Consider the following 53,758-nt stretch of genomic DNA (forward strand, 5'->3'; position numbering starts at 1 on the left):
CGCCTCGGCCCGCGCCCGTTCGGTGGCTTCGGCCGCCTGAGTGACCTCACGCCGTGCCCGTTCCGCGCTCTCGTGGGCCTCGGCTCGCACCCGTTCGACCTCGGCACGGGCTTCCGCCTGTGCTCGCTCGACCTCGGCCTGTGCCTCGGTGCGGGCCTGTTCGATCTCCTTGACGGCCTGCCGCCGGGCCTGCTCGACGTGCTTCACCGCGTCGGCCTTCGCCTGCTCGGCCTCGGCCCGGACCTCCTCGACCAGCGCCGCCGCCTGCGCCCTGACCTCGGCGATCTCCGCCTCGGCCCGTTCCCCGGCGGCCCGCGCTGCCTGCAGAGCCTCGTCCCGCTCGGTCACCGCGGTGTCCACGGCGTCATCGGCCTCTTCCGCCGCGCGCACCGCCTGCTCCGTGGTCTCCTCGGCCACCTTGCGCGCCTGCTCGGCCTCACGCCGGCGCCGTTCCGCGGACACCACCTCGGCCTGGGCCTCCGCCACCTTCCTCGCGGCCTCCGCCTCAGCGGCCTGGACCATGCTCTCGGCCACGCTCGGGTCCGCCATCGCGTTCAGCTCGCCGACGGCCCTCCCGAGCGTCTGCGTCATCTGTTCCGACAGCACCCGGAACCGATCGAGGAGCTCTTCCGCCCTGATCTTGGCGGTACCGGAGACCCTGGGGAGATTCGTCACGGTGACGACCTCCGGGTTCTGCTCGGGCGCTTCCGCGAGCCGCTGCCGTTCCCTCCACGCGCGCCACCGGGTGTGCTCGGGCAGATCGCAGTACTCCGACGGCCTGCCGGGGCCGCCACCTCGAAAAACAGGGCGTTCGCAGCCGGGGAAGTTGCAGCTCGTTTCCACGGCGATATCGTAGCAGAGTTACGTGTGCAATTACGTTATTCAACGCAACGCTACTCAATCGGACGTGAAAAGCCTGGCCGCCGATAAGTGAACGTTATCGGCGGCCAGGATTCCAGGAGTGCGTCAGCGAGCGCCGACCGTGCGACCAGGCATGGAGATGTCGGCGAAGACGGGGCAGGCCGGCAACCAGGTGGTCGGCGGTCAACACCGCAAGCCGAGGCTGAGCCGACCGCGAATCGGCCGATCGGTGGAAACGCCTCGGCTGGCGTATCCGTCCGTGCCGTGGTCGTTCTTGATCAATGCCGGACCGCGTCGGAGGGGAGCGCCGTGAGCCCGTACCTGGGACTGCGCCCGTTCGGGATCGAGGACGCCCACGTGTTCCACGGGCGAGATCAGATGATCGCGGACCTGAGAGCGGCGGCGGCCGGGCCGGGTTTGCTGGTCCTCCTCGGTCCGGCCGGCTCGGGTAAGACGTCCTTGCTGCACGCGGGGCTGCTGGCCGCACAGCAGCGGCCCTGGTTGTCGATCACTCCCCACGCGCGCCCCGGCACGGTCACAGCCGAACCCGTCGACCTCGTGGTCGTCGATCAGGTGGAAGAGCTGTTCGCGCTCGGTCGGCACGAGCGCGAGGCGTTCCTCCAGACCCTGATGTCCATCAGTGACGAGACCAGGATCGTCCTGGCACTGGACGCGGACTTCTACGGGCAGGCCGCCGAACACCCGGAGCTCGCGAGGGCGTTGCGCGACAACCAGCTCCTGATCGAGCCGATGACGCAGGCCGAACGACGCGCCGCGATCGAGGGTCCTGCCGCCGTGGCGGGTCTGGCGCTCGAAGACGGGCTCGTGGAGGAAGTCCTGCGCGACGCGGTGACGTTGCCGGAGCTGTCACACGCGTTGTGGGCGACGTGGCGGCAAAGCTCCGGGACGCGGCTCACCCTGGACGTCTACCGCGCGAATCGTGACGTGGAAACAACAGCCGAGCGGGTGTACGCGGAGTTCGAGGCGCCCGAGCAGGAGGCCGCGCGGCGCTTGCTGCCGCGAATGGTCCGCATCGGCGAAGGGAGTCCGGACTCCAGGGCAGCCGTCCCGCTCGATGAGCTGTTGACCGGTCTGCCGGACGTGAGGGCAGGTCAGCGGGTCGTCGACCTGCTGACCGAGGCGTGTCTGGTCACTCGGACAGAGGACGTCGTCCGGATCAGTCACGCGGTGCCGCACTCCTGGCCGCGATTGGCGGAGTGGCTCGAAGCCGAACGGGACTGGCGGCACGCCCGCCGTCAGTTCGACTCCGACGCGGCACGGTGGCACCGCGCCGGACGCGTCAAGTCGCTGCTGTACCGGGGAGACCGCCTGGCGGAGGCGAACCGCCGGGCCGCGGCGTCCCCGAGCCGGGCCACCGATCTCGATCCCGCCACCGCCGAGTTCATGGACGCTTCGTGGCGCGGTGGGCAGCGGAGGCTGCACCGCCGCAGGACGGTGCTGGCCGTGCTGGCCGTGCTCGCGGTCCTGGCACCGGCAGGGCTCGTCGCGGCCGCGAAGTTCGCGCAGCAGGCCGAGCTGGCGAGGACCCGCGACCTCGCGCGGTCCCTCGCGGCCGAGGCGGAGGTCCTGCGCGACCGCAAGCCGGGGCTGGCCAAGCAACTCAGCGTGCTGTCCTACCGCCTCGACCGCGAGGCGGGCCGGCGGGCGATGCTCGACAGCCAGGGCACGCCGGGCGTCATCGCCGACGAGAAGGTCGTCACCGACGTCGTGCCCGACGCGGAGGGCAGGCTGCTGGCGGTCGTCGCCGTCGACGAGATCATGCTGCGCGGGCGGGAACGGTCGGGGCGGCTCACGGACCTCACGCCCGGCGCGGTCGCGGTGAGCAGGGACGGCACTCGGCTCGTGGCGGCGGATTTCGACACCATCGAGGCGAAGTCGGGCGTCCTGCGGTTCTACGACGTCGTCGACCCGTCCCGTCCGCGGCAGACAGCGGTACTGCCGATGCCCGCGGTGATCCGCTCGCTCGTGCTCAGCGACGACGGAGACGCGCTGTACGCGGGAACCGGCGGCGGCGAGATCCTGGTCTGGGACCTGACCAGGCCGGAGGCGCCGAAAGCGCTGGCGAAACCGGAGGGACACGGCTCGGCGGTCGACTCGCTCGCCGTCGCGCCACGCCGCGGCCTGCTCGCGTCCGTGAGCGTGGACGGGCAGGTCCGGCTCTGGGACATCGTCGACCCCGCCCGCCCGGTCCCCGTCACCGCCCTGGCGGGAGAGCCGTTCAAGGCCGCCCGCAGCCCGAGGGAACCGCTTCACCGCGTCGCGTTCGACCACACCGGTTCGCTGCTGGCGACGTCCGCCGGGCCCAAGGGTCCGAACGTCTGGCGGTTGAACGACCCCTCTGCACCGCAACGGCTTCCTCACGAGGAGGAGGAGCGCAACCTCTTGGCTGACCAGTGCCACGATCCGGTGCTGTCGCTGGCGTTCAGCCCGCACGGCAACCAGTTGGTCGTCGCGTGCGGAGCGAAGTGGCGCGTGCTGACCCACACCGCCGAGCCGGGACCGGGAGTGCTGAGGCAGTCCGCTTCCTCCGACGGCAGCGGGCCCCAACCGGGCCCCGTGGTGTTCGACCCCACCGGACGACGCCTGCTGCAGGTCGACGCGGTGGGGGTGTCCGTGTGGGACGTCGGCAATCCCGACAGACCGGGTGCGAAGGGCTTCGTCCGGGAGATCCCGGGAACCGGCGGACAGCTCTCCTACCGGGGGACCGCGGACCGGCAGCTCATCGCCCTGAAGGGCGTCGGCACGAACACCCTGTGGGATGTCGGAGACCCTGCCGCGCCGAAGAAGCTCCACACCGCACCGGCGCCGAACCTGTTCACCAGCGCCGCCATCGCGCTCAGCGAGAACGGCGAGCTGCTCGCCGCGGCCGAGCTGTACGACGACGGCAAGATGGTCGGCGTCAGCCTGCGTGACACCGCGATCCCCGGTGGCCCGCCGCTGGCCATGATCGAGGATCTGGACAACGGTGTCGCCGAGATCGCTTTCAGCCCTGTCCGGCCACTGATGGTGATCTCCGACGTCAACGGCGTGGTGAAGAGCAATCAGAAGCCGCCGAGCCTGCGGTTCTACGACATCACGAACCCCAGGCAGCCGCGCCAGATCGCGAAGCTGCCGATCGAGGCATGGGACGCGAAGTTCTCCCCGGACGGGACGGCGCTCACCGTCCTGGCGCACGGTGAGCTCGCATCGCTGCCCATCAACACGAAGGCGGGCAAACAACTGCGCGGCCTCGACCTCGCCGATCCCGCGCACCCCACCGAGCTGTGGCGCAAACCGCTGCCGCCCGGCCTCAGCGCCGAGTTCGCCCACAGCCCGGACGGATCGCTGTTCGCCGCGCTCGACAGCACGCAGACGCTGCGGCTGTGGCCGGTGCGGGACCGCAGGCCGGCCGGTGACGCGGTGAAAGCCACCGTGGGCAGCCGGGCGGCCGGCGGCAAGCTGGCGTTCAGCCCGGACAGCAAGCGCATCGCGTTGCTCGCCGCGGAGCAGCGCGGGTCGGACTTCACCACCCGCGCGGAGATCTGGGACGTGTCCGACCCGGACGCGCCGGTCCAGCAGCTCTACCTGCCCGCGGACGACTCCACGTTTTCCTTCTACGACCTCGAGTTCAGCCCGGACGGGACGACGCTGGCGATCGTCAGCGCCAGTACCGGCGTCGAGTTGTGGGACACCGATCAGGAACGCATCGTCCCCGGGCTCTGCAACGCGGCCGGGGACCCGATCACGGAGCAGCAGTGGCGGCGTTACCTGCCCGGCCGGGACTACCGACCGCCCTGTGCGTGAAGCTCAGCCACCCGCCACCTGCACCACCCTGCCCAGTGCCGAGCTCGCCTCCGACATGGCGTTAGCGAGCTCGTCGAGCGACCTCAGGAGCAGCCGCTGCGGACCCGCCTCCAACGCGGTCACGCAGTGGGCGCTACCGCGTTGAGCCAGCGTGACGAAACGACTCCAGTGCTGCTGAGCCACCGCGTCGGGCACCCGGAAGTAGCGTTGTGCGTCCTGCGCGATCTGCCCGAACTCGGCGCAGGTCTTCCTCAGCGGCAAGACGTCGACCTGACCCGTGGCGGATCCGGGTGCGTTCAACGCCTCCGTGTGGCGCTTCATGATGTCGGCGAGGCGCCGGTTCAGATCCATGCCACCGTAGCGGGTCCACGCGTACACCTGAGCGGCCTGAGTGCGGGCTGGAACCTGCGCGGTCGCGGCGGGTGCGAACACCGCCGTCACCTGGCCTTCGGACACCTCGCCGCTCGACCGGTCCCACAGCGCCGCCCCGGTGGCGGCGACCGCGACCGCGGCGACGCAGAGACCGGCGATCACTCGGCGGCGCACAGCCAGCGTGCCTGGCGCTCGTGCCGCGACCACGGGCGCTCGCCGGACGATTCCGACCACAGCGGCGGCGACGAAGGCCGCGATCGTGGCGATCACGAACACGGGAGCGAGCATCGTCCGCAGAGCCATGCCGGACATGGCGAAGTGCGGACCGCAGGTCGACTCCACCACCCTCAGCGGCTCGGCGCAGCCGTCCAGGGACAGGAACACCAACGCCAACCCGAGCCCCGCCACGGCCGCCACCTGCGCGGCGATCAGGGCAACCAGGAGCCGGTAGCGACCGGCCAGCACGGCGGCGACGACCGCGGCCACCGCCGGCGCCGCGACCACCACCACGAACACAGCCGTCTGGTACGTCAACGCGAACAGCGCGCCCGATCCCGGAGGCAGAGGCCGCCACGTGTGCAGATATGCCTGCATCGCCACCACGGCGGCGCCTGCCACGGCACCGCCGGCCACGCCCGGCAGCAGCGCTCGCCGCAGCAGAGGTACCGGTGCCTCCCTGACCACGACGACGCCGGCGAGGGCCGCCCGCAGCCAGCGCGGCGTGCCGTCCGCCGGCCGCACGGTCCAGGCGAGCAACGGCACGATCCACAACGCGCACACCGACACCACGGCCAGGACCGGGGTGGACAGGCCGTTCAGCACCGGCATCCCCGCGGCGACGGCGGACAACACCGGCGCGTGGTCCGTGGCAGGACCGCCCAGGCCCCGTACGAGCAGGTCCCGAACCTGATCGGTACCGATCGGCGTGCCGCGCGTGTACACCGTGCCGTTGCTCTGCCACCAGACGAACCACGACGACAACGCCAGCCAGGCGGCCCCCAACGCGGCGGCCATCACCGGCCACGTCGTGCGTCCCACGACGGCCCAAAGTCGCGCGCACTGACCGATCCACCACACGAGCCCCGTGCCCGCCAGTACGACGAGCAGCAGGAACTCGGGGTGCGGGGGCAGCCATTCGGTCACCGCGATCCGGTTCAGGAACAACTCGCCCACGGCGAGCCCTGCCCCGAACCACAGGCCGATGCGCCACCCCGGCGGCGCGGGTCGCGAGGTTCGCACCGAGTGCACCACGGCTCTCCACAGCGCGATACCGATCACCCCGACGACGAGTGCCGACGACACCAACGTCAGCGCCTGACCCGTCGACTCGCGGAGCAGACCGCCTCTGGCCAGGTAGGGCGCCACGTACGACAGCACTTGCGCGTTCACCAGGGTCGCGGCGACGCCGGTGAGGAACATCGGCAGTGCCCGCAACCCGAACAGCTCCCCGGAACCTGCCACCGCGGCCCGCCGGAGGTCCGACCGCGGGTGGGTGCGCCACAGTTCGACGAACGACGCTGCCCACCGCCTCGCGGATGCGGGTGCCGTCGTGGTCCAGATGCGCGTGGCCGCGCCCCACCGGGCCGCGGCGAGATCGGCACACACCTCCCGGCTGCGCAGCACGTCCGCACGCGCCAGGTAGACCAGCAGCACCAGCAGCAGCACCAGGAGAATCCGGCGTGCCTGGATCGGCTGGTCACCCGACCACCAGGTCGGCTGGGCGAGCGTCACGGCTGTCCACACCGCGTACGGCACCAAGACCGCGCCGAGGAACATGCGCCACACCGCAGTGGTGATGTAGTGCAGGGTGACATCGCCGTTGCGGATGTGCGCCAGTTCGTGGAGCACCACACCCCGGAAGTGCTCGGGATCGGTGGTGGCGCTCAGCAGCAGTGTGGCGCTGAGCCGCAACGTGGGCCGCCGGTTGCTCCCGTACACGACCACGCCCTTGGTCGGATCCACCACCAGCCGCGGCGTCCTGACCAGTCCCGCGGTCGCGACCGCCTCGGCGACCAGCCTGTGCGCGTCGTGCGTGTCGCCAAGTGGCTTCACCCAACGTGAACGCGCCCGCCACGCGGGTATCGCCCGGAACAGCACGGCGGCGCCGAGCAGCACGACGAGCGGCCATCCCAGCACCACCCACCACGGCGGCTGCGGTTGATGACGAGCCACGCACTCGTCGTACGCCGGCATCTGCTGGAGCAACACCAGCTGAACCTGAAGGGTGCTCGCGTCGGGATCGGCACCGCCCGCCAGCAAGCACCCCACGTCGTCCGATCCCGAGACGCCACTGGCGACCTCGCTCATCATCGAGCCGCTGGCGACGAACAGCAGCACCATCAGCAGCACGAAGCGGACGGTGGTGCCCGCACCGATCACGCGTTCGTCCGCGCCTGCCGAGACCGGCTCCACCGTCACGCTTACCCCCGCACGTCCCCCTGGTCGTGCGAGTCAGTGTGAGGTCCGCGCGGCCCAGGCGAGCCGGTTCGGAGCCATAACACCCCAATAGGTCAGAGACCCGTCGAAGTGGCTCCGGAACTCGCTGTCAGCGGGTGCCGACCGCGCGGAGGGTGGCGAGGACCAGGGACCGGGTGACCGTGACGACCTCGCTGACGGAGACCTGTTCCTGAGGACTGTGGGCCACCCGCACGTCGCCCGGTCCGTACTGGAGGGTGGGGATGCCCTCCCCCGCGTACAGCCGCAGATCGCTGCCGTAGGGAGCGCCCTGTTCGGAGGGGCGTCCGGTGCCGGTGACGTCGGCGTGCGCCTCACCCACCAGGGCGGCCAGAGGATGCCCCACCGGCAGTCGGCCGCTGGCGAACTGACCACCGGGCCACGTCACGACGGCCGGGTGCGCCCGCAGCCAGGGGTGCGCGGCGCACGCCTCGGCCACGCACGCTTCGAGTTCGGCCCGTGCGCGAGCCGGGTCCTCCCCCAGTGCCACGCCCAGCCGTCCCTCGGCCACCAGCAGGTCGGGCACGGTGCTGGCCCAGTCACCGGCCCGGACCGTGCCGATCGACAGCGGGTACGGGATCTCCCAGGCGGTCATCAGCGGGTCGGTGTCGGCGTTGCGACGCGCCTCCAGCCGGGACAGCGCCTGGTGGATGGGCAGGTAGGCGTCGATGGCGCTGACCCCGGCGTAGCGGGTGCTGCCGTGGGTGGCCTGTCCTGCGACCTCGATGCGGAACGTAAGGGCGCCGGCGTTGGCGACCATGAGCGCGCCGCTGGTCGGTTCGGCGATGATGCAGGCGTCGCCGGTGTGCCCGCGCCGCAGCGTGCCGAACGCCCCGAGCCCGCCGTCCTCCTCGCTGACGACGAAATGGGCCGCGACCTGGCCGTTCAGCTTCGTGCCCGCCGTCCGGACCGCGCTCAACGCGGCAAGGACCGCCACCACGCCGGCCTTCATGTCGCACGCGCCCCGGCCGTGCACGACATCGCCGTCCACCCGTGGCCGGAACGGATCGCCCTTCCACTGCGCGAGGTCACCGGGCGGCACGACGTCGACGTGTCCCTGCAGGACCAGCGACGGACCATCGCCCTGTGTCCGGGTGCTTCCGACCAGCCCCCACGCCTCGGTGCGCGGAGCCTCGCCACCGGGGAAGTCCGGGTGCGACCGCAGGGCGGGCAGGTCCATCGACCACAGGTCGACGTCCAGGTCCAGCCGCTCCAGGTGCTCGGCCAGCACGTGTTGCAACTCGGACTCCGCTGCGGTGCCCGTCACGCTCGGCACCTCCAGCAGGTCCAGCAGGAGCCGGCCGATCGCCGCCTCGTCCACCGCGGCCAGCGCCGCCGCCTCTACATCGTTGATCGTCACGAGCCGGAGGTTAAGATCGGTCAGGCAGCGCAAACAATCCGCAAAAACCGCTTTAAACAGTTGTTTCTTGCAAATCTGGAGCGGCTCTGGCGGTTCTTTGCGCGAGAACGGATCCTCTTGCTCATGGACGCCATCGACGAAGCGATCATCCGGTGCGTAGTGCGCGACGCCCGCGCCACCTACGCCGAGATCGGCAAGGCGGCCGGGCTGTCCCCGTCCGCCGCCAAGCGACGACTCGACCGCCTCGTCGCGACCGGCGCGATCCGCGGGTTCAGCGCGGTGGTCGACCCGCAGGCGATGGCCTGGCACACCGAGGCGTTCGTGGAGATCTACTGCACGGGCAACCCGACCCCGGCCGCGCTGCGCAAGGCGCTCGACGACATCCCGGAGGTCATCGACGCGTGCACCGTCTCCGGCGCGGCCGACGCGATGCTCTACATGCTGGCCAAGGACATCCCGCACCTGGAACAGGCGATCCAACGGGTGCGTTCGACCACTCTCGTTGAACGCACCGAGAGCGCCATCGTGCTGTCACGGCTGCTCACGAGGCCACGTCTCTAACGGCTCAGACGCAGGGTTCGTCTCGTCTGCGGCGTTGTTCATCCTCTGCAGGAACGTCGCCACGACCTCGAGGTCCTCGGGCGACGTCGTGCGGAGGACTTCGGCGATCTCGGCGCCGGCACGTCCGATGAACTCCTGGGCGCGGTCCCGAGCGGCGGGCGTCGGACGCAGCGTGACCCGGCGGCGGTCCGCGCTCTCCCGGCTGCGCGTGATGTGGCCTGCGGCTTCGAGGCGGTTGAGCAGGATCGTCGTCGCACCGGTCGTCATGCCGATCTGCCGCGACAGCTGAGCGGGTGACAGCGGCGCGTCCAAGGGCCGCCACACCCTGGCCCGGCGGATCTTCTTCGGCCATCGAGGCGAACTGCGCCAGCACTACCGCCAGGGGATGGAAGACCAGCTCGCGCCCTCGGCTTGGCCCTGAACGCCGTCGTGCTGTGGAACAGCCTCTACATCGACATTGCCGTGCGAACTGCCCACGTCTGTCTTGGCTGGGCCGTGACGGTCCCCACCCTTGTTCGTCGGCGGTCTCCCGGCTAGGTTTGTTATTGTTCAATCACTAACCAAGGAGCGACCATGAACGCCAGCCCGACCCGCGAACTCACCCCCGCTCAGCACGCCCTGGCAGAGCACCTGCGGTTGGTGTCCTCCGGCCAGATCGACGAGTGGATCGAGCTGTACGCCGCGGACGGCACGGTCGAGTTCCCCTTCGCTCCCGCCGGTGTGCCTACCCGGGTACAGGGACGCGAGGCGCTGATCGCCCACATGCGCGGCTTCCCGCAGACCTTCGACGTGAAGTTCGTCGACGTGAAGTTCATCGAGACGACCGACCCCCGCACTGCGGTCGCCGAATACCACTCGGAGGGAAGCGTCCTCAGCACCGGCAAGCCGTATGAGCAGACGGTCATCACGGTGATCCGCCTCGACGAGGCGGGCCTGGTCGAGCGGTTCGTCGACTACTGGAACCCTCTCGTGGTCATCGAGGCCATGACCCCCGACCAGGCCGCCAGTGGCCAAGACGTGTCGTGGCCCGCAGGGCGCTGATCCCGATTCGACGGGGTGGAAGACTGGCAGACATGCCCGCCCCCGGCTCCAGCGTGAAAAGCGATCAACGCCGTCGAGTCGTGCTGGACGCTGCCGTGGCCTGTTTCGCGCGCAAGGGTTACTACGGCACGACAACCAGTGAGATCGCCGAACGGGCCGGAATCTCTCAGCCCTATGTCTACCGCCTCTTCGCCAGCAAGGAGGCGCTGTTCGCCGGTGCCGTCCTCCACGTGTCCGAGCTGCTCTCGGACGCTCTGACCGGAGCCGGCGCCGGCACCGATGAGGCCGGGCCGCCCCGGCAGGCGGAGGGGGTGATGCGTGCGATCCGGTCCGCCTACAGCACCCTGATCCAGGACCGGGACGTCATGCGGTTCCTCATGCAGGCCAGTTGCGCAGTTGATGAGCCGCTCGTGGCCGAGGCGGTGCGCACGTGCTACGCCCGGCAGGTCGAACTCGTCAGTGAGCTCCTGAACCACGACGACGCTGCGGTCCGGCACTGGTTCGGCGCCGGCATGCTCGAAAATGTCACGCTGACCCTCGGCCTGGCCGACGTCGACGAGCCCTGGGCACGGACCCTCAGCGGGCAACGGTCCCGATCGGACAGCGGTAACTCCGCCCGCCAGGTTTCGCCCTAGCTTCCACCGCAAGGGCGGGACATGCAGGCGGCCTGCCGGTATCCCACTTCCTTCTGTCGCCGAGCCCGAGCCGGGCGCGCCCCCTATGACCGCGCCATAACCAGGGATCTGTGCTCCACGCACTCCTTGCTTTGGGCTGCCCCGACCTACCGCTGAAAACCGTTCCGATCCTCCCCGGATCCCTACCCGCGCACGCGACTCGGCCCGGGCCTGACCCGCGTGGTCAACAAGGTGATGACGTCACGGCTGCTCGCCCCGCCGACCGAGAAGATGACCCAGGTCGCCGACACGTACCAGGAACTGCCGCCGATCGCGGCGGCGCACCACTGATCTGCTGATCACTACCGTCCTCGACCACGGGGTGCGCGAGCGCGCCGCTGGTGCGGCGGTGCGGTCGCACCCGAGCCAGTACTCAGCGCGCCGGTATGGAACCGATGCGCGCAGCCCGCTCAGGCAGCCGGGCGCGGGTTCACGCGGGTGGCGGGAAACCCGTGGTGTGGAGCCGCGAGGGTCGTTCTGATTGCCGCCTCGCAGCGTCCGTGACCGCAGACCACATCGCGTTTACATCACGGCTTAATGTCCTCCGCAATACCGGGTAACGATCCAGCTGACCCAGCGATGAAACCCACACTTCCGGTTCGACATCGGCCTTGTGAGTCTCCGCTGGAGTTTTGTCATGATTGTATTCAAAGGCGAGATTCGCAGCCCTGATGACATCGAATATTCCTCGCGACCAGGCTCGCTGGCTGCGCGGACGCACCCAGCCGAACGCCGCACGGCAAAATCCGGACGCCTTTCCGGTCACTCCACCGGACACATGCGCATGCAGGAGGCGTGGCGAGGAAACGAGCCGCCATCCTGTGGCTTGTTTTTGTCATGTTGTCATCGCAGGTTCTTTTCGCTGCGAAGCTGGCGCGGTGCGGAACGGGGATGCAGTGATCATCAAGGTCAGGGACGAGATCCGCAGGCTCAGGGCAGGGCACGGCGTACTGGCGCCGAACCTGGCCGAACGGCTGGGTCCGCACCTGCGGGCGCTGTGCGGGCTGAACCAGGACGCCGCGCAGTTGCGCGCCACGCTCGTCCAGCACCTGCTGGCGTTCGCGGGTGGCCTGCCGCAGGAACGCCAGGACGTCCTCGCCGTCAGCCTGGCGATCGACTGCGGGGTCGAGCACCTGGCCCACTTCACCGATCGGGTCGACCACCTGGCCGCGCTGCTCAGCGTGAGCACGAGGACGGCGCTGCGGCGGATCGGCGAGGCCGAGCAGGAACTGGCCGGGGAGATCGCGGCGGAGCTGACCAGGAACCGCGGCGGTACGCGGTTCGTCAACTCCTACTACATCAGCGAGTACCGGGTGATCGTCGACAACACCGCGGCGCACGCCGACCCGGCCACCGTGTCGGTGTACCAGGAACGCGAGATCGTGTGCGTGCAGGACGGGCTCTCCGAGATCCCGATCCGGTTCGAACTGCCCGAGCACATAGACACCCCGAACCCGAGGTTCTCCGCTCACGTACGGCACGGCGGGCGCGTCACGTCACTGCGGCGTCCCTCGTCCACCGGCTTCGAGCTCGTGGTGGGCCTGCCGGCGCCGCTGGTGAGGCGGCAGGCCCACCGCTTCGGGCTGAGCTTCGTCTTCCCGGCGGAGGTGGTCAGGGCCCACCACGTGATCACCGGCGAGGTGACGATCCGTCGCTTCCAGCTCATCCTGAAGTTCCACCCCGACCACCCGCCGATGTGGATCAGGCGGGTGGAGGGCGAGGACGTCCGCACGCTCGACGCGTTCGCCCTCCACACCGCGCCGCACGGGATGTTCCCGCTCGACGCGGTGGGCGAGGCGAACCTGGCTTTCGACCACCTCAACCCCCACCTGGCCTACGGCTGCCAGTACCGGTGGGGCGAGGTTCCCGTCAGCCGCGCCGCTGCGAGCGGCGAGGACGGCGCGGGGTGATCGCCGTGGCGAAGACCTTGAGGAGCTTCGCCGTCGCGAGCAGCGCGATCCGCAGCGACACGACCAGGATCGAGTCGCGGTGGCTGCAGACCAGAACCCACATCGCGAAAGCGATGCAGATGTAAGGGGTCGCACTTCCGCCGGTTTCGACGGAAACCCAGTAGCCCTCGGTCTTGAACTCCATGACTTCACCTCTGCACTTCGTCGGACTAGGACGAGGCAAAGGCTGAGTTCAATTTCCGCGTCCCGGTTTCCCGCCGGGACGCATTTCGGGAAACTGCAGGTGCGTGCAATGGAAGAGGTGTCCGAGTGGTCGGACACCCGGACGAGTCGGACGGCTTCCGCCCGGCTGGAGAAGAGGTGAGTGATGGGTCCGCCGCCGGAAAACGCGGGCGTCACGCCCGAGGACCTGCTGCGGGACTTCGGGTCCCTGGTCGACGCGCAGACGAAGTCCCTGCGAGGACTCGCCATGGCGACCGACGTGGGCCTGGAGACGATCCGCGGCTGGAAGGACATGGGCCGCTTCCCGCGCAGCACGGACGACTTCATGAAGGTCGTGCGGACCTGCCTGCAGTTCCTGAAGCCGGAAGCGCCGCAGCAGCGCTGGCGGGTCGCCGACTGGGAGGCCCGCTACCACGAGGCGAAGCGCGCCTGGGAGAACCGGGAGGGCGACCGTCGGCCGCAGAAGCCCATCCCGGTCGCCTTCAGCGAACCGACCTCGCCCCGGATGACCACGCAGGTCTACGGAGGCGATTACGTGAACGGCGCCAAGAACTCCGTTCACTTCGGAGACGTGAATCATCACCACCCTGACCAGTCAGGCCGTTGACAGCGGTTCTCCGAGATTTCAGCGAATCATCCAGAACGAAAAGCGAGGAAAATCCGTGGCCACAGGCGAAGTCAGAATCAACAACGGGGTGCTGTGGGTGGACAGCGAGGCCTACCCGTTGCGCAACATTTCCCGCGTCGGCTCGCGGTGGATCGACCCCAGGCCGCTCAAGCGCGCGGCGATCCAGAAGTTCATCCTGCGGATGCTGCTGTGCATCTTCGTCTCGATAGTGGTGGTGTCGGTTTCGACGACGGGTGGCGTGCTCATCCTGCTGGCCGGCACGGCGCTTCTGGTCTGGCGTCTATTGCAGGTGATGAAGCTGCCGCAGGTCTTCGGGCTCGTCCTCAACACCTCCGGCGTGCAGCAGGACGCGGTCTGGAGCCTTGACGAGAACGAGATCGACCAGCTCGTCGTGGTGATCACCGACGCGATCGGCCACCCCGACACCGCACAGACGATCTTCAACCTGAATCACGTCGTCAGCGGCGACATCATCCAGCAGTACGGGGACGACAGCGTCGGCAAGCAGATCGGCGCGAAGGCCGGGTCCCACTGATGGGCGCCGGCGATCGTTTCCACGTCGAGAACACGAACCACGTCGGCGAAGGTGACGTCATCCAGCAGTACGGCGCCGGCAGCGTCGGCAAGCAGGTGCACACCGGCCCCGGCGACAACGTGGTCAGCAAGACCAGTCCGGCCGGCCCGGAGGCGCTGCGGACCGTGACCGTCCAGGACGGCGACTACGTCTCGGGTGACAAGTCCGGTGTCCAGATCGGCGACGTCCACCACGACCTGCGGTAACACCGTTCGCCGTAGGGCCCGCAGCCCTGCCTGCGGGCCCGTTGTTCAAAGGGCGGGCCACGCCCTGAGCACGGAGTCGAGTGCGTCGAGGACCCGTGTCCACGACGCCTCGACCCCGCGCGGATGGCTGTGGAAGGCCCCGGCTCGCTCCAGCGACACGTACCCGTGGAAGGTGCTGTGCAGCAGCCGCACGGCGTCGGTCTGGTCGGGTTCCCACAGGTCGTAACCCCGCAGGATCGCGCGGGTCAGCTCGGCGTGCCGCCCGGCGGCACTGGTCGCGGCCGTGTCCGGGTCCAGCGCCATCTGGGTCGCGGTGTAGCGGCCGGGGTGTTCGCGGGCGTAGGCGCGGTAGGCGCCGGCGAACGCGACCAGGGCGTCCTTGCCGGATCGGCCGCCGATCGCCGCGGCGACGCGGTCGGCCAGTTCGGCGAGCGCGAGGACGGCCAGGCGGACCCGCAGGTCGTGCGCGTTGCGGATGTGCGAGTACAGCGAGGCGTCCTTCACGCCGAAGTGGCGGGCCAGGGCGGACACCGTCACGTTCTCGAAGCCGACCTCGTCCGCCAGGTCCGCCGCCGCCTGCGTCAGGCGCTCCGCGGTGAGCCCCGCACGTGCCATCCGTCACCGCTCCTAGGGTCCTTAATGATTTGCCTAGGACCTCTAGGTAAGCCTAGCGTCCTGGGACGTGAAGCCGCTGACCGAACTCGAGATCCGCGCGTCCTTCGTCAATTCCACCAAGGGCGAGGCGAAGCGCATGCACGTGCCCAGGGATCTGGGTGACCGGCCGTGGGACGACCTGGACTTCCTCGGCTGGACCGACCCCGCGGCGCCGGACCGCTCGTACCTCGTGGCCGAGCTGGACGGCAGGCTCGTCGGCATCGCGCTGCGGCGGGCCGCTCAGGCGGGGCGGGCGCGCAAGACGATGTGCGCGTGGTGCCTGACCACGCACTCCGGGGACGGGGTGTCGCTGATGACCGCGCGCAAGGCCGGGAAGTCCGGGCAACTGGGCAACTCGGTCGGCGTCTACGTGTGCGCCGACCTGGCGTGCTCGCTCTACCTGCGCGGCAAGAAGAGCGCCGGACCCGGCTCGCGGTTCAAGGAGGCGATCACGCTCGGCGAGCAGGTCGAACGGATGCTGGCCGGCGTGAACGCGTTCGTCGAACGGGTGTGCTCGTAGGCGTCAGAGTTCGAGGACCAGCTCGGCGCTGCACGCGCGGGCGCACGGCCAGGGGTCGCCGCACTCGGTGCAGCCGCTGGTGGCGGGCAGGTGCGTGTCGAGCACCTGGACCGCTCTGGTCCGGTAGCGCTCCAGGTCGGACTCCCAGTTGTGGCGGGGGCCCGCAGTCGCACTGGTCATGGTCATCAGTCCTCGGGTCGAGGGGTTGTGCCGCACACAAGGATGCACCCGAATCCGGTCGTTCGGGCGGCAATCAGGCGATTCCCGACCATCGAAGGGTATGGCGTTCGACAGCGCACCCGTTGAGCTGCGAGGGGATGCGCGCGCCATCGACAGCACGCACATCCCCTCGGCGTGTCACCACGGATCGGGCAGGCCCTGTCCCGTCGTGATCAGGCTGTGCAGGCTGCCGTTGACGTAGTGCAGCCACGCCGTCGAACACGCGCCGAAGCACTCGACGTCCGGCACCAGACCGACGTGCGTGAACTTCAGCTCGGTGCCGCCACCAGCGGCAACGATGTCGAACACGACCTCGCTGCCGGTCCACTCCGCCGGCTCCGAGACGAACGACAGCCGACTGTCGGTGACCAGCCACACCACCCGCCGGCACGGCTCCAGCTCGGTGATGCGCTGACGGCTGTAGTGCTGCGGCGGGTGCCGGTAGGTGAACTCGGCGCCCACCTCGTCGGTGCGTCCCTCGACCTCGCCGGTCCACCAGGCACGCACGTCCAGCACGGCGGCGTAGACCTCGTCCGGCGACTGCTCGACCACGTACGACGTGGTGTAGCCCCGTTCGACCCCTGTCGTCACGACGACTCTTTCTCGCGCTGGATCCGCTCGGCGATGCGCTTGATCCGCTGCAACCGGGCGTCCCAGGTAGCCCCCACCGCGGACAGCTGCGCCACCGCCCGCGCGAGCTGGACCTCGTCGACCTCGTAACGGCGTTCACGGCCGGACGCGGTCGCGTGCACCAGGCCGACGCGGTCCAGCACGCCCAGGTGCTTCGCGACCGCCTGCCGCGTGACCGGGAGCCGATCACTCAGCGTCGTCGCGGTGCCACCACCGTCGCTGAGCAGCAGGTCGAGCATCCGGCGACGGGTCGGGTCCCCCACCGCGGACCACAGCTCGTCGTCGATCGCCGTGCTCACGAGCGCGCGACCAGACTCGTGGCGCGGGCGACCAGGCGCGGCAGGAAGTGGTTCCAGCCCTGGACGTGGTCGTTGTACGCCTGCTCCAGCACGGCGGCCTCCCAGCCGCGCTCGCGGAACCCGGTCTCCCGGAACTTCAGCAGCGTGCCCTCGCCCGACGGCTCCAGGTCGATCGTGACGAGCAGCGAGTTGTCCGGCGCCGCCGTCTCATCCCGGTCGTAGACCCAGCGGAACGCGAACCTGCGGGGTGGGTCGGCCTCCACGACGGTGAGCTGCTCGACCTTCGCCTCCGGCGAGGCCGGGTCGCCGAACGTGATCGTGCCCGTGCCGCCGACGACCGCGTCGAACTCGGCCTCGTCAGGCCACCACTCGCGCAGGTGCTCGGGTGAGCTGACCACCTCGTAGACGACCTCGGGGCTGGCGTCGATGCGCAGCTCGCGTTCGATGCTCCCGTGCTCCATGCGTACTCCCGTGACTCGAAGTGCAACCCTTGGTTGCACATCAAGTTAGCCCGAGGAGCCGTGAGGTGCAACTTATGGTTGCACGTTGCCGGTTCTGGCCAGTCGCAGGAACGACGCCCACTGGTGGGCCGCGAGCGGCAGCTCGACCGAGGGCGACTTGCTGTCCCGCAGGCCAACGCCCCGGCCCACCTCCACGCAGTTCATGTCAGGGGTGCTGTAACTACTCTTCCGCCACCTGGTCACCACAAGCCTCCTCACTGATGATGTCGGTGATCAGCTTTCTCGTCTGCGCCTCGTCCAACGCCGTCCGTCCGAGTGACTTCAGCACGTCCTCGTAAAGACCTACCGAGGGCTGGTCCTCCAGGAAGACCGTCGCTCCCTGGCTCTCGACGTAGACGATCGGCGGGATCTTCTTGAAAGTCAGCATGTCGAAGGAACCCGCGAGCCCGTCGTGCGGCCCGGCCGCAGTGGGAATCACGCGGAGCGTCAGGTACGGCCGCACGGACATCCGCAGCAGGTGGTGGAACTGGTCCGCCATCACGTCCGGACCGCCCACGGGCAGGCGGAGGGCCTGTTCGTGGAGGTAGATCGTGACGATCCGGCCGCCATCGAGCGCCGCCCTCTGCCGAGCCAACCGATTGCTGATCACGACCGCCCGCTCGTCTTTCGACAACCGGCTCGAAGCGTTGACCAGACGAGTGGTGTAGTCGGGTGCCTGAAGAAGGCCGTGCACGACATTCATCGACCACCCCATCACACCTGTTGCGATTTTCTCGTGTTCTCGCAGTGTGCGCGCTCGGTCCGTAGGACCTGATTTTGTGGGTTGTAGCCAATCGCGGACGTTCGTGTCGTGGTGCAGCGCCATCAGGTGGTCGAACTCGGCTGGTGGCGTGCGCAGGAGGCCCAGCAGTTTGGCCAGGTCGAGGTCGCTGACGCCTTCCTTGCCGTTGACCAGTTCCGAGACTTTGGCTTCCTGCCAGCCGAGCAGATCCGCGGCGGCTCGGCTGGTCAGGTCGGACGCCCGCAGCAGCGCCCGTATCGCGTCGCCGAACTCGCGGCCGCGCACCGTTGATCTCCGCAAAGGCATGCCGGAAAAGGTAGAGCCGCATTTCCGTTTGGCTCCACCCATTCCGCGCAGGTCAACCTGAAAGCATGCTCTTTGGCGGTCTTCCAAGCTTTCCTACGGCGCCACGGCACGCCGCACGGTGTCGCGCAGGAAGTCGCGGCGGCGTTCGTGGACCTCGGCGTCCTCGTCGGCCGTGGCGGCGTAGACGTTGCTGACCGGGGACCACGCCATCGACATCGCGATCACCACGGCCATCACGTCGAACGGGTCGCCGGCGCGGACGAGGCCCGCCTCCTGCGCGTCGGCGATGGCGCGCAGCTTCTCCTGGTCGATGCGGTCGGCGACGAGGTGGCCGGTCGGGCGGCGTTCGAGGCGGTTCCACGTCGCCAGCCGGATCAGGTCGGGCCGGTCGAGGTACTCGTCGTAGAGGCGCACGGCCCAGTCGGCGAGGTCGGTGGCGTCGATGGGGACGACGTTGACGATCCGCTCCAGGGAGCCGAGGAAGATCGCGTCGAAGAGGCCGTCCTTGTTGCCGAAGTAGGCGTAGAGCTGGGCCTTGTTGGTGCGGGCTGCCGCGACGACCCGTTCGATGCGGGCTCCGGCGATGCCGTGTTCGGCGAACTCGCGGGTCGCGACGTCGATGATGCGCTGCCGGGTGGCCTCGCCCCGGGCGGTCAACTGCTGGTCGGCCATGAGCGCACTCTACCGACAGAACAGTCGGTTTACTTTTGCGCCGACGCGGCCTAGCCTCGAAATAGACCGAACAGTCTGTTTGAAGGAGCGTCATGCGCAGCACCACCGGTTGGCAGGCCCACGGCGGCACCCTGCGGAAGGAGCCGATCTCGCGGCGTGACCTGCGGTCCGACGACATCGCGGTCCGGGTCGACTTCTGCGGGGTTTGCCACACCGATCTGCACGGCCTCAAGGCCCACGACGGCGAAAGCCCGCTCGTCCCCGGCCACGAGTTCACCGGCGTCGTCACCGAGGTCGGCCCGGACGTGACCGCGTTCCGGGTCGGCGACGCCGTCGCCGTGGGCAACATCGTCGACTCCTGCGGGACGTGTTCGATGTGCGCGGCGGGGCAGGAGAACTTCTGCCGTGAGTTCCCCACGCTCACCTACGGCGGCAAGGACCGCCACGACGGAACGACGACGTTGGGCGGCTTCTCCCGTGAGTACGTCGTCCGCGACAAGTTCGCCTATCCCCTGCCCTCCGGCCTGGACCCGGCGGCCGCGGCGCCGCTGATGTGCGCGGGAGTCACCGTGTGGGAGCCGCTGCGTGCGCTGGGCGTGGGGCCGGGGATGCGCGTGGCGGTGGCCGGTCTGGGCGGGCTCGGGCACCTCGCGGTGAAGTTCGCCGTGGCGCTCGGTGCCGAGGTGTCGGTCGTGAGCCGGTCCGCCGATCGTGCGGACGACGTCATGCAGCTCGGTGCGCGCGATGTCGTCGTCTCCAGCGATACGGAGAGCGTGCAGGCGTCTCGCGATCGGTTCGACGTCCTGATCGACACCATCCCCGTTGCGCACGACCTCGCGCCGTACCTGGCGCTGGTGGCGATGGACGGGACGCTGAGCCAGGTCGGGTACCTCGGCGGCATCACCGTGGAGGCGCTGGACCTTCTCGTCGGCCGCAAGAAGCTGACCTCCGGTGGCAGCGGCGGTGTTCCCGCCACCGCCGCGATGCTGGAGTTCTGCGCGGCCCACGGGCTCACCGCCGACGTCGAGGTGTTGCCGTCCGCCCGTGTGACCGAGGCCTTGGACCGGCTCGAACGCGGCGACGTGCGCTACCGGTTCGTGCTGGACCTGTCCGACCTCGGCTGACGACCTCGGGAGACAGGCCCGGGAGCGTCAGGCGCAGCGCTGCCTCGACCTGGTCGGCGGAGGCGATGATCGCAGCGGGATCACCGGGCGAGGCGGTGGTAGCGGCCGTGGAGGGACCTGCTCGGCCGTGGTGCGCCGGACTCAGGAGACGCGCGGCAACCTGGCGATCTTCGCCTCGGCCTGCTCGGCGTCGATGATGCCGAGCCGCGCCCGGCGCTGGAGCTTGTAGGCCACGACGGCGGCGAGCGGGGTGTCCCTCCACTTGCGCCAGTGGTACGGGTGCTCGCGCTTCAGCTCCGACTCGATGTCGTCGGGCTGGACGTGCGTGAGCACGACCTGCTCACGGCGCCGGTGTGCGCGGACGTTGTGGCGCTTGCTCCTCGCTATGTTCTTGCGGGAGCTCTTGTCGTTCTCCCCGTGGGTGTTCCGGCGGTCCTTGGCGTAGCTCAACGCCTTCTTCTCCTGCGGGGACTTCCTGGTCACAGGTTCGAGCGCAGCGACGGCCGCACGTCATTCAGGCGTGCGCCGGGCCGACTCCGCCAGCCGCACGGCGAGCGCGGCCACGAGGTGCCGCAGCTCGTCCGGCCGCTCGACCACGAACGGCAGGTCCAGCGCCGCGAGCACACCGGGCACCCAGTCGAGCCGTTCCACCCTCAGTTCGACCCGCGACCACGGCCCGTCCTCCTCCACGACCGCGACGCTCGCGGGCAGCCGGGTGCGGATCCGCTCGGCACTCCCGCGGATCCGCAGCACCACCTCGTGCCGGTACGGCGCGGTGGCGAGCCCGGTCAGGAGGCGCTGCGCCGGGTCGAGGTCGTCCGGCGGGTCGAACGTGCCCGGCAGCGTCCTGGCGTGCGCGATGCGGTCGAGCCGGAACGTCCTGTCCTCGCCGAGCGCGGGATCGGCGCCGGTCACGTACCACCGTCCCGAGTGGGCGATGAGGCCGTGCGGGTGCAGCGTGCGTTCGCTCTGCCGGCCGTCGGCGGAGGTGTAGCGGACCGCGACAGGCCGGTGGTGGGTCACCGCGTCGGCGATCGCCAGCAGGACCGACGCGTCCGGGACCGCGGGTTCTCCGGCCGGGGCCGTGAAGGCGACCGAGCCGAGCACGGCGTCGAGCCGGTGGCGGAGCCGGGCGGGCAGCACACGCCGGATCTTGGCCGTCGCCGTCTCGCTCGCCGCGTCCGTCATCAGGCCTGATCGGCGGCCCGCGACCAGGCCGAGCAGCACGGCGAGGGCTTCGTCGTCGGTCAGCATCAGCGGCGGCATCCGGTACCCGGAAGCGAGCCGGTAGCCGCCGTGGCGTCCTCGCATCGACTCGACGGGGACGTCGAGGTCGAGCAGATGGCCGACGTAGCGCCGCACGGTCCGTTCGTCGACTCCCAGGCGGTTGGCGAGCTCGGCCACGGTGCGGACGCCTCCCGACTGCAGCAGTTCGAGCAGCGTCAGCACGCGAGCGATGGGCCGGGGCACGTCCTGAATTCTGCCTCGAATACCGGGCGGGTTCTGCCCGGTATTGCTCCTAGCGTGCGGTCATCTACCCGTTCAAGGAGAGAACCGTGCACTTCGTCTCGATCCGCGTCATCACCGCCGACGTCGCCCGCCTCGTCGGCTTCTACGAACGCGCCACCGGCGTGACGGCCGACTGGGCCACCGAGGACTTCGCCGAGATCAGGACCACCTCGGCCACCCTCGCGATCGGCAGCACCCGCACCGTCGGCCTGTTCGCGCCGGGCTCCGCCGAACCGTCGGCCAACCGCAGCGTGATCGTCGAGTTCCTCGTCGACGACGTGGACGCCGTGCACCGCGACCTGGCGGGGTTCGCCGAGGTCGTCGCCGAGCCCACGACCATGCCGTGGGGCAACCGGTCGCTGCTGGTCCGCGACCCCGACGGCACCCTGGTCAACTTCTTCACGCCGGTAACCCCTGCCGCCCTCGCGCGGCAGGGCTTGGCGTCCGGGGACCAGCGCAACGTCTGAGGGCGGCGCTTCCGAGATGACTGCAGTCAGCTCTTCGAGGACGTCGGCCGGTCGATGAGCGCGGACAGATCGCCGAGCAGATCGGGCGTGGGTACCTGCGCCTCAACGGCTGTCCGGCGGCCACGAGCCTGTCCGATTCACGTAGCTCCTGCCCCATCCGCGCGACCCTACTCAGGAGATCGCTACCCTGGATCCCGTGTCCGGCACCGGCAGCTCGAGAACCCGTGCGTACCTCGCACGCGTTCTCGCCGTGCTCGCCCTGGTGGCCGGAGTCGCGATGATGCAGGGCACCCCGTGCGAGACGGAGTTCGCCTGGACCGCCCAGTGCCCCACGTCGAGCACGCACGCGGTCGTCCACTCCGACCAGGCCGACGGGGGCGGGCTGATCGAGGGCATCCTCGTCGCCGGTGCCTGCCTGGTGGTGGCGCTCGCCGTGCTCATCGGGTTCGCCGTGCTGCGGCGGACCGGGTCGTTCCGGGTGCTGTTGCAGCGCCTGCCTGACGTGCTGTTCTCTCCTTCACGCCGGCTGGAAGTGCGGCTGTCGCAGCTCTGCGTGCTGCGGGCCTAGGCCGAACCCGTTCTGCGGTTCGGTCCTGCCAGCCTTCGTGGAGGTTTCCCAGTCATGTCCAAGAACGCCCGGTTGTCCCTGGTCATCGTCGGTGTCGTGGCGGTGGTGGTCGCCGGTTTCCTCCTGTTCGGCCGCAACGACACCACAGCGGCGCCGCAGTCCGCCGGCGGCAAGGTGACGGTTGTCGAGTACCTCGACCTCGAGTGCCCGTCGTGCGGGGCCGCCCATCCCGGGGTCGAGCGGTTGAAGAGCGAGTACGGCGAGCGCGTCACGTTCGACGTGCGGCACTTCCCCATTCCCAGCCACCGCAACTCCGAGCTGGCCGCCGTCGCGGTCGAGGCGGCGGGGGCGCAGGGCAAGCGGGACGACATGTTCCGGATGATGTTCGACGCGCAGCAGGAGTGGGCCGGGCAGCAGACGTCGCAGCGCGCGGTGTTCACCGGGTTCGCGCAGGAGCTCGGGCTCGACGCGGCGGCGTTCGAGAAGGCCCTGGACGATCCGGCGCTGCGGGAGCGGGTTCTCGCCCAGCGGTCGGAGGGCGCGAAGGCCGGGGTGCAGGCCACGCCGACGTTCTTCGTCAACGGCACCAAGTTCACCGGGGCGCCGAGCTACGACAACCTGAAGGCCGCCATCGAGAAGGTGCTGCCGTGAACCGGATCGTCGCGTGGGTGCTCGCGGTCGGCGGGGCGGTCGGCTTCGTCGCCTCCCTCGTGCTGACGATCGAGAAGATCGCGCTGCTCAAAGACCCGTTCTACGTGCCGACGTGCAGCATCAACCCGGTGCTGAGCTGCGGCTCGATCATGAAGACCGCGCAGGCCGAGCTGTTCGGGTTCCCGAACCCGCTGCTCGGCATCGCGGGCTTCGCGGTGGTGACGACGCTCGGCGTGCTGCTGCTCGCGGGCGTCGAGCTGCCGTCGTGGGTGTGGATCGGGCTGCAGGTCGGCGCCACGGCCGGGGTGGCGTTCGTGCACTGGCTGATCGTCGAGTCGCTGTACGTGATCGGCGCGCTGTGCCCGTACTGCGTGGTCGTGTGGGCCGTGACGATCCCGATCTTCTGGTACACGACGCTGCGCAACATCAAGCCGGCGTTCCAGTACCACAGCGTCGTGCTGGTCCTGTGGTACCTGCTGATCGCGGCCGCGGTGCTGCAGGCGTTCTGGTTCTACTTCTCGTCGCTGGTCTAGACGCGGGCTCCTGGGCCGAGGACGCCGAGCAGCGCGAGCGCCTCGGCATCAGGGGTTCCCTGCGGCGCGCTGTAGAGCACGAGGTGCTGGTCGCGGTCGGTGAGGGCGAGCGAGTCGCAGTCGACGGTGACCTCGCCGACGGCCGGGTGGCGGAAGGTCTTGCGGAGCGTGGGCGCGGCCTGCACGTCGTTGCGCTCCCAGAGGCGGGCGAAGTCGGGACTGCCGGTGCGCAGCTCCTCGACCAGACCGGTCACCTCGGGGTCGGACGGGTAGCGCGCGGCGGTGGCGCGCAGCTGCATGACGACGTGCAGGCGGAACTCGGCCGCGTCGGAGATCCCGTAGAGCGGGGTTCCGGCCGGTGCCGGTCCGAGGAACGCGCGGCGGGCGAGGTTGCGGTCGCGCGGGCTGACCTCGGCGAAGTCCTCCATGAGGGCGGCCGCGAGGTCGTTCCACGCGAGCACCTCGAACACCGCCGACGTCACGAACCCGGCCGTCTGCGGCAGCCGTTCCAGCAGCGCGAGGATGCTCGGGCGCACGTCGCGGCGGTGCGTGCGGGTGCGGATCGGCGCGGTGCCCGCCAGCAGGTGCAGGTGGTCGGACTCGGCGTCGGTGAGCTTCAGCGCACCCGCGATCCCGGCCAGCACGTCCCCGGACGGCCACGGCGCCCTGCCCTGCTCGAGCCGCACGTAGTACTCGGTGGAGATGTGCGCGAGCACCGCGACCTCCTCGCGGCGCAGACCCGGCGTGCGGCGGCGTGGTCCGGACGGCAGGCCGACGTCCTCCGGGCGGAGCCGCTCGCGGCGGCTGCGGAGGAACTCCCCGAGCTGCTGTTTGCTCATACCCCGAGCCTGCCCTCCGAACGGCCGCGGATCCTGGTACAGCCTGTACCTGAATGCGCTCCGGCGAACGCGGTGACATGGGTGCCATGACCAATGACATCGCACCCATCGGCCTGCTGACCGGCAAGGTCGTCTTCATCACCGGCGCCAGCCGCGGCATCGGGGAGGCCGCGGCCAGGCTCTTCGCCGCCGAAGGAGCCGCGGTTGTGCTCGCCGCCCGAGGCACGGCCGCCCTGGACAAGATCGTCGGTGAGATCCGCGCCGACGGCGGCGTCGCGGACGCCGTCGAACTCGACCTCGCCGACCGGGCGAGCGTCCGTGCCGCGGTCGACCGGGTGGAGGAGCTGCACGGACGGCTCGACGGCGCGTTCAACAACGGCGCGGCGATCCAGCAGCCCGGTCCGCTCGACACCACCAGCGACGACGACATCGACCTGCAGTTCGCCGTGAACTTCCGGTCGCACTGGACCGCGATGAACGCCGAGGCCGCGCTGATGCGCCGCGGCGGTGGCGGCGCGATCGTCAACACCTCGAGCATCGGCAGCCGGCGCGCCAACCCCGTCCTGCCCGCGTACGGCGCCATGAAGCGGGCGCTCAACAGCATCACCGAGTCGGCCGCCGTCACGTGGGCCCGCGAGGGCATCCGGGTCAACGGCATCACCCCCGGCGGCACCGACACGCGGATGATCGAGGAGTGGGAGGCCGCGACCCCCGGTGTCGTCGGGCACATCACCGCCACGACCCCGCTCGGGCGCATGGCCGAGCCCCGCGAGGTCGCCGAGGTCGCCGCGTGGCTGCTCAGCGACCGCGCGTCGATGGTGAGCGGCGCGATCGTGCCGGTGGACGGCGCCGCCGGCGCGTGAGTCAGGGGTGCGCGGCGAGGAGCGTGCGCAGGCCGTCGATCCCGGTGAAGTGGTGGCCTCGCATGCCGACCAGTTCGGCGGCGCGCACGTTCTCGAGCCGGTCGTCGACGAACAGGATGTCGTCGTCGCCGAGCCGGTCGCGGCACCACTCGAAGGCGCCGCGCTCCGGCTTGGCGTGGCCGATTCGGCACGAGAACGCGCAGACCTCGAACAGGTCGAGCCACGCGTGCGTGCGTTCGAAGTTGCGCGCGAGGTCCTCGGGGATGTTCGACAGCAACGCGATGCGCCGGCCCGCGTTGGACAGCTCGTGCAGCAGGGCGACCATCTCGTAGTCGACGCGGCTCCAGCTGGCGACGTCCTGCTCCACCAGCGGCGGGTGGCCGACGCGCTCCCAGTACTCCTGCGCGGTGACGTCGCCGCGGTCGTAGGCGGGGCGGTGCGCCCAGTAGGCGTCCCAGAACTCCGGCGCGGTGCTCATCTCGCGCATGACCTCGGGCGACTGGTCGCGGGCGATCACGCCGAACATGTCGAACAGCACGATCATGCCGTCACCACCGGCACACCCGCGGCCGTCAGTCCCGCGTCGCCCTCGGCGTCGGTCACCACGGCGTCCAGGGCGGACACCGGCGCGACGAACGCCAGCGCGGTGCGGGTCAGCTTCGAGGCGTCGACCGCGGCGATCACGCGCCGGGCCGAGGCGATGGCGGTGCGCTTCACCGAGGCGTCCTCCAGGTCGAAAGCGGTAAGGCCGTGTTCGGCGGACAGGCCGCAGCAGCCGATCACGGCCGTGTCGAAGCGCAGGGCCTGCAGCGAGGCCAGGGTCAGCGGGCCGGTCAGCGCGAGCTCGCCGGGCCGGGGACGGCCGCCGGGCACGAGCAGCGTGAGGGTGGCCGATGACGACAGCGCGTTCACGGCGTGCAGCGACAACGGCATGACGGTGAGCCGTCGTTCGTGCAGCAGCCGGGCCACCTCCAGGCAGGTGGTGCCGCTGTCGAGCACGACGGACTCGCCGTCGGCGATCAGGCCGGCGACGGCGGCGGCGATGCGACGCTTGGCGTCCATGTTCTCGTCGGCGCGGAGCGCGAACGGGGGCTCCTCGCCGCGCAGCAGCAGGCTGCGCGCGCCGCCCCGGTAGCGTTCGAGGACGCCCTGGGCCGCGAGGACCTCCAGGTCGCGGCGAATGGTCATCTCGGAGGCGCCGGTGAGCGACGCCAGCTCCGCGACGCCGAGGGAGCCGGCGTCGCGGACCGCCTCGGAGATCTGCTTCAGTCGGGACACGATCGCGATTGAACAACAGTGACGTTCGAAACTCAACCTTTCGAACATTCGACGCGTTCGTTAGCGTGGGCGTGTGAACGCTCTCAGGGCCGCGCGGGCCGCCACCTTCACCTACTTCGCCCTCAACGGGTTCCTGCTCGGGCTCTGGCTCGTGCACATCCCGACGGTCGAGGACCGCACCGGCATCACCCACGCCGAGCTCGGCCGGCTGTTGCTGCTGCTCGGACTGGGCGCGTTCCTCGGCATGCGCGCGGGCGGCAAGGTGACCGACCGCATCGGCGTGAAGCTGATGGTGCCGATCGCCGGTGTCGTGTGCAGCGTGACGGCGTTCCTGCCCGGCGTCGCCGTCAACCAGTGGACCCTCGGTGCGGCACTGCTCATCTTCGGCTTCGGCAACGGCCTGATCGACGTCACCATGAACGCGCACGCCGTCGTCGTGGAACGGCACTACCGGCGTCCGGTCATGTCGGCCTTCCACGCCACCTGGTCCCTGGGCGGTGTGGCCGCGGCGCTGACCGGCGCACGCACGCTGAGCTGGGAGCTCTCCCCCGGCGCCACCCTCGGCGCCGCCGCGGTGCTCGGTGTCGTCGTCAGCGTGGTGACCGCGAGGTTCCTGCTCGACGAGAAGGAGGAGCAGCACGCCGCCGCCGAGCAGACCGGCAAGCGCAAGGTGCCGCGCAAGATCTGGGTCATGGCGGTGCTGGCCCTGCTGGTGATGCTCAGCGAGGGCGCCGCGAACGACTGGAGCGTGCTGCACCTGCAGGACGTCCTCGACGCCTCGCCGCAGATCGCGGCACTCGCCTACGGCGCGTTCGCCACGACCATGACGGTCGGCCGCCTGCTCGCGGACCGCGTCACCGCGAAGATCGGCCCGACGGCGGTGCTGCGCTGGGGTTCGGTGATCGGCGCCGCCGGCATCGCGACCGCCGCGCTCTCGCCTTGGATCTGGCTCGCGCTGGTGGGCTGGGCGATCGCGGGCATCGGCCTGTCGGGCACCGTGCCGCAGCTGTTCAGCGCGGCGGGCCACTACGAACCGGGCGCCGCGGCGGCCAACGTCTCCCGCGTCGCCGGGCTCGGCTACCTCGGCGTGCTGGCCGGACCGGCGGTGATCGGCTGGCTGACCCACGTCGTGCCGCTCAACATCGCGTTCCTGCTCCCGGTCGCGCTGTGCCTGGTCGCCGCGCTGTCCGCGGGCGTTTTGCGCGCCGAACCCTCCGAGGAGAAGGTCTCGGCGTGACAATGCCCGCATGGATCTCTCCGAGACGGACCTCACCGCGCTGGACCTCACCGCGCTGGACCTGACCACCGCGCACCTGGCCGATGCCTGCATCCGGGCGAACATCCCGGTCCGCACGGTCAGCCTGAAACCGGTCATCCCCGGCACCAGGACCTCCGGCCGCGTCCTGCCCGCCCGGCACGCGGGCAGCGTCGACGTCTTCCTCGAGGCCGTCGAGCGCGCTCGGCCCGGCGACGTGCTCGTCGTCGACAACGACGGCCGCACCGACGAGGCCTGCGTGGGCGACCTGATCGTGCTCGAAGCACAGCAGGCGGGCCTCGCGGGCGTCGTCATCTGGGGCCTGCACCGCGACACCCAGGACATCCGCGCGATCGGCCTGCCGGTGTTCAGCCTCGGCGCCAACCCGACCGGCCCGCTGAGCCTGCGCGACCGCGCCCCCGAGGCCCTCTCGACGGCCGAGGTCGACCAGTGGACCGTCACGTCCGACGACGTGGTGTTCGGCGACGACGACGGCGTGCTGTTCGTGCCCGCCGCGGACGCCGCCGCGCTGATCGAGAAAGCGCGCGGCATCCGTGACGTCGAACGAGCGCAGGCCGAGCGCGTGCGGCAGGGTGAGTCCCTGCGCAGCCAGCTGAGGTTCGCCGACTACCTGGCGAGCGGGCTCACGTTCCGCGAGCACCTGCGCAAGATCGGCGGCGCGGTCGAGGAATGAGCCACATGATCGCGGACAGGTACACGGCCCGTGCCGACGCCTTCGAGGCCAAGGTCGCACGGGTGCGGGACGACCAGTGGGACAACCCGTCGCCGTGCGCGAAGTGGACCGCGCGCGGGGTCGTCGACCACGTCATCGACATGCACGGCGTGATGCTCGGTGTCGCCATCCCGCGCACCGGCAGCGTGCTGGACGACTTCCGCGAGGCCCGGCGGCAGGTCTACGCCGCCCTGACCTCGGACCGCGCATCTTCGGAGGTCTCCACGCCCGTCGGCCCGATGACGCTCGAAGAGCACATCGACCAGGTCGTGAGCGACGACCTGGTCCTGCACGGCTGGGACCTCGCCCGCGCCACCGGCCAGGACGAGACCATCCCGCCCGCCGACGTGCAGCGCCTCTGGGCGACGGCGACCTCCGTGCCGCCCGAGCTGATGGAACGCTTCCGCACCCCCGGCGCGTTCGGTCCCGGCATCGAGGTCTACGGCGCCGAGGTCCCGGTGCCTGCCGACGCTTCCCTGCAGGACAGGCTGCTCGGGTATGTGGGCCGGGACCCCGTGTCGAAAAAGTCCTGAGCACTTCGACGGCTGTTCGCAAGGCCACCGATCCAGAGGAGCTCAGAAACATGGACTGGACCCTGGAAGTCGTCGTCGTGCCGGTGTCCGACGTGGACCGGGCGAAGCACTTCTACGCCGAGCAGCTCGGTTTCACCGTCGACCACGACACGGCGTTCGGCGAGGACACCCGCGTCGTCCAGCTCACGCCGCCCGGATCGGCCTGCTCGATCGTGATGGGCCGCGGCATCGCGAAGGGCGAACCCGGCTCGCTCAAAGGCGTGCAACTCGTCGTCTCCGACCTGGAGAAGGCCCGCGCGCAGCTGCTCGAACGCGGCGTCGAGGCGGGCGAGATCGTGCGCATGAACGACATGGACGGAGGGTCGTTCGTCTTCTTCGACGACCCGGACGGCAACAGCTGGGCCGTGCAGGAGATCAAGGCCCGCGCGGCCGGTGGGGAGCGGAAGTGAAGTACATGCTGGTCAGCTACGGCGGCAACCAGGAGGACTGGGAGGGCCTCGCCGCCTGGTCCGACGAGGACATGCACCGCATGATCGCCTACATGCGCGACCTGGACGCCGAGCTGCGCGCGTCCGGCGAGCTGCTGCAGTCCGAAGGGCTGAGCGGTCCGGCGCGGGCGTTCGTGGTGCGCGGCGGTGACTCCGGACCCGTCGTGGTGGACGGGCCGTTCGCGGAGTCCAAGGAGGTCATCGCCGGGTACTGGGTCGTGGACGTCGCCAGCCGCGAGCGGGTGCTGGAGATCGCGCAGAAGTGCTCCGCCTGTCCCGGGCCGGGCGGGAAGGTGCTGAACCAGCCGATCGAGGTGCACCCGGTCATGGGAGCGCCGGACGTGGACGCCCAGACGCTGGCGCCGTACCAGAAGTAGCGGTGAGGGGCGGGTAACGGAACCGACGTCAGCTTCGATCTGTCGGCATGCGTTCCCGTCACGTGATGTTCGGCCTCAGCCTGCTGTTCGGTGTCGGGACGACGGCTTGTTCCGCGACTGTCACGGGAACGGCCGGCTTCGCACCGGTCACGGTCACCGTGGTGTCCACGGTGACCGTGCCTCAACCTGCTCTCGAAGGTCGGAAGGTGTTCGTGCCCGCCGCGGTCGAGCGCGGCATCGTCCGGATCCTCACTGAGGAGTACAAGATCTCGGGCGTCGGCCCGGTCACCTGCCCGGAAGGTCAGGAAGTCGCTCCGGACAACTCGTTCTTCTGCACCGTGCGAGTCGACGGCAAGCAGAAGTTCGTCAAGGTCGTCGTGAAGTCCTCCGAAGGCGAGTACGAAGTCGGTCAACCGAGTGAGCGGTGAGGGGTCGGGTGTGCACCCGGCCCCTCAAGCCGTCACCTCAGGTCGTAGGCGCGGATGATCGTCTGCCGCACCTCACCCCCGGCGTCCGCTGCCTGGGCCTGGAACGACACGTTCTCGGCCCCGTGCGGGTGGATCAGCGTGACCTCCCAGCCGCCCCGGGTCTTGCGCAGCGGCACCGGCTTCCACGAGGCACCTTCGTCGTAGGACACCCGCACCGCTGGCGTCTTGATGTCGGTGACCTTGCCCGTCCCGTTGCGCTCCACCGTGATCGGCACGGTGACGACGCGGCCGGCGCGGTTGTGCTCGTCGAGCTTCGGGGCGAACCGGACGGCCAGCAGCGGCACCGGCTGGTAGTCCTCGCCGGTGACGTGCTGCGAGGTGAACGTCCAGTCGGTGGTGATCCGCGACGACTGCGAGTCGCGGGCCGACTCGGTGTGCACCTGGTAGCGCTTCTTCTCCGCCGGCAGGCCCGGCAGGTTGGCGTAGCCGGAGTAGGGCTGGTCGGAGATGACCTCGCCGTCGAGCGTCACGGTGGTGCGGGCGGCCGTTTCCCGGGCGTAGCCGATCATGTTCTCGGCGCCGTGCAGGGCCACGTCCAGGCGCAGCAGGTCGCCGTGGCGGCCGGCGTGGCGGACGTAGCGGGCGTCGTGCGGCAGGCTCGGGCCGTAGACGGCGCTGTTCCAGTGCTCGGTGACGGTGCGGCCGAGCCGGAACACGCGGCCGACGCCGGAGTACTGGCTGCCGTAGGACGGGTACTCGCCGAGCTTCGCGAACTCCACCAGCGAGCCGTCCCAGGCGACGCCGGGCGTGTAGTACTCCTCGAGCCGCAACGGCAGCGGACCCGAGGCGCCGTTGTCGCGCTGGCCGATCGAACCCGGTATGCGGGCGTGCGTGACCGAGTCGACCTTGGCCAGTTCGCGGTCCTTCACCGAACGCTGCAGGTTCGCGGGCACGCGGGTGGTCTCGGCGATCCGCACGTGGTACTGGTACGGGCTGCCCGCGAAGCCGCCGTTGCCGTCGGGCCGGGCCAGGACGCTCTGGGCGTGGAACCGGAACTTCGGCCACGACGTCGTGGACGGGCGGACCAGCATGCCCTCGAAGTTGTTGAGGAAGTACGAACCGCCGGTGGCACCCCAGTTGGCCTGCATGTCGAAGACCAGCTCCGAGGACGCCGGAGCGGCTTGTTTCTCCACCGTGATCGCCGGCTGGACGCCCTGCCGTGCGTCGAGGACGAGGTCCACGGGACCGTTGACCTGCAGCGCCGGTTCGGCCAGCACGGTCGTCGAGCCGCGCTTCGCCGGGTCGGCGTCCGGGGTGTAGATGGAGCCGTCGAGGAAGAACGTGCCTTTGGGCAGGCGCTGCACGAGCGTGTCCGCCGGCAGCGACCGGAAGTAGGCCTTGGGCTGGTTCACGTCCACGAAGCGGTAGGTGTAGTTCGTGGTCGGCTGGCCGGTGGCGTCGACGAACCGGACCTTGACGTCGTAGCTCTCGACCTCCTTGTTCACACCGATGGTCACGCGCACTCCGTCGGAGGAGACGATCGCCGCGCCGTACACGCCGTCGGGCACGTTGGCACGCGTGTCCGCGGTGATCGTGGCGTCGGCGGTGCTGCCTGCGGGGATCGTGAGCTTCGCGGGCGAGACGCTGAACAGGCCCTCGGCCGCGGGTTTCACGTCGGCGACGCGCAGGTCGAGCGTCACGTCGGTGGAGCCGGTGTTGCGGTAGGTCACCTTCTGGGTGATGGGCTTGTCGTCGTCGTGCGGCCACTGCGCGGTGCCGAGCGAGAATCCGCCGTGGTCGGTGGAGACCGCCGCGGACACGCCACGGCCGATGTCGAGCCGGCCCGCGCCCTGGTCGTAGACCGTGAGCGACGGGTTGGGCCGGGCGCTGTTCATCAGCGCCGCCTTGAGGTCCTCGGCCTTCCACGACGGGTTCTTCGCGGCCAGGACCGCGGCCGCGCCCGCCACGTGCGGGGTGGCCATCGAGGTGCCGGACAGCGCGACGTGCGCGTCGCCGACGGGCGTGCCGATGCGGCCGTTCCTGGCCTTGGCGGCCACGATGTCGACGCCCGGCGCGGTGATGTCGGGCTTGACGGCGTTGTCGACCCAGCGCGGGCCACGCGAGGAGAACTCGGCGAGCTTGTCCTCGCGGTCGACGGCGCCGACGGTGAGGGCGGCGTCGGCGGCGGCGGGCGATCCGATCGGGCCGCCGGAGTTGCCCGCGGCGACGACGAACAGCGCGCCCGTCTGCGCGGTGATGCGGTTGAGCGCGAGCGACATCGGGTCGGTGCCCTCGTCGGGCCACGAGCTGCCGAGGCTCATGTTGACGACCCTGGCCAAGGTGGCGGCCCACTCCATGCCGGCGATGATGTCGCTTTCGTAGCCGCCGCCGTGGTCGCCGAGCACCTTGCCGTTGACGATCTTCGAGTCGGGCGCGACGCCCCGGTACCTCCCGTCGCCGCCGACGGTCGCGGCGACGTGCGTGCCGTGGCCGAGGCGGTCGTCGGTGGTGTCGCTGTCGCTGAAGTTCTTCGACTCCACGACCGCACCGGCGAGGTCCGGGTGGGTCTCGTCGACGCCGGTGTCGAGGACGGCGACGGTGACGTCCTTGCCGGTGAAGCCCTTCTCCCACGCCAGGGGCGCGCCGACCTGCGCGGCGCTGCGGTCCAGTGACGCGGTGACCTTGCCGTCCAGCCAGATCCTGCCGGTGCCCGCCGTCCGCGCACCGGCCCAGAACCCGCCGTCCTTGCCGACCGCGAACGCGCGGGCGTCGATGCTGGGCAACGCCTCGGCGCCCGCCGCGCTGATCCCCTGCCCCTGCACGATCAGCGGAATGGTCCGGCTCGACGCGTCGTCGTAGCCGGAGCGGGCGAGCAGCGAGACGTCGAACAGCCGCTCGTCCAGTTCGCCGGAGTTCAGCCGGGCCTGGGCGTCGAGCGGGACGACGTGCAGGTCGCCCCGCGGGTCCTTGAACGTGCGGAACCCGACGTCCTCCCGGCCGCGGGCGGCTCTGGCCCGCACCTTGCCGTTGTCGACGGTGACCTCGTCACCGGTGATGAGCGTGACCTTGGTGGTCAGGCCGTCGGCACGCACCTCTTGCGGCGGTGGTGCCGCCGAAGCCGGGACGGCTGCCGTAGCGGCCACGACGGCAGCCGCCAGTCCTGCGGCCAGATGTGATCGTTTCAAAGCGAACTCCCCTAGTTCACCGAAGGAGGAATAGCCCTCGGTGATTAGGACACTTCGCACAGTGGTGGAGTTGCAGCGTGCGGACCGTCAGGTGTTCACAGAACTGTCTGGACGGCCCGTTCGACGGCGGCCTCGACGTGCAGGCGGGTGGTCGGGAACACCGGCAACGGCACGTCTGCCTGCGAGATCAGCAGTTCGATCTCCGTGCAGCCGAGGATGACGCCCTCCGCGCCTTCGAATCGGGCGATCACGTCTTGATAGGCGCGGCGGGACTCCTCGCGGATGATGCCGACGCACAGCTCGTCGTAGATGATCCGGTGCACGGTCGCTCGGTCCTCGGGCGACGGGAGTAGCACCTTCAGACCGTGCGACTCCAGCCGTTCGCGGTAGAACGGCTGGTCCATCGTGAACCCGGTGCCGAGCAGCCCGACGGTGGTAAGTCCTGCGGCCTTGATCGCGTCGGCGGTCGTGTCGCCGAGGTGGACGACCGGGATGTCGACGGCGGCGCTGACCTGGTCGTAGACCTTGTGCATGGTGTTGGTGCAGATCAGCAGGAGGTCGGCCCCGCCGGCCCGCACCTGCGCGGCGGCCTGCGCGAGCGCCTTGCCCGCGTCGTCCCACCGGCCCTCGACCTGCATGCGCTCGATCCCGGCGAAGTCGACGGAGTGCAGCACGACCTTCGCCGAGTGCAGCCCGCCGAGCCGTTCGCGCACGAGCACGTTCGCCAGCCGGTAGTACTCCGCGCTGCTCTCCCAGCTCATCCCGCCCAGCATCCCGATCGTCAGCATGGCGTCAGTCAAGCACTCCAGCGCGGGTCGCGGCCGGTGGTGGCCAGCAGCCGCACGAACGGTGACGCGTCCGCGGGCGTCTCGGCGGGTTCCTTGAAGACCTTCCACTCGACGGCCATCGGCCCCATCTGACCGACCAGGTCGGAGACCGCGGCGAGCACCTCGGGGTCGGGCTCGAAGCGCTGCCCGGTGGCCTGGGCGAGGTCGGAGGCGTGGATGGTGAGGTCGAGCAGCGCCAGGCCGCCGACGGTCTGCGCGGGCAGGTTCATGTTCCCGGCGATGCCCTCGGTCGCGCCGGGCTCACCCCACGCCCGCACGAGCTTCGCGGACTCGGCCGGGTAGCGCTCGCGCCAGTCCGGGTAGGCCGGGGTGTGGCTGAAGTCGGCGTCCTGCTTCTCGGCGAGCTTCTGGAACTCGACGACGACGTGCAGCAGGTGGTCGAGCAGGGCGCGGACGTCGTAGTCGGCGCACGGGGTGGGCTTGGACAGGTCTTCGTCGGTGATGTTCGCGATGATGGGCAACGCGTGGTCGCGCGCGCGATCGAGCAGAACGCTGAGCTTCATGCCGTAGACGCTATTTCGGCGTGTGCGGGCGTTCTTGAAAAAACGCGCCAACCTAGGATCGGCGCTGTGCAGGGGCCGCGCCGCGACACTCGGGGGATCGTGGACGCGCGCGAGCTGTTCGCCCGTGTCCGGTTCCGCCGGCGTCTGCCGTGCGCCGAGCTGCAGCCGTACCTGGAGCACTACTGGCTCGTCGACGGTGAACTCGACACGCCCTACACCACACACGTCGTGCCGCATCCGTCCGTGAACATCGTGTTCGAACACGGGTACGCACAGCCGGAGATCGCGGGCGTCGGGCTGGGGTTGTTCAGCCGTGTGCTGGACGGACGGGTGCGGGTGGCGGGCGTGCAGTTCCGGCCCGGCGGGTTCCGGCCGTTCCGCCCGGAGCCGGTGTCGGAGTGGACCGGCCGGCACGTGCGGCTCGACGTCCCGTCCGGGCCGGTGCTGGACGTCGCCGACGAGGACGAGCGGGTGGCCGCGCTCGACGGGTTCCTGCTGGGGCTCGGGCCGACGCCCGACCCGCAGGCGACGCTGGCGATGGAGCTGGTCCACCGCATCCGGGCCGACCGGGAGATCCGGAAGGTCGCCGACTTCGCGCGGACGTGCGGGGTGGCGGTGCGGACGCTGCAACGGCTGTTCGCCGACTACGTCGGTGTGAGCCCGAAGTGGGTCATCCTGCGGTATCGCATCCACGAGGCGTTGGAACGCGCCGAGTCGGAGGTCGAGTGGGCCCGGCTGGCCGCTGATCTCGGCTACAGCGACCAGGCCCACCTCGTACGTGACTTCACGCAGACCGTGGGTGTCTCGCCTACGGCGTACGCGCGCGCTCTCACCTGAAGTACTCGCACAGTTCGATGAGGATGCCCTCGGGGCCACGGACGTAGCAGGTCTTCAGCATTTCCTGGTAGGTCTCGACGTTCCGGACGACCTCGGCGCCGTGCGGCTTGATGCGGGTGAGGGTGGCGTCGAGGTCGTCGACGACGAACGCGACGTGCCGCAGGCCCAGGGCGTTGATCGGTGCGTGGGAGCCGCCGTCGACGCTCCGCGGGGTCTGGAACTGGCTGAACTCGATGCGGTACCGCTCGTCCGGCGTCTTCAGCATGGCGATCTCGCTGACCGAGCCGTCGAGCCCGATGACGCCGTCGACGAACTCGCCCTCCGCGTGCGCCTTGCCCTCGAGCTCCATGCCGAGCGCCTCGAAGAACGCGACGGCGGTCGCGAGGTCGGTGACCGTGATGCCCACGTGGTGCATGCTCTTGATGCTCATGCCCGGGGGACGGAGCCGCCGCCGCGTTCTCGACATCGGAAGTGGACCAGTTTCACGGGCGGGTTTTGGCTCTCCTGACTGGACCGCTTCGGCGGCAGAGTCGTCGGCATGACTCTCGCCTTCCTGCTCACGACGTTGCTTGCCGTCGCCACACCCGGCACCGGCGTGCTCTACACGCTCTCGGCCGGTCTCGCGCACGGCCGCAAGGCGAGCGTGATCGCCGCGTTCGGCTGCACGCTGGGGATCGTGCCGCACGTGCTGGCCACCATCACGGGCCTGGCGGCGCTGCTGCACGCGAGCGCACTGGCGTTCGAGGTCGTGAAGTACCTCGGTGTCGCCTACCTCGTCCATCTCGCATGGGCGACGTGGAGGGACAGGGCCGACCTGGTCGTCGACACCTCGGCCGCCCCGGTGTCCGCGCGCGAGGTCGTCGTGTCGGCGGTGTTGGTCAACCTGCTCAACCCGAAGCTGACGATCTTCTTCGTGGCGTTCCTGCCGCAGTTCGCGACCGGGTCCGGCCCGATGCTCGCGCTGAGCGGGGTGTTCATGGCACTGACGTTCGTGGTGTTCGCGGTCTACGGCGTGTTCGCCGCGGCGATGCGCGACCGGGTGCTGGCCCGGCCGCGCGTGGTGGTGTGGCTGCGGCGGTTCTTCGCAGCGTCGTTCGCGGCGCTGGGTCTCAAGCTCGCTCTCACCTAGCCGCAGGCGGCGGCGCGGTCGAGCAGAAGGACCTTCTCCCGTTCGTTGCGGGTGAGCGCGGCGGCCTTCTCGAACTCGGCCTTCGCCTCCTTCGTGCGGCCGAGCTTGACGAGGAAGTCGCCGCGCACGCTGGGCAGCAGGTGGTAGCCCTGCAACGCCTTCTCGCCGGCGATCTCGTCGACCAGCGCGAGCCCGGCGGCGGGCCCGAAGGCCATCGACAGCGCCACCGCGCGGTTGAGCTCGACGATCGGGGACGGCGAGATCCGCCCGAGCACCTGGTAGAGCGCGGCGATGCGCTGCCAGTCGGTGTCCTCGGCGCGGCGCGCACGGCCGTGGCAGGCGGCGAGGGCGGCCTGCACATAGTACGGGCCGGGCGGCTGATGGAGGGCTTCGGCGCGTTCCAGCGCCTTCAGGCCGCGGCCGATGAGCAGCCAGTCCCACTTGCCGCGGTCCTGCTCCAGCAGCAGCACGGGTTCCCCGCCGGGGCCGGTGCGGGCGCGGGAGCGCGAGGCCTGGATCTCCATCAATGCGACCAGGCCGTGGACCTCGGCCTCCTTCGGCGCGAGCTCGGCCAGCACGCGGCCGAGCCGCAGCGCCTCGGCGCACAGCTCGGGCCGCATCCAGTGGTCGCCCCCGGTGGCGGAGTAGCCCTCGTTGAAGATCAGGTAGAGGACCTCGAGGACGCTCGCGAGCCGGGTCGCCAGCTCGGGACCCTCCGGCACCTCGAACGGCACCCCCGCCTCGGCGAGGGCTTTCTTGGCGCGCACGATCCGTTGCGCCACGGTCGACTCGCTGACCAGGAACGCGCGGGCGATCTCCTCGGTCTTGAGGCCGCCGAGCATCTTCAGCGTCAGCGCCACCCTGGCCTCGGTGCCGAGCACCGGGTGACAGGCGGTGAAGATGAGGCTCAGCAGGTCGTCGCCGATCTCGTCGTCGACGCCCTCGCCGGCGTCCGGCGTGGCCTCCTTGACCTCCCGGCCGATCTCCTCGACCTTGCGGTGGAGGTTCTCGCGACGCCGGATCTGGTCGATCGCCCGGCGCTTGGCCGTGGTCGTGAGCCACGCTCCGGGGTTGCGCGGCACACCCTCGGCCGGCCACTGCTCCAGCGCCGCGACCAGTGCGTCCTGCGCCATCTCCTCGGCCAGGCCGACATCGCGCGTGTACCGGGCCAGCGCGGCGATGACCTTCGCCGACTCCATCCGCCAGACCGCGTCGATGGTGCGGTGCACCGAGGTGGTAGCCCCCATGGAGGAATCAGACCACAGCCACCTGACGTATTTCCACGACGCACGCCGGGAGGTGGATGCGCTTGACCCGCTCGACCGCCTCGGCGGCGTCGCGGACGTCGATCAGCCAGTACCCGGACACCCCGCAGGCGTCCGGCACCAGGTCACCCGCGTCGAGCAGGACGCCCGCGCGGACGAGGGCCTCGCCGTGCAGCGCCGCCAACGGGATCGGGCTCCTGACGAACACCATGAACCGCACCGGACCTCCTCGTTCGCCCCTCACCGGGATGTCGAACGAGGAGGCGCCGGAATCGACAGCATGATCGGTGACGCATGCCGTCAGGCCGTGAAGTCGGCCCTGTGGTCGCGAGCCCAGTGCGCGAACGTCCGGTAAGGCCGTCCCATCAGCCGTTCGTAGTCCTCGGTCACGACGAACTCGTAGTCGGAGAAGTCCTCGGCGTCCCCGCCCTCGTAGCCGCCGAGCCCGAGGACGTACCGCGCGATCTCCTCGGGCCAGCCGACGCTGACGTAGTACGCGAGGGCCTCCTCCACGGTGACGTCGCGGAACGTCAGCGTCCGGCCGAGCACCTCGCCGATCGCCGCGGCCATCTGCCGTTGCGTGATCGGCGGCGGTCCGGTCAGCGTGTAGGCCTGCCCGGCGTGGCCGTCCTCCCGCAACGCCTGCAGCGCCACGTCGGCGATGTCGGCCTCGTGGATCGGCTGGCCGAGCTCGTCGGGGTTCGGGTGCACGATCGTGCCGTCCTCGCGGATCGACGGACCCCACAGGTCGATCTTGTTGACCGCGAACTCGCCGGGCCGCACGTGGGTCCACTCGACACCGGACGCCTCCACGGCCTGTTCGACCGGCAGGTGGTGGGCCTTGTCGTACCCGTGCGTCACCGCGCCCGAGGACAGCGTGACGATGCGCCGCACGCCCGCTCGCACCGCGCGGTCGACGACCTCCTGGGCCGTCGGCGGGTGCACGAACAGGTACAGCTTCTCGACACCGTCGAACGGCAGGCTGTCCGGGTCGTCGAGGTCCGCCCGCACGACCTCCACGCCGGCCGGGAACCGCGCCTTGGCCGGGTCGCGGGTGATCGCCCGCACCGGCCCGGCGAGCCCGGCCACCACCAGCCGCCCGACGTTGCCCGTCGCCCCGGTCACCAGCGTCGTCATCGCAGACCCCCTTCGATGCCGTCGAGCAGCTTGTCGAGCCCGTAGTCGAACGAGCCGCGCACGTGGTCGGCGAGCGAGCCCTCGATGTCGTAGGCGTCGGCGTTCCACAGCGCCGTCATGGTCGGGTAGCGCTCGACGTCGAAGTAGTCGTCCCAGAACACCTGCCGGGCGCCCCACCACGAGTCGCCGGACTCCCCGGTCGTCGCCGCGAGCTGCTGGTCGTCGACCTCCGCCGCCGCCGCGCCGTGCACGAACCCCTCGACAGCGACGTGCGCCACGGTCACCTGCCGGGGCTCCAGCCCCGTGTCCGCCAGCGCGGCGAGTAGGAACTCCTGCCCGTCCATCAGTCCGGGCCCGAGCGGAGGCCGCACCATCGACACGTCCCGCATCCACGGGTGCGCCTGGTAGACCGCACGAGTGCGGTCGGCGTAGTGCTTGACCCGCTCCCGCCACGTGCCCCCGGCGTCCAGCTCCCGCTCCTGCAGCACCGCGTCGGCCATCAGGTCGATCAGCTCGGCCTTGCCGGGCACGTGCGTGTAGAGCGACATCGTGCCGACGGTCAGCTCCTGCGCGACGCGGGCCATCGACATCGCGCCGAGCCCCTCGCGGTCGGCCACCGCGATCGCCGCGGTGACGATCTGATCGACGCTCACCTTGGGTCTCCTGCCGACCGGTTTCGGCTCCGGCGGCGTGCGCCAGAGCAGTGCGAGCGTCCTGGCCGGGTCTCCCCCACCGCTGCGTTCGGCGGCCATCCGTCCACCTCATTTCCGTAGGCCATACGGAAACATTACCGTACGACCTACGGAAATGGGGCCCGGTTGACGTACCAGGTGACTTCGACCAGGTCGGGGCCGGTGCTCCTCAGCTCAGCACACACCTCGCGGACGACCAGAAGTCCCACCGCCCGGCACCTCCGCTCACCGCCGTTCAGCGGCGGCCTGGCCGAGAACCCGCGGGACGCGAGGTGCTCGCGCAGGGCCTCGGCGGCACGGTCGCCGGTCGCGGTCACCTCCCGCGCGCAGGAGCCGGAGCCGCAATGCCCCTGACCTTCCACCACCCGCACCCCGGCCGGCGCCGGCAGCACGCCCTCGTCACCGGGCTTGGCCTCGTAGTCGCCGAACTCGACGACGAACGCGATCACCACGCCCAGCCCGGCCACCGCCACCAGCCGGAGCAACCCCCTCGGCCACTGCCGCTGCACGAGCACGCCGATCACGCAGACGATCGCCGCGAAGACCGCGTACAGCCAGTACGACTCGGCCTCCGACGGCACCCACGGCCCGGACGCCCACAGCGCCCGCGGCACCACGAACCACGCCAGCAGCGCCACCAGGACCGCGCCGACGGCCACACCGGTCCGCGGCGAGCGGGACAACCAGGCCCACAGTGCGATCGGCAGCATCCCGAAGAGCAGTGCCCCCAGCGTCGACATGATCGTCAGTAAAGCGGAAACGCCGCCCCGGTCAGCCGGGACGGCGTTTCTCTGTGGTGGGAGCCGGGAACTAGGAGCGCCAGGCCAGCGCGGTGAGCATCTCCCTGCCGCGCTCGGCGCTGCGCGGGTGGCTCAGGACGTCGTAACGACCGGCCACGAGCTGGGTGGTCGAGGCGAAGTCGCGCTTGCCGCGCGTCGCCGCGTACCGGGTGGCGGCGCTGGCCAGACCGAAGACCGTACCGACGAGCAAACCCGTGACGATCGGGGCGAGGGCGCCGCCGGTCGAGAACAGGCCCAGCAGCAGACCGACGAACAGACCGAACCAGGCACCTGACGCGGCACCCGCGCCGAGGACGCGGCCCCAGGTCAGGCGTCCGGTGACGCGTTCGACGATCATCGGCTCGACGCCGACGATGGTGACGTCCGCGACCGGGAAGTCGTTGTCCGCCAGGTGGTCGACCGCGCGCTGCGCCTCTTCGTACGTCGCGTACGAGCCGATGGGCCAGCCCGTGGGCGGGGTGGGCAGTGCGTTGACGCCGGTGGAATTGGCTCCGGTGGCGAACGGAGTCGCGGTGGTCATTTCCAACACCTCCGAAATGCGATCCCCTACACCCGATACTACGAACGCGACGCCGATTCTGTTCCCGGAGTCGAGCCGATGTGACTCAGCTCCCTGTCGGTCAGCGTGATGTCCAGCGATTCCAGTGTTTTCCCGAGGTCTTCCACCTGAGAAATCTCAGGTTCCTCCCCCGCGTGCTCGACGGTGAGCTGCCGGCCGACCAATCGGCGGCTCAGGCCCGGTTCCAGACGCATCACGACGAGCTGACGGCTGAACGGCGAACGCTCGTGCGTGGCGACGTAGTAGTTGGCGGCCGTGTAGTCGGCGGGGTGTTGCTCGACGTCGTCCTCGAACGCGTGCTGCAACTCCCATCGGCCCGCGACCTGCTTCTCCAGCACCCACCGGCGGTCCTCGCGGCGCAGCCGATGAGGCCAGCCGGCCTGGTCGACGACCGCGCCGTCGGCCAGCGGCATCGGGTGCAACATCCCGGCGCCGAACCCGACGTCGACGAGGTGGTCGTCCACGATCGACATCATGTGCGTGCGCGGTCCTGTCATCACGCGGCTCATGCGCCGTGCGACGGTGTAGCCGAGACGTTCCAGCACGGCGGTGAACAACAATTGGTGTTCGTAGCAGTAACCGCCGCGGCGGCGCCCGACCAACTTGTCCTGGATGTCGGCGAGGTCGAGTGACGGCACGATGCCGAGCATCACGTCGATGTTCTCGAACGGAATGGCGCGCACATGCGCTTCGTGCAACTCCGTCAACGAACTGGATGCCGATGCTCCCGTGCGCGCGAAGTACGCGTCTAAATCAAGCAATTCCGTCTGCCACATGGCGTTCCCCCTGCGTCAGTTGCCACTCCTCTCTCGTCAGCGCGTACTCGACCTCTCCGTATTCCGAGCCGGGCAACGGATCGGGGAACTCGACGTGGAAGGTGCGGACGTGGCGCAGTCCGCACTTCTGCAGCACGCGCCGCGAACCGGCGTTGACGAACATCGTGGTGGCGACGACGCGCCGCACGCCGCCGGCGGTGAAACCGCGCGTGATCAGGGCCGACGATCCTTCGGTGGCGTAGCCGAGGCCCCAGAACGCGCGGTGCAGCCGGTAGCCGAGTTCCACGACGTCGGTGGTGCCGCGGAACTCGAACCAGCCGACGAACTCCCCGGTGGCCTTCTCGAAGGCCAGGTGGAAGCCGGGGCGGAGGTGGTTCCCGACCGGCGCCGGGTCGAGGAACCGCATGACTTCGGGGTCGGCGTGCAGTGCCGTCAGTGCGCCGGCGTCGGACGCGCGGGCGGGACGCAGGATCAGGCGTTCGGTCTCCACGCCCCGAATCCTGTCCCGCCCGTCCACCGCTTTTCGGCTACGGCACGTGCTTGGGTTTGATGGTCTCGAGCACGGCGCCCTTCGCGTCCCGCACGACCACGCGCGAGTCCGGGTGGCGGTCCATCAGCGGCGCGGCCAGCACGAACGTGCCGCCGCCGATCGACGCGGGCACGTCGGCCAGGCCCGGACGGGTGTAGGTGATCGACGCGGCCCGGGGGTCGGTGACCAGGCCGACGGCCGCGAAGGTCGAGCTCGCCATCGCGCCCGCCTCGCCGGGTCCGGCCGGCTTCCGCATCGTGAAGTCGTAGAACGCGGCGAACGCGGCGACGGTGGTGCCGCGGACCTCGTCGAGGTCCTCGACCTCGTACACGGTGGCGGCCGCCGTCCGGTCCTCCTGCCCGCAGAAGAGCAGCAGGTCGCCGAAACGCCCGAGGCGCATCGTGCTGGTGGTGCCGAGGCGGACGGTGAGGGCGTGCGCGAACTGGTCGGCGTCGGGGACGGGCCGGTCGCGCAGGCACCGGGCGAACTCCCGCTCTTCCGCGGTGTCGCGGCCCGCGGGCGGCAGCGGCCGGTCGACGACCGGATCCGTCGGTCCCGGCACGCCCCGCACGGCGAACTCCGTGCCGCTGACCAGTGCTTTCGTTCCGGTCTCGGCGTGGGTGTAGCCGTTGGGCTCGAGGAACACGCCATCGATGACGGCGGGCAGCGCGGTGTTGCGGGCCGGGTCGGAGATCCGCGAGAGGCTGACGATCTTCACGTCGGGCGACACCAGGCCCGCCATCGCGCCGGTCGGCGTGGTGAACAGGATCTTCACCTCGCGCGGGCCGTCGTCCACGGCTGCCGGGTCCGGTGCCGACACGGTCGTCGTGGTGGCGGTGTTCGCGCAGAAGAAGACGCCGGCGGGCACCCGGAACGCGGTGAGCGTCGTGCCGTTCCTGCGGCTGGTGGCGATGATCTGCCAGTCGGCGGCCGGGGGGTGGGACCGGGCGGCGCCGGTGCAGCGCGCGAGGACGTCCGGGGCGACCTTGCCGCGTTCGACGTGGTTGACGACCGCGCGGTCCTTGCCGAGGAACTCGCCGTTGTGCTGCATCGACGGCGCGGCGGGTTCGGCGGTTCCGCCGAGCAGGGTCTGGCTCGCCACGAGGGCGCCCGCGGCGAGCATGGCGACGCCGGCGGCGATCAGGACCGCCCTGCCGTTGCGCGCGGGCGGGTCCATGCCCTCGGACAGGCGCCGCCGTGCGCGCAGGCGGACGTCGTCGGGCAGGGGCCGGTGTTCGGGGAGCTGGTCGATCACGGGGTGTCCTCGGGGGTCAGGTCGCGCAGCCGGGCACGGGTGCGGGAGACGCGGGCGCGGACGCTCGACTCGGCGATGCCGAGCAGGGCGGCGGCGTCGGCGGTGGACACGTCGCCCAGCAGGCACAGCTGGGCGATCTCGCGTTCGGACGCGGGCAGCTTCGCGATGGCGGCCACCACCGCGACGAGGCGGCGCCGGGCGTCGGTGCGGGCGGCGACCTCGTCGGCGTGGTCGCGCTCGTTCTGCGGGGTCAGTCGCGTGACCAGGCGCAACGCCCTGCGCGAGGCGCGCCACTCGGTGCGGGCCCGGTTCGCGGTCACGGTGTAGAGCCACGGCAGGGCGGAGTCGCGCAGCAGCCGGGCCTCGCCGCGTTTGCGCCAGGCCGTCAGGAACGTCGCGGAGAGCAGGTCCTCGGCCTGCGACCACGAGGCCGTCAGCCGGTAGGCGTAGTTCCAGACCGCTTCGGCGTGGCGTTCGAACAGCTCGGTGAACGCGGCGTGGTCGCCTTGCGCGATCCGCTCCCACAGGTGCGCGTCCGGCGGCCCGACGTCCGCGCAGCGGGTCGTCTCAGTCATCACACTCCGCCTGGGACCGTCACCGGCCAGTGTGCTGCGTGACACCGCTCACACGCTTGCGGGGGAGCCGCCCCTCGTTCGAGGCGCGGACGACATCGATGGCAAGATCGTCGTGTGCCGATCGAGCAGCAGCAGTCCGGCAGTGCCGAGCCGGAGACCCAGGTGTTCGCGAAGATCTCGACCGAGGAAACGGACGCGGCGACCATTCCCGGTGTCACCCCGGTGACGCCCGCACCGCCCGCGCCCGCTGTGGGAGCACCCGCTGTGGGAGCACCCGTCGTCGTGGCGCCTCCCGCGGCGGCGGCGCCCGCGCACAAGCCCAAGTCGCTGACCCGGCGGCTGGCCCGCAGGATCCTCGGCCCGACTCTGATGACGAAGAGATAGGTCCTAGCGGTCGGGGACCTGGCCCAGTCCTCCGCAGGCCCGGCAGGCGGACCGGTCCTCGTTGAGCCCAGACCCATGGCAACGGCTGCACTCCTTCACGGAAGAACAGTGTCCGCTTCACCGGGAATGAGGGCAGCCGCCAAAAAGGGACCCTCACGGCAATAATGGGTGACCCCCACCGTTCACGCTCGGTGATCAAGCCTGGGTGGACGGTGCCGCCGGGATCTCGTTGGCACGTGCGACATTGCCTGCGACGACGCCCCTGCGTTCGGCGTGCGGGAGTTTCCACCAGCCCGAGCAGCCGCGTGGGCACGGGTGTGTCATCTCGTGCAGCACGAGCCCTTGCGGGCCGGGGACGGGTTGCTGCCACGACATCGTTCCGCACCCCGCGCACAACGGGCAGGTGTCCTCTTCGCGCTCCACATCAGGTAAGTACTCCACATGGGACGCTATGGGCAATCGCTGGATCGAGGGGAGATCACCGATGGCGGTCGCGGTCGTGACGGGAGCGGGGTCCGGGGTCGGGCGCGCGGCGGCGCGAACCCTCCTGGCGGCGGGGTTCCGGGTGGCGCTGGCGGGACGGCGCGAGGACGCGCTGACCGAGACCGGAGAGGGTTTTCCCGGTACGGCGCTCGTCGTGCCCACGGACGTGTCGCGTGAGGACTCGGTCGTCGCTCTGTTCGAGACCGTGGTGTCGCGGTGGGGCCGTGTGGACGTGTTGTTCAACAACGCCGGGATGAACGTGCGCGCGACACCGGTCGAGGAGTTCAGCATCGGCGCGTGGGAGAAGGTCGTCGGTGTGAACCTCACGGGCGCTTTCCTGTGCGCCCGTGAGGCGTTCAAGGTGATGAAGACCCACGGTGGTGGCCGGATCATCAACAACGGCTCGATCTCGGCGTCGGTGCCGCGGCCGCACGCGGTGGCGTACAACGCGACCAAGCACGCGATCACGGGGTTGACGAAGTCGCTGTCGCTGGAGGGCCGTGCGCACAACATCGCGTGCGGGCAGATCGACATCGGCAACGCCGCGACGGAGATGACCGAGCGGATGGGTCAGGGCGTGCTGCAGGCGGACTTCGAGACCAGGGCGGAACCGACGTTCGACGTGCGGCACGTGGCCGACGCCGTGCTGTACCAGGCTCAGTTGCCGCTGGACGCGAACGTGCAGTTCATGACCGTGATGGCCACGGCCATGCCCTACATCGGCAGGGGCTGAGCCTGGTAGAGGCCGCCGCCGCGTTCGAGCAGGCCGAGGTCGACGAGGTAGCGGCGGAGGGTGACGTGGTCGAGCTCTCCCCCGTCGCACCACGCCCGCAGCCGCTCGTTGATCTCGGTCTCCTCGTAGTAGGTCCGCGCGGTGAAGGCGTGCGAGGCGACGTGCTCGAGGATCTTGCGGCGGCGTTCGTGCGCGACCGGCAGCGATACGAGTTTGTCGCCGCGCACGAACGGTGCGAGCCCGTCGGCGGGCATCGCCTCGGTGAGCGTCGCCGCGAGGGGCTTGAGGTCGGCCGGGCGGACCGGCTCCCCCTCGACCAGCCCGGCCTCGCGGAGCTTCCGCAGTGCGATGCCCGCGTCCTTGACCTCGAGCCCGGCCGCGGCGGCGATGTCGGCCAGGGTTGCCGCGCCCAGGACGACGGCGGCGAACGCCCGCAGCCTCGCGGGTTCGGCCAGCACGCGCACCACGGTTTCCGGAGTGGTCATGCCTGCGAACCTAACGCCGCCGTCCACTCGTTTTCAGCGCGAGGGCGCGCCCTGCCAGTCAGGGCTCATCGGCCCACCAGCCCTTCGGCCATGACGTCGGCGAGGTAGCCGTCGAGGTCGGGTTCACCGGGCTCCAGCACGTGCCGCACCCACGCGCGGCGCTCGTGGTCGAGCGGCGGGAGCTCCCAGACGCAGCCGATGAGGTCCTTGGGGATGACGCTGAAGCGGGTGAGGTCGGGGTCGGTCGAGCCGAGGAACGGCTGGTCGCCGGAGACGGCGGTGCGGCAGTGCAGGACGTTGTCCCAGACCCAGTTGTAGGCGTTGAGGTACATGCCCGCGGCGCTGCGGTGCAGCACCGTCACCGTGGCCGGCGGGGTGGGGTCCTCGAAGTCCGGGTAGATCGTCGGCAGGAACGCGTAGGCGGCCTCGCGGATCTCGTCGGTGATCACCAGCCCGGGGGTGACCACCTCGTAGCGCTTGACGTGCCTGCCCGCGACGACCAGCGGTTGCCTGACCGCCAGCTGCTTCTCGTAGAAAGCCATGCGTCGAACATATGAGCTATCCCTGACAACTTGTGGCAGTGTATCGGCGTGCGTGCGAGCCGGTTGGTGTCGTTGCTGCTGCTGTTGCAGACCAAGGGCCGGATGACGGCCCAGGCGCTGGCCGACGAGCTGGAGGTGTCGGTCCGCACGATCTACCGCGACGTCGACTCGCTGCACGCCGCCGGGGTGCCGCTGTACGGCGACGCGGGCCCGTCCGGCGGCTACCAGTTGCTCGACGGCTACCGCACGCGGCTGACCGGGCTGACCGAGCAGGAGGCGGAGTCGCTGTTCCTGGCCGGGCTGCCGGGACCGGCGGCGGAGCTCGGCCTCGGGGAGGCGGTGTCCGCGGCGCAGCTCAAGCTGATGGCGGCGCTGCCCTCGCCGATGCGCGACCGCGCGTCGCGCAGGGCGGAGCGGTTCCACCTCGACGCCCCGTCCTGGTACTACGACCCGGAGCGTTCCCCGTTCCTCGAGGTCGTGGCGGACGCGGTGTGGCGCGGCCGCCTGCTGGAGGTCGGCTACCGGCGCTGGCGCGCACCGGAGGACGTGACGCGGGTGCTGCGGCCGCTGGGCCTCGTGCTCAAGGCGGGCCGCTGGTACCTGGTCGCCCAGGGCGAGACGCGGATCTCGACGTACCGGGTGTCGCAGATCCAGTCGGTGACGGTGCTGCAGGAGTCGTTCGAGCGGCCGGAGGGCTTCGACCTCGCGGCGCACTGGGCGGCGTCGCTGGAGGAGTTCCAGGCGCGGCAGTACACCGGCGAGGCGGTCGTGCGGCTGTCGCCGCGGGGCTGGGAGTCGTTCTCCTCACACGTGCTGCCGCTGGTGGCGCGCGCGGCGGAGGAGTCGGCTGTGGACGACGGCGGTGGTGTGCGGGTGAGGATCCCGATCGAGTCGATCGGGCACGCGACCGGGATGCTGCTGCGGATGGGCGGTGAGGTGGAGGTGCTGGAGCCGGCCGAGTTGCGCGAGCAGGTGACGGAGGCGGTGCGGCGGCTGGCGGCGATCTACCTGCCGCAACCGGGGGCGCACTTGCCCGCGCCGGTGACCGCGTCGTCCATAAGCTGAGGTTTATGGGGGATTACTCGAATTCAACTCGTCGTTCGTTCCTGCGTGCCGGTGCGGCCGCCGCGGGTGGGGTCGGGGTGATGGCGCTGGCCGCCGCACCCGCGCACGCCGCCGGTACCGCGCACGTGGTCAAGGTCGGTGACTTCGGCGCGCGGGGTGACGGCCAGACCGACGACACCGCGGCCGTGCAGCGCGCGGTCGACGAGGCCTACCGGCTGGCCGCCGAGGGCGGCGGCTACGCCCGCGTGGAGTTCGGCGCGCAGACCTACCGGCTCGCGTCGCAGCCGGTCAGGCCGACGCCGGGCGGTCCGGCGGGCCAGCTGGTGTTCCCGGTGCGCACGTCCGGGCCGATGATCACGGTCGAGCTGGCCGGAGCGGGCGTGCAGACGGGCCTGCAGTTCGTCTACGACGGCGAGCAGGCGCCGGCCGGCACCCTGCTGAAGTCGACCGTCACCACGACCTGGTCCGGTCACGCCGCCGGGCAGCCACCCGCGGTGATCGCCTCGCCCAAGGGCGGTGACTGGGGCGGGTTCAACCGGGTCAGCGTGGCCGTCACGAACCTCGCGATCCAGGTGCCGTCCAACCCGACGGTGTCCGGCCTGAACCTGTTCTGGGCGCCGCAGGCCCGCCTGCAGAGCGTGCGGATCAGCACGCCGGACCCGTTGCCCGCCGTCGTCGAGCCCACGCACCGGTGGTCGACCGGTGTCGTGCTGCCCGGTGGCGGCAACAACGCGGTGGTCTACCTGCGCGACGTGCACGTGTGCGGCTTCCACACCGGGGTGCTGTTCAGCGAGCACACCGACGGCTCCAGCCTGCTGGTCTTCGGCTGCAAGGTGGCGCTGGCGCCGCTGGGCAGGGTGCTGCACACCTCGCGGTTCGGCCTGGTGACCGTGGAGTGCTGCCCGGTGCTGATCTCGCAGGTCGACTGGGAGGCCGGTCCGATCGCGGCGACGCAGGGCGACCGCTTCCGCATCGACCTGCTCGACGTGGAGGAGTTCAACGGCTTCGACGCGCGGCTGAACTGGACGCGGCACCAGGTGCACGTCAACGATCCCGGCAACACCTACCGCGGCTGGATCTGGATGGCCCGCTCGGGTCGTGACTACCTCGGCATCCCGCTGACGCTCAGGGGTGCGCAGAACCTGCAGATCCACGAGATCCAGGACAGCTGATCCCGAACCGCGCCAAGTGGTGCCACAGGTGCTTCACGACCTGTGGCGGCGCGTCGCAGGTCTCCAGCAGCAGCGGGTCGAGGACGCCGTCGCGGGCGATCGCGAGTCCCCACTCGACGGACTCGGGTGTGCGGTAGTCGCGGTGGCGCAGCAGGTCCTGCGTGGACAGCCGGAAGCCGGGGTGGCGTTCGACCGGGCACGGCAGCTCGATCCCCGCGGACCTCGGATCGGGGAAGCTGGGATCGAGCACCACGGCCTCGACGTCGTCGAGCGTGACGGGGCCGTGGACGTGGGCCTCGACGTAGTCGTCGAGCGGATCGGCTGCGTGGCCGGTGAGCTCGTGCAGCCGGAAGTGGCGGGCGGTGCCGAAGTCGACGGGGTCGAAGACGCTGTCGGGGTGGCAGAACGTCGTGCGGTCGAGCACGTCCTGCTTGAGCCGCAGGTGCGCCGACCCGAACCGCGGTGCGCCGCCGTGGGGCAGGCGGAGGTGGTCGAGGGCGCCGTACTTGGGGCGTTCGGCGGGGTCGGCGTGGTCGTAGGCGCCGCCGAACAGGCGGCTCTCCCACTGCCGGCGGGCGCCGCCGGGGTGCGCGGTGAGGCCGCCGTTGCCGGTGCCGGTCTCGAACTGCGAGCGGTAGACGCCGTCGCGGGCGATGCGGGCGAGCACGCCACGGCCGGGGTGGAAGTTCAGGGTGACGCGCAGGTCGCGCGGCAGCGGACCGCCGGTGGAGCGGGCGTCGACGTGCGCGATGGCCCGCTCAGCGGACACGGGCGAGCTCGCGGTCGTGCACCCGCGCCAGGGTCAGCTGCGCGGTGATCGCGCCGAGCAGGGCCATGAACATGTCCCACTGGGTGTCCCACACGTCGCCCTGCGTCCCGAGGAAGTCCTCCGCGGCCGAGCCACCGGTCACCGCGGCGGCCCACTCCCCCAGCTCGTAGGTCGCGCTGAACGCCAGGCACACGCAGACCACGAGGAAGAACAGCCACCTGCCGGGGCGCAGCGGCGACGTGCGCAGCAGGATCTCGCGCGCCAGCACGGCCGGCACGAACCCCTGCACGAAGTGCGCGAACCGGTCGTAGTGGTTGCGTGCCAGGTCGAGGAGGTCCTGCGCCCAGAACCCGGCCGGCACGCGGGCGTAGGTGTAGTGCCCGCCGAGGACGAGGACCAGCGCGTGCAGGAACAGCAGCCGGTACAGCAGCGGTGTGAGCGGGAACCGCCGGCCGGTGGCGATCAGCAGGGCCGCGCCGATCACGACCGGCGCCACCTCGAGGTACCAGGTCGTGCGGTCGTACGGGCCGATGCCGGACACGACCAGGGCGACCGCCGTCAGGCCGAGCAGGACCCACGGCTCGACGGTGCGCTTGTCACAGTTCACGGATCACCTTGCAGGGGTTGCCGACCGCGAGCACGCGCGGCGGGATGTCGCGCGTGACGACGCTACCGGCACCGATCACCGAGTTGTCGCCGATCGTGACGCCCGCGCAGACGATCACGCCGCCGCCGAGCCAGACGTTGTCGCCGATGGTGATCGGGGCGGCGGTCTCGAAGCGCCGGCGGCGTGCCTCGTGGTCCTCGATCGGGTGCAGGGCGGTGAGCAGCTGGGCGCGGGGGCCGATGGAGACGTCGTCGCCGATGGTGATCGTGGCGCAGTCCATGAGGATGGCGTCGTAGTTGAGGAAGCTGTTGGAGCCCATGTGGATCTGGTAGCCGTAGTCGCACTGGAACCGGGGCATGACCCACGAGCCCTCGCCGAGTGAGCCGAAGAGCTCCGCGATGACCGCGCCCTCGCGGGTGGCGTTGAACTCGTCCACGAGGGCTTGGCAGCGCCGGCGTTCGGCGACCAGTTCGGGGTCGGAGTCGCGGTAGAGCTGCCCGGTCATCATCTTCTGCTTCTCGGTGATCACTCTTCGAGAGTGCCCGAACGCAGCAGGGCGCGTGCTCTGCCCGCGGCGATCTCCATCAGCGCGGTGAGGCCGGCGGCGTCGAAACCGGGCGGCGGCTCCACCGCGAGCACCACAGGTGTGGTGGTGGGGATCGGCGGTTTGGCGGGCAGTTGAGCTGCGGTTTCGTGCGAAACCACCACAGGTGTTCTGGTGCCGACGGGTCCGGCGACGCGGTCGCGGACGGCGTCGAGGAGTTCCCGTTCCGGTTTTCCCTTGAGCAGCAGGAGCACGAACGGGTCGGCGTCGAGCAGCCAGCCGACCTGGAACGCCAGTGCGGCGGCGTGGCGGCAGGGCAGTTCCCAGCCGTCGCAGTCGCAGTCGGGTTCGAGGTCGCCGATGCCGGGCAGCAGGTCCACACCGGACTCCTGCGCTGCGGCGACGAGGTCGCGCGGGACGTCGTTGTCCAGCAGGGCGGCGATGTGCGCGGGGTTCTCGGCGACGCGGTCGAGGAACCGTCCCCATTGGACCTGCGAGAGCACGGGGACGCTGACGGTGGTGTTGTGCACGGTGTCGTCGTCGTGGACCTGGGCGTGCAGGCGGCCGGGGCTCACGGTGATCGGGCCGACGACGCCGGCGTGGGCGTAGCGGCGGCCGAGGCGGACCATGCCGGCGTCCAGGGCGGTGTCCTCGAGGGCCTTCACCCACGCCTTGCCCCACCACGTCGTGGCGACGCGGCGTTTCACCTTGGGGAACGCGGCGAATCCGCGTGCGGTCATCAGGCGCTCCTGAGCTGGACGAGTTCGGCGAGTTCGGCGTCGGTGAGTTCGGTGAACGCGGCTTCTCCGCCGTGCAGCACGGCGTCGGCGAGGTCGCGCTTGTCCTGCAGGAGCGCGGCGATGCGTTCCTCGACGGTGCCCTCGGTGACGAGCTTGTGCACCTGGACGGGCCGGGTCTGGCCGATGCGGTAGGCGCGGTCGGTGGCCTGGTCCTCGACGGCGGGGTTCCACCAGCGGTCGAAGTGGATCACGTGGTCGGCGCGGGTGAGGTTGAGGCCGGTGCCGGCGGCTTTGAGGGACAGCAGGAACACCGGCGCCCTGCCCTGCTGGAAGTCGTCGACCATCTGCTCGCGCCGCGGCACGGGCGTGCCGCCGTGCAGGAACCGGGTGGGTTGCTTGATGTGCTGTTCGAGGAGTTTGGCCATGCCGACGTACTGGGTGAACACGAGCACCGAGCCGTCCTCGGCGATGATCGTGTCGAGCAGTTCGTCGAGCAGGTCGAGCTTGCCGGAGCCGCCGCGCAGCCGGTCGTGGCCGAGGTAGTGCGACGGGTGGTTGCAGATCTGCTTGAGACCGGTGAGCAGCGTGAGCACGAGGCCGCGGCGGGCCATGCCGTCGCTGGAGGCGATCCGGTCGAGGGTCTCCCTGGTGAGTGCCTCGTAGAGCGCAGCCTGCTCGACCGACAGGGAGACGAACCGGTCGGTCTCGGTCTTGGGCGGCAGTTCGGGGGCGACGCCGGGGTCGGACTTGCGGCGGCGCAGCAGGAACGGCCGCACGACCTTGGCGAGGGTGTCGTCGGGTTCGGGCCAGCGGGTGCGGAACGCGCGGTGCGTGCCGAGCAGGCCGGGGGTCGTCCAGTCCAGGACGGCCCACAGCTCCGACAGCGAGTTCTCCACCGGGGTGCCGGACAACGCCACGCGCGCCTGACCGGGCAGCGAGCGCAGTGCCTTGGCGGTGCCGGAGTGCGGGTTCTTGACGTGCTGGGCCTCGTCGGCGACGACCAGGTCCCACTCGTGGGCGCGCAGTGCCTCGATGTCCAGGCGCATGGTGCCGTAGGTGGTGAGCACGACGCCTTCGGCGGGCAGGGTCCGGTGTGGACCGTGGTAGCGGGTGACCGGGGTGCCGGGGGCGAAGCGGCGGATCTCGCGTTCCCAGTTGCCGAGCAGGGAGGCCGGGCAGACGACGAGGGTGGGGCGGTCGGCGGCGCGGTGCAGGTGCAGGGCGATGACGGTGATGGTCTTGCCCAGGCCCATGTCGTCGGCGAGGCAGGCGCCCAGGCCGAGGCTCGT

Annotated in this window: 66 protein-coding genes (2 of these 66 running past the window's edge); 27 read left to right on the forward strand and 39 right to left on the reverse strand. The window is 70.5% G+C overall.

The features are described from left to right. A protein-coding gene (locus tag BLQ91_RS26550) for a coiled-coil domain-containing protein (RefSeq protein WP_090100911.1) crosses the window boundary here: on the reverse strand, window positions 1–843 show its 5' portion. 300 nt of this gene lie to the left of the window's left edge; only the first 843 of its 1,143 coding nucleotides appear in the window; its start codon is at window positions 841–843; its stop codon lies off the left edge, out of view. Between the two features lie 327 nt (window positions 844–1,170). On the opposite strand from BLQ91_RS26550, the gene BLQ91_RS26555 reads away from it, so the two are divergent. Beyond that, window positions 1,171–4,665 carry an nSTAND1 domain-containing NTPase gene (locus tag BLQ91_RS26555; protein WP_090100913.1) on the forward strand — a complete coding sequence of 1,165 codons (3,495 nt, stop codon included), beginning with the start codon at window positions 1,171–1,173 and terminating at the stop codon, window positions 4,663–4,665. Between the two features lie 3 nt (window positions 4,666–4,668). Here the strand turns inward: BLQ91_RS26555 and BLQ91_RS26560 are convergent, their stop codons facing one another. Both BLQ91_RS26560 and BLQ91_RS26565 read right to left on the reverse strand, forming a co-directional pair. Continuing rightward, complete coding sequence (locus BLQ91_RS26560; RefSeq protein ID WP_090100914.1) at window positions 4,669–7,455, reverse strand: M48 family metalloprotease; 2,787 nt, start codon at window positions 7,453–7,455, stop codon at window positions 4,669–4,671. 127 nt (window positions 7,456–7,582) lie between these two features. Then, complete coding sequence (locus BLQ91_RS26565) at window positions 7,583–8,851, reverse strand: ArgE/DapE family deacylase (RefSeq protein WP_245733823.1); 1,269 nt, start codon at window positions 8,849–8,851, stop codon at window positions 7,583–7,585. A gap of 123 nt (window positions 8,852–8,974) precedes the next feature. On the opposite strand from BLQ91_RS26565, the gene BLQ91_RS26570 reads away from it, so the two are divergent. Beyond that, window positions 8,975–9,412 carry an Lrp/AsnC family transcriptional regulator gene (locus BLQ91_RS26570; RefSeq protein ID WP_090100916.1) on the forward strand — a complete coding sequence of 146 codons (438 nt, stop codon included), beginning with the start codon at window positions 8,975–8,977 and terminating at the stop codon, window positions 9,410–9,412. On the opposite strand, the gene BLQ91_RS26575 is transcribed toward BLQ91_RS26570, so the two are convergent. Then, entirely contained in the window at window positions 9,383–9,724 is a 342-nt protein-coding gene (locus BLQ91_RS26575; RefSeq protein ID WP_425412542.1) for a MarR family winged helix-turn-helix transcriptional regulator, read from the reverse strand. The genes BLQ91_RS26570 and BLQ91_RS26575 overlap by 30 nt on opposite strands. A 261-nt stretch (window positions 9,725–9,985) precedes the next feature. Here BLQ91_RS26575 and BLQ91_RS26580 point away from each other — a divergent pair, with 261 nt between their 5' ends. From BLQ91_RS26580 to BLQ91_RS26590, 3 genes are all read left to right on the forward strand, one after another. Continuing rightward, a complete protein-coding gene (locus tag BLQ91_RS26580; protein WP_090100918.1) occupies window positions 9,986–10,453 on the forward strand; it encodes a nuclear transport factor 2 family protein in 468 nt (155 codons plus the stop codon). 32 nt (window positions 10,454–10,485) lie between these two features. Continuing rightward, window positions 10,486–11,088 (forward strand): TetR/AcrR family transcriptional regulator, encoded by a 603-nt coding sequence (locus tag BLQ91_RS26585; protein WP_176959965.1) that lies wholly within the window; start codon window positions 10,486–10,488, stop codon window positions 11,086–11,088. A 917-nt stretch (window positions 11,089–12,005) separates the two neighbouring features. Further along, the gene (locus tag BLQ91_RS26590) at window positions 12,006–13,037 is read left to right on the forward strand and encodes a hypothetical protein (RefSeq protein ID WP_143022825.1); all 1,032 of its coding nucleotides are present in this window, start codon (window positions 12,006–12,008) and stop codon (window positions 13,035–13,037) included. Here BLQ91_RS26590 and BLQ91_RS26595 read toward each other — a convergent pair. Then, window positions 12,997–13,221, reverse strand: a complete 225-nt coding sequence (locus BLQ91_RS26595; protein WP_090100926.1) for a hypothetical protein — start codon at window positions 13,219–13,221, stop codon at window positions 12,997–12,999. The two genes, BLQ91_RS26590 and BLQ91_RS26595, sit on opposite strands and share 41 nt — an antisense overlap. 183 nt (window positions 13,222–13,404) lie before the next feature. On the opposite strand from BLQ91_RS26595, the gene BLQ91_RS26600 reads away from it, so the two are divergent. From BLQ91_RS26600 to BLQ91_RS26610, 3 genes are read left to right on the forward strand one after another with little or no spacing between them, the layout of a single operon-like run. After that, entirely contained in the window at window positions 13,405–13,866 is a 462-nt protein-coding gene (locus BLQ91_RS26600; protein ID WP_090100928.1) for a hypothetical protein, read from the forward strand. 55 nt (window positions 13,867–13,921) lie between these two features. Next, the gene (locus tag BLQ91_RS26605; RefSeq protein WP_218130416.1) at window positions 13,922–14,422 is read left to right on the forward strand and encodes a DUF6232 family protein; all 501 of its coding nucleotides are present in this window, start codon (window positions 13,922–13,924) and stop codon (window positions 14,420–14,422) included. Next, window positions 14,422–14,667: a hypothetical protein gene (locus tag BLQ91_RS26610; protein ID WP_090100930.1), complete on the forward strand. Its 246-nt coding sequence runs from the start codon at window positions 14,422–14,424 to the stop codon at window positions 14,665–14,667. Before BLQ91_RS26605 ends, BLQ91_RS26610 begins: the two co-directional genes overlap by 1 nt. A 45-nt stretch (window positions 14,668–14,712) precedes the next feature. On the opposite strand, the gene BLQ91_RS26615 is transcribed toward BLQ91_RS26610, so the two are convergent. Next, complete coding sequence (locus BLQ91_RS26615; RefSeq protein ID WP_090100932.1) at window positions 14,713–15,282, reverse strand: TetR/AcrR family transcriptional regulator; 570 nt, start codon at window positions 15,280–15,282, stop codon at window positions 14,713–14,715. Between the two features lie 67 nt (window positions 15,283–15,349). Here BLQ91_RS26615 and BLQ91_RS26620 point away from each other — a divergent pair, with 67 nt between their 5' ends. Next, window positions 15,350–15,841, forward strand: coding sequence for an FBP domain-containing protein (locus tag BLQ91_RS26620; RefSeq protein ID WP_090100934.1), 492 nt, complete (start codon window positions 15,350–15,352; stop codon window positions 15,839–15,841). 3 nt (window positions 15,842–15,844) lie between these two features. Here the strand turns inward: BLQ91_RS26620 and BLQ91_RS41635 are convergent, their stop codons facing one another. From BLQ91_RS41635 to BLQ91_RS26650, 7 genes are all read right to left on the reverse strand, one after another. Beyond that, on the reverse strand, window positions 15,845–16,021 hold the full coding sequence (locus BLQ91_RS41635; RefSeq protein ID WP_176959966.1) for a hypothetical protein: 177 nt from the start codon (window positions 16,019–16,021) through the stop codon (window positions 15,845–15,847). Between the two features lie 177 nt (window positions 16,022–16,198). Further along, window positions 16,199–16,651, reverse strand: coding sequence for an SRPBCC family protein (locus tag BLQ91_RS26625; protein WP_090100936.1), 453 nt, complete (start codon window positions 16,649–16,651; stop codon window positions 16,199–16,201). After that, window positions 16,648–16,989, reverse strand: a complete 342-nt coding sequence (locus BLQ91_RS26630; RefSeq protein WP_090100938.1) for an ArsR/SmtB family transcription factor — start codon at window positions 16,987–16,989, stop codon at window positions 16,648–16,650. The genes BLQ91_RS26625 and BLQ91_RS26630 overlap by 4 nt, the downstream gene beginning before the upstream one ends. Continuing rightward, entirely contained in the window at window positions 16,986–17,450 is a 465-nt protein-coding gene (locus BLQ91_RS26635; protein WP_090100940.1) for an SRPBCC domain-containing protein, read from the reverse strand. Before BLQ91_RS26635 ends, BLQ91_RS26630 begins: the two co-directional genes overlap by 4 nt. 72 nt (window positions 17,451–17,522) lie before the next feature. Continuing rightward, window positions 17,523–17,654 carry a DUF397 domain-containing protein gene (locus BLQ91_RS26640; protein ID WP_090100942.1) on the reverse strand — a complete coding sequence of 44 codons (132 nt, stop codon included), beginning with the start codon at window positions 17,652–17,654 and terminating at the stop codon, window positions 17,523–17,525. 16 nt (window positions 17,655–17,670) lie between these two features. Beyond that, window positions 17,671–18,516, reverse strand: a complete 846-nt coding sequence (locus BLQ91_RS26645; RefSeq protein ID WP_218130418.1) for a Scr1 family TA system antitoxin-like transcriptional regulator — start codon at window positions 18,514–18,516, stop codon at window positions 17,671–17,673. A 114-nt stretch (window positions 18,517–18,630) separates the two neighbouring features. Then, window positions 18,631–19,209, reverse strand: coding sequence for a TetR/AcrR family transcriptional regulator (locus BLQ91_RS26650; RefSeq protein ID WP_090100946.1), 579 nt, complete (start codon window positions 19,207–19,209; stop codon window positions 18,631–18,633). A 92-nt stretch (window positions 19,210–19,301) separates the two neighbouring features. Between BLQ91_RS26650 and BLQ91_RS26655 the strand changes: the two genes are divergently transcribed. Next, on the forward strand, window positions 19,302–20,333 hold the full coding sequence (locus BLQ91_RS26655) for an NAD(P)-dependent alcohol dehydrogenase (RefSeq protein WP_090100948.1): 1,032 nt from the start codon (window positions 19,302–19,304) through the stop codon (window positions 20,331–20,333). 141 nt (window positions 20,334–20,474) lie between these two features. Here the strand turns inward: BLQ91_RS26655 and BLQ91_RS26660 are convergent, their stop codons facing one another. After that, window positions 20,475–20,816 carry a hypothetical protein gene (locus BLQ91_RS26660; protein ID WP_090100949.1) on the reverse strand — a complete coding sequence of 114 codons (342 nt, stop codon included), beginning with the start codon at window positions 20,814–20,816 and terminating at the stop codon, window positions 20,475–20,477. Between the two features lie 27 nt (window positions 20,817–20,843). Then, window positions 20,844–21,803: a helix-turn-helix transcriptional regulator gene (locus tag BLQ91_RS26665; protein ID WP_090100950.1), complete on the reverse strand. Its 960-nt coding sequence runs from the start codon at window positions 21,801–21,803 to the stop codon at window positions 20,844–20,846. Between the two features lie 86 nt (window positions 21,804–21,889). Here BLQ91_RS26665 and BLQ91_RS26670 point away from each other — a divergent pair, with 86 nt between their 5' ends. From BLQ91_RS26670 to BLQ91_RS26685, 4 genes are all read left to right on the forward strand, one after another. Then, a complete protein-coding gene (locus BLQ91_RS26670) occupies window positions 21,890–22,309 on the forward strand; it encodes a VOC family protein (RefSeq protein ID WP_090100951.1) in 420 nt (139 codons plus the stop codon). Between the two features lie 196 nt (window positions 22,310–22,505). Continuing rightward, window positions 22,506–22,877: a hypothetical protein gene (locus BLQ91_RS26675; RefSeq protein WP_090100952.1), complete on the forward strand. Its 372-nt coding sequence runs from the start codon at window positions 22,506–22,508 to the stop codon at window positions 22,875–22,877. A 54-nt stretch (window positions 22,878–22,931) separates the two neighbouring features. After that, a complete protein-coding gene (locus BLQ91_RS26680) occupies window positions 22,932–23,528 on the forward strand; it encodes a DsbA family protein (RefSeq protein WP_090100953.1) in 597 nt (198 codons plus the stop codon). Then, entirely contained in the window at window positions 23,525–24,061 is a 537-nt protein-coding gene (locus BLQ91_RS26685) for a vitamin K epoxide reductase family protein (protein WP_090100954.1), read from the forward strand. Before BLQ91_RS26680 ends, BLQ91_RS26685 begins: the two co-directional genes overlap by 4 nt. On the opposite strand, the gene BLQ91_RS26690 is transcribed toward BLQ91_RS26685, so the two are convergent. After that, complete coding sequence (locus BLQ91_RS26690; RefSeq protein WP_090100955.1) at window positions 24,058–24,900, reverse strand: helix-turn-helix transcriptional regulator; 843 nt, start codon at window positions 24,898–24,900, stop codon at window positions 24,058–24,060. The two genes, BLQ91_RS26685 and BLQ91_RS26690, sit on opposite strands and share 4 nt — an antisense overlap. 86 nt (window positions 24,901–24,986) lie before the next feature. On the opposite strand from BLQ91_RS26690, the gene BLQ91_RS26695 reads away from it, so the two are divergent. Next, the gene (locus tag BLQ91_RS26695; protein ID WP_090101170.1) at window positions 24,987–25,763 is read left to right on the forward strand and encodes an SDR family NAD(P)-dependent oxidoreductase; all 777 of its coding nucleotides are present in this window, start codon (window positions 24,987–24,989) and stop codon (window positions 25,761–25,763) included. A 1-nt stretch (window position 25,764) separates the two neighbouring features. Here BLQ91_RS26695 and BLQ91_RS26700 read toward each other — a convergent pair whose 3' ends face one another. Both BLQ91_RS26700 and BLQ91_RS26705 read right to left on the reverse strand, forming a co-directional pair. Continuing rightward, on the reverse strand, window positions 25,765–26,307 hold the full coding sequence (locus BLQ91_RS26700) for an HAD-IA family hydrolase (RefSeq protein WP_090100957.1): 543 nt from the start codon (window positions 26,305–26,307) through the stop codon (window positions 25,765–25,767). Then, on the reverse strand, window positions 26,304–27,041 hold the full coding sequence (locus tag BLQ91_RS26705; RefSeq protein ID WP_342670667.1) for a DeoR/GlpR family DNA-binding transcription regulator: 738 nt from the start codon (window positions 27,039–27,041) through the stop codon (window positions 26,304–26,306). Before BLQ91_RS26705 ends, BLQ91_RS26700 begins: the two co-directional genes overlap by 4 nt. Window positions 27,042–27,114: 73 nt before the next feature. On the opposite strand from BLQ91_RS26705, the gene BLQ91_RS26710 reads away from it, so the two are divergent. From BLQ91_RS26710 to BLQ91_RS26735, 6 genes are read left to right on the forward strand one after another with little or no spacing between them, the layout of a single operon-like run. Further along, entirely contained in the window at window positions 27,115–28,278 is a 1,164-nt protein-coding gene (locus BLQ91_RS26710) for an MFS transporter (protein ID WP_090100962.1), read from the forward strand. Between the two features lie 10 nt (window positions 28,279–28,288). Further along, on the forward strand, window positions 28,289–28,990 hold the full coding sequence (locus tag BLQ91_RS26715; RefSeq protein WP_090100964.1) for an RraA family protein: 702 nt from the start codon (window positions 28,289–28,291) through the stop codon (window positions 28,988–28,990). 5 nt (window positions 28,991–28,995) lie between these two features. Further along, a complete protein-coding gene (locus tag BLQ91_RS26720; protein WP_245733824.1) occupies window positions 28,996–29,562 on the forward strand; it encodes a TIGR03086 family metal-binding protein in 567 nt (188 codons plus the stop codon). Between the two features lie 50 nt (window positions 29,563–29,612). After that, window positions 29,613–30,011 carry a VOC family protein gene (locus tag BLQ91_RS26725; RefSeq protein WP_090100968.1) on the forward strand — a complete coding sequence of 133 codons (399 nt, stop codon included), beginning with the start codon at window positions 29,613–29,615 and terminating at the stop codon, window positions 30,009–30,011. Window positions 30,012–30,016: 5 nt separating this feature from the next. Continuing rightward, complete coding sequence (locus tag BLQ91_RS26730; protein ID WP_090101171.1) at window positions 30,017–30,427, forward strand: YciI family protein; 411 nt, start codon at window positions 30,017–30,019, stop codon at window positions 30,425–30,427. Between the two features lie 47 nt (window positions 30,428–30,474). Then, window positions 30,475–30,855 carry a DUF4333 domain-containing protein gene (locus BLQ91_RS26735; protein WP_090100970.1) on the forward strand — a complete coding sequence of 127 codons (381 nt, stop codon included), beginning with the start codon at window positions 30,475–30,477 and terminating at the stop codon, window positions 30,853–30,855. A gap of 32 nt (window positions 30,856–30,887) precedes the next feature. Here the strand turns inward: BLQ91_RS26735 and BLQ91_RS26740 are convergent, their stop codons facing one another. From BLQ91_RS26740 to BLQ91_RS26750, 3 genes are all read right to left on the reverse strand, one after another. Beyond that, window positions 30,888–34,040: a S8 family serine peptidase gene (locus BLQ91_RS26740; RefSeq protein WP_176959968.1), complete on the reverse strand. Its 3,153-nt coding sequence runs from the start codon at window positions 34,038–34,040 to the stop codon at window positions 30,888–30,890. Between the two features lie 95 nt (window positions 34,041–34,135). Next, window positions 34,136–34,828, reverse strand: a complete 693-nt coding sequence (locus BLQ91_RS26745; RefSeq protein WP_090100973.1) for an aspartate/glutamate racemase family protein — start codon at window positions 34,826–34,828, stop codon at window positions 34,136–34,138. Window positions 34,829–34,836: 8 nt separating this feature from the next. Continuing rightward, entirely contained in the window at window positions 34,837–35,391 is a 555-nt protein-coding gene (locus BLQ91_RS26750) for a TIGR03086 family metal-binding protein (RefSeq protein ID WP_090100974.1), read from the reverse strand. Window positions 35,392–35,457: 66 nt separating this feature from the next. Here BLQ91_RS26750 and BLQ91_RS26755 point away from each other — a divergent pair, with 66 nt between their 5' ends. Next, window positions 35,458–36,228: a helix-turn-helix domain-containing protein gene (locus tag BLQ91_RS26755; protein WP_090100976.1), complete on the forward strand. Its 771-nt coding sequence runs from the start codon at window positions 35,458–35,460 to the stop codon at window positions 36,226–36,228. Here BLQ91_RS26755 and BLQ91_RS26760 read toward each other — a convergent pair. Beyond that, a complete protein-coding gene (locus tag BLQ91_RS26760; protein ID WP_090100979.1) occupies window positions 36,221–36,658 on the reverse strand; it encodes a VOC family protein in 438 nt (145 codons plus the stop codon). The genes BLQ91_RS26755 and BLQ91_RS26760 overlap by 8 nt on opposite strands. A gap of 108 nt (window positions 36,659–36,766) precedes the next feature. Here BLQ91_RS26760 and BLQ91_RS26765 point away from each other — a divergent pair, with 108 nt between their 5' ends. Further along, the gene (locus BLQ91_RS26765; RefSeq protein ID WP_090100981.1) at window positions 36,767–37,357 is read left to right on the forward strand and encodes a LysE family translocator; all 591 of its coding nucleotides are present in this window, start codon (window positions 36,767–36,769) and stop codon (window positions 37,355–37,357) included. Here BLQ91_RS26765 and BLQ91_RS26770 read toward each other — a convergent pair. The 10 genes from BLQ91_RS26770 to BLQ91_RS26815 all read right to left on the reverse strand — a co-directional run bounded on the left by BLQ91_RS26770 (window position 37,354) and on the right by BLQ91_RS26815 (window position 44,945). Next, entirely contained in the window at window positions 37,354–38,604 is a 1,251-nt protein-coding gene (locus BLQ91_RS26770) for an RNA polymerase sigma factor (RefSeq protein WP_090100983.1), read from the reverse strand. The two genes, BLQ91_RS26765 and BLQ91_RS26770, sit on opposite strands and share 4 nt — an antisense overlap. Before the next feature lie 7 nt (window positions 38,605–38,611). Next, the gene (locus tag BLQ91_RS26775; protein ID WP_090100985.1) at window positions 38,612–38,842 is read right to left on the reverse strand and encodes a YciI family protein; all 231 of its coding nucleotides are present in this window, start codon (window positions 38,840–38,842) and stop codon (window positions 38,612–38,614) included. An 80-nt stretch (window positions 38,843–38,922) separates the two neighbouring features. Then, the gene (locus BLQ91_RS26780; protein WP_090100987.1) at window positions 38,923–39,759 is read right to left on the reverse strand and encodes an NAD(P)H-binding protein; all 837 of its coding nucleotides are present in this window, start codon (window positions 39,757–39,759) and stop codon (window positions 38,923–38,925) included. Further along, window positions 39,756–40,511 carry a TetR/AcrR family transcriptional regulator gene (locus BLQ91_RS26785; protein WP_090100989.1) on the reverse strand — a complete coding sequence of 252 codons (756 nt, stop codon included), beginning with the start codon at window positions 40,509–40,511 and terminating at the stop codon, window positions 39,756–39,758. Before BLQ91_RS26785 ends, BLQ91_RS26780 begins: the two co-directional genes overlap by 4 nt. A gap of 47 nt (window positions 40,512–40,558) precedes the next feature. Further along, window positions 40,559–41,191: a hypothetical protein gene (locus BLQ91_RS26790; protein ID WP_090100991.1), complete on the reverse strand. Its 633-nt coding sequence runs from the start codon at window positions 41,189–41,191 to the stop codon at window positions 40,559–40,561. A gap of 70 nt (window positions 41,192–41,261) precedes the next feature. Beyond that, window positions 41,262–41,771: a YflT domain-containing protein gene (locus BLQ91_RS26795; RefSeq protein WP_090100993.1), complete on the reverse strand. Its 510-nt coding sequence runs from the start codon at window positions 41,769–41,771 to the stop codon at window positions 41,262–41,264. Between the two features lie 38 nt (window positions 41,772–41,809). Then, complete coding sequence (locus BLQ91_RS26800; protein ID WP_090100995.1) at window positions 41,810–42,586, reverse strand: arylamine N-acetyltransferase family protein; 777 nt, start codon at window positions 42,584–42,586, stop codon at window positions 41,810–41,812. Then, entirely contained in the window at window positions 42,564–43,076 is a 513-nt protein-coding gene (locus BLQ91_RS26805) for a GNAT family N-acetyltransferase (protein WP_425412543.1), read from the reverse strand. Before BLQ91_RS26805 ends, BLQ91_RS26800 begins: the two co-directional genes overlap by 23 nt. A 37-nt stretch (window positions 43,077–43,113) precedes the next feature. Then, window positions 43,114–44,370, reverse strand: a complete 1,257-nt coding sequence (locus BLQ91_RS26810; protein WP_090100997.1) for a hypothetical protein — start codon at window positions 44,368–44,370, stop codon at window positions 43,114–43,116. Next, window positions 44,367–44,945, reverse strand: coding sequence for an RNA polymerase sigma factor (locus tag BLQ91_RS26815; RefSeq protein ID WP_090100998.1), 579 nt, complete (start codon window positions 44,943–44,945; stop codon window positions 44,367–44,369). Before BLQ91_RS26815 ends, BLQ91_RS26810 begins: the two co-directional genes overlap by 4 nt. A gap of 114 nt (window positions 44,946–45,059) precedes the next feature. Here BLQ91_RS26815 and BLQ91_RS26820 point away from each other — a divergent pair, with 114 nt between their 5' ends. Together BLQ91_RS26820 and BLQ91_RS26825 are read left to right on the forward strand one after the other, a co-directional pair. Beyond that, window positions 45,060–45,329, forward strand: coding sequence for a hypothetical protein (locus BLQ91_RS26820; RefSeq protein WP_090101000.1), 270 nt, complete (start codon window positions 45,060–45,062; stop codon window positions 45,327–45,329). A gap of 484 nt (window positions 45,330–45,813) precedes the next feature. After that, entirely contained in the window at window positions 45,814–46,545 is a 732-nt protein-coding gene (locus tag BLQ91_RS26825; protein WP_090101003.1) for an SDR family oxidoreductase, read from the forward strand. Here the strand turns inward: BLQ91_RS26825 and BLQ91_RS26830 are convergent. Then, the gene (locus tag BLQ91_RS26830; protein WP_090101005.1) at window positions 46,527–47,030 is read right to left on the reverse strand and encodes a DUF2087 domain-containing protein; all 504 of its coding nucleotides are present in this window, start codon (window positions 47,028–47,030) and stop codon (window positions 46,527–46,529) included. The two genes, BLQ91_RS26825 and BLQ91_RS26830, sit on opposite strands and share 19 nt — an antisense overlap. A gap of 65 nt (window positions 47,031–47,095) precedes the next feature. Beyond that, window positions 47,096–47,572: a hypothetical protein gene (locus tag BLQ91_RS26835; RefSeq protein WP_090101008.1), complete on the reverse strand. Its 477-nt coding sequence runs from the start codon at window positions 47,570–47,572 to the stop codon at window positions 47,096–47,098. A 48-nt stretch (window positions 47,573–47,620) separates the two neighbouring features. Here BLQ91_RS26835 and BLQ91_RS26840 point away from each other — a divergent pair, with 48 nt between their 5' ends. Both BLQ91_RS26840 and BLQ91_RS26845 read left to right on the forward strand, forming a co-directional pair. After that, window positions 47,621–48,637, forward strand: a complete 1,017-nt coding sequence (locus BLQ91_RS26840; protein WP_090101010.1) for a helix-turn-helix transcriptional regulator — start codon at window positions 47,621–47,623, stop codon at window positions 48,635–48,637. 5 nt (window positions 48,638–48,642) lie between these two features. Then, window positions 48,643–49,809 carry a glycosyl hydrolase family 28-related protein gene (locus BLQ91_RS26845; protein ID WP_143022827.1) on the forward strand — a complete coding sequence of 389 codons (1,167 nt, stop codon included), beginning with the start codon at window positions 48,643–48,645 and terminating at the stop codon, window positions 49,807–49,809. On the opposite strand, the gene BLQ91_RS26850 is transcribed toward BLQ91_RS26845, so the two are convergent. The 5 genes in view from BLQ91_RS26850 to BLQ91_RS26870 are tightly spaced (at most 17 nt apart) and all read right to left on the reverse strand, a layout consistent with a single transcriptional unit that may run on beyond the window. Then, a complete protein-coding gene (locus tag BLQ91_RS26850; RefSeq protein WP_090101014.1) occupies window positions 49,763–50,578 on the reverse strand; it encodes a DUF3626 domain-containing protein in 816 nt (271 codons plus the stop codon). The two genes, BLQ91_RS26845 and BLQ91_RS26850, sit on opposite strands and share 47 nt — an antisense overlap. Next, on the reverse strand, window positions 50,568–51,185 hold the full coding sequence (locus BLQ91_RS26855) for a DUF2238 domain-containing protein (protein WP_090101016.1): 618 nt from the start codon (window positions 51,183–51,185) through the stop codon (window positions 50,568–50,570). Before BLQ91_RS26855 ends, BLQ91_RS26850 begins: the two co-directional genes overlap by 11 nt. Beyond that, a complete protein-coding gene (locus tag BLQ91_RS26860) occupies window positions 51,175–51,693 on the reverse strand; it encodes a sugar O-acetyltransferase (protein WP_425412547.1) in 519 nt (172 codons plus the stop codon). Before BLQ91_RS26860 ends, BLQ91_RS26855 begins: the two co-directional genes overlap by 11 nt. A 17-nt stretch (window positions 51,694–51,710) precedes the next feature. Then, the gene (locus BLQ91_RS26865; RefSeq protein ID WP_090101020.1) at window positions 51,711–52,469 is read right to left on the reverse strand and encodes an SWIM zinc finger family protein; all 759 of its coding nucleotides are present in this window, start codon (window positions 52,467–52,469) and stop codon (window positions 51,711–51,713) included. Then, window positions 52,469–53,758, reverse strand: partial view of a DEAD/DEAH box helicase gene (locus BLQ91_RS26870; RefSeq protein ID WP_090101022.1) — the 3' portion only. Its footprint extends 1,029 nt past the window's final position; the window shows 1,290 of its 2,319 coding nt (coding positions 1,030–2,319); its start codon lies beyond the right edge, outside the window; it ends in the stop codon at window positions 52,469–52,471. The genes BLQ91_RS26865 and BLQ91_RS26870 overlap by 1 nt, the downstream gene beginning before the upstream one ends.

The organism is Lentzea jiangxiensis, from assembly GCF_900104175.1.
Classification (GTDB): Bacteria; Actinomycetota; Actinomycetes; order Mycobacteriales; family Pseudonocardiaceae; genus Lentzea; species Lentzea jiangxiensis.

Coding starts and splice junctions, on each gene's coding strand:
- BLQ91_RS26570 (WP_090100916.1), top strand. CDS start 8,975: ATGGACGCCATCGACGAAGCGATCATCCGGTGCGTAGTGCGCGACGCC.
- BLQ91_RS26580 (WP_090100918.1), top strand. CDS start 9,986: ATGAACGCCAGCCCGACCCGCGAACTCACCCCCGCTCAGCACGCCCTG.
- BLQ91_RS26585 (WP_176959965.1), top strand. CDS start 10,486: ATGCCCGCCCCCGGCTCCAGCGTGAAAAGCGATCAACGCCGTCGAGTC.
- BLQ91_RS26595 (WP_090100926.1), bottom strand. CDS start 13,221: ATGGAGTTCAAGACCGAGGGCTACTGGGTTTCCGTCGAAACCGGCGGA.
- BLQ91_RS26600 (WP_090100928.1), top strand. CDS start 13,405: ATGGGTCCGCCGCCGGAAAACGCGGGCGTCACGCCCGAGGACCTGCTG.
- BLQ91_RS26610 (WP_090100930.1), top strand. CDS start 14,422: ATGGGCGCCGGCGATCGTTTCCACGTCGAGAACACGAACCACGTCGGC.
- BLQ91_RS26615 (WP_090100932.1), bottom strand. CDS start 15,282: ATGGCACGTGCGGGGCTCACCGCGGAGCGCCTGACGCAGGCGGCGGCG.
- BLQ91_RS41635 (WP_176959966.1), bottom strand. CDS start 16,021: ATGACCAGTGCGACTGCGGGCCCCCGCCACAACTGGGAGTCCGACCTG.
- BLQ91_RS26635 (WP_090100940.1), bottom strand. CDS start 17,450: ATGGAGCACGGGAGCATCGAACGCGAGCTGCGCATCGACGCCAGCCCC.
- BLQ91_RS26640 (WP_090100942.1), bottom strand. CDS start 17,654: ATGAACTGCGTGGAGGTGGGCCGGGGCGTTGGCCTGCGGGACAGCAAG.
- BLQ91_RS26650 (WP_090100946.1), bottom strand. CDS start 19,209: ATGGCCGACCAGCAGTTGACCGCCCGGGGCGAGGCCACCCGGCAGCGC.
- BLQ91_RS26655 (WP_090100948.1), top strand. CDS start 19,302: ATGCGCAGCACCACCGGTTGGCAGGCCCACGGCGGCACCCTGCGGAAG.
- BLQ91_RS26680 (WP_090100953.1), top strand. CDS start 22,932: ATGTCCAAGAACGCCCGGTTGTCCCTGGTCATCGTCGGTGTCGTGGCG.
- BLQ91_RS26690 (WP_090100955.1), bottom strand. CDS start 24,900: ATGAGCAAACAGCAGCTCGGGGAGTTCCTCCGCAGCCGCCGCGAGCGG.
- BLQ91_RS26695 (WP_090101170.1), top strand. CDS start 24,987: ATGACCAATGACATCGCACCCATCGGCCTGCTGACCGGCAAGGTCGTC.
- BLQ91_RS26700 (WP_090100957.1), bottom strand. CDS start 26,307: ATGATCGTGCTGTTCGACATGTTCGGCGTGATCGCCCGCGACCAGTCG.
- BLQ91_RS26715 (WP_090100964.1), top strand. CDS start 28,289: ATGGATCTCTCCGAGACGGACCTCACCGCGCTGGACCTCACCGCGCTG.
- BLQ91_RS26720 (WP_245733824.1), top strand. CDS start 28,996: ATGATCGCGGACAGGTACACGGCCCGTGCCGACGCCTTCGAGGCCAAG.
- BLQ91_RS26725 (WP_090100968.1), top strand. CDS start 29,613: ATGGACTGGACCCTGGAAGTCGTCGTCGTGCCGGTGTCCGACGTGGAC.
- BLQ91_RS26730 (WP_090101171.1), top strand. CDS start 30,017: ATGCTGGTCAGCTACGGCGGCAACCAGGAGGACTGGGAGGGCCTCGCC.
- BLQ91_RS26735 (WP_090100970.1), top strand. CDS start 30,475: ATGCGTTCCCGTCACGTGATGTTCGGCCTCAGCCTGCTGTTCGGTGTC.
- BLQ91_RS26745 (WP_090100973.1), bottom strand. CDS start 34,828: ATGCTGACGATCGGGATGCTGGGCGGGATGAGCTGGGAGAGCAGCGCG.
- BLQ91_RS26750 (WP_090100974.1), bottom strand. CDS start 35,391: ATGAAGCTCAGCGTTCTGCTCGATCGCGCGCGCGACCACGCGTTGCCC.
- BLQ91_RS26760 (WP_090100979.1), bottom strand. CDS start 36,658: ATGAGCATCAAGAGCATGCACCACGTGGGCATCACGGTCACCGACCTC.
- BLQ91_RS26765 (WP_090100981.1), top strand. CDS start 36,767: ATGACTCTCGCCTTCCTGCTCACGACGTTGCTTGCCGTCGCCACACCC.
- BLQ91_RS26770 (WP_090100983.1), bottom strand. CDS start 38,604: ATGGGGGCTACCACCTCGGTGCACCGCACCATCGACGCGGTCTGGCGG.
- BLQ91_RS26780 (WP_090100987.1), bottom strand. CDS start 39,759: ATGACGACGCTGGTGACCGGGGCGACGGGCAACGTCGGGCGGCTGGTG.
- BLQ91_RS26785 (WP_090100989.1), bottom strand. CDS start 40,511: ATGGCCGCCGAACGCAGCGGTGGGGGAGACCCGGCCAGGACGCTCGCA.
- BLQ91_RS26790 (WP_090100991.1), bottom strand. CDS start 41,191: ATGTCGACGCTGGGGGCACTGCTCTTCGGGATGCTGCCGATCGCACTG.
- BLQ91_RS26795 (WP_090100993.1), bottom strand. CDS start 41,771: ATGACCACCGCGACTCCGTTCGCCACCGGAGCCAATTCCACCGGCGTC.
- BLQ91_RS26800 (WP_090100995.1), bottom strand. CDS start 42,586: ATGTGGCAGACGGAATTGCTTGATTTAGACGCGTACTTCGCGCGCACG.
- BLQ91_RS26815 (WP_090100998.1), bottom strand. CDS start 44,945: ATGACTGAGACGACCCGCTGCGCGGACGTCGGGCCGCCGGACGCGCAC.
- BLQ91_RS26825 (WP_090101003.1), top strand. CDS start 45,814: ATGGCGGTCGCGGTCGTGACGGGAGCGGGGTCCGGGGTCGGGCGCGCG.
- BLQ91_RS26830 (WP_090101005.1), bottom strand. CDS start 47,030: ATGACCACTCCGGAAACCGTGGTGCGCGTGCTGGCCGAACCCGCGAGG.
- BLQ91_RS26835 (WP_090101008.1), bottom strand. CDS start 47,572: ATGGCTTTCTACGAGAAGCAGCTGGCGGTCAGGCAACCGCTGGTCGTC.
- BLQ91_RS26845 (WP_143022827.1), top strand. CDS start 48,643: ATGGGGGATTACTCGAATTCAACTCGTCGTTCGTTCCTGCGTGCCGGT.
- BLQ91_RS26860 (WP_425412547.1), bottom strand. CDS start 51,693: ATGATGACCGGGCAGCTCTACCGCGACTCCGACCCCGAACTGGTCGCC.
- BLQ91_RS26865 (WP_090101020.1), bottom strand. CDS start 52,469: ATGACCGCACGCGGATTCGCCGCGTTCCCCAAGGTGAAACGCCGCGTC.